Annotated in this window: 46 protein-coding genes and 2 tRNA genes (1 of these 48 running past the window's edge); 38 read left to right on the forward strand and 10 right to left on the reverse strand. The window is 58.8% G+C overall.

Features of this window, described 5'->3' with window-relative positions:
• The 14 genes from HMPREF2919_RS07740 to ilvA form a co-directional block, all read left to right on the forward strand.
• A protein-coding gene (locus HMPREF2919_RS07740) for an amidohydrolase (RefSeq protein ID WP_049346821.1) crosses the window boundary here: on the forward strand, window positions 1-203 show its 3' end. It extends 1048 nt beyond the left edge of the window; the window shows 203 of its 1251 coding nt (coding positions 1049-1251); its start codon lies beyond the left edge, outside the window; it ends in the stop codon at window positions 201-203.
• A gap of 248 nt (window positions 204-451) precedes the next feature.
• On the forward strand, window positions 452-4387 hold the full coding sequence (locus HMPREF2919_RS07745) for an ornithinee aminotransferase (RefSeq protein ID WP_070667088.1): 3936 nt from the start codon (window positions 452-454) through the stop codon (window positions 4385-4387).
• An 88-nt stretch (window positions 4388-4475) separates the two neighbouring features.
• Window positions 4476-5222, forward strand: coding sequence for a nucleoside triphosphate pyrophosphohydrolase (locus HMPREF2919_RS07750; RefSeq protein ID WP_005506837.1), 747 nt, complete (start codon window positions 4476-4478; stop codon window positions 5220-5222).
• 370 nt (window positions 5223-5592) lie between these two features.
• On the forward strand, window positions 5593-6873 hold the full coding sequence (gene eno, locus HMPREF2919_RS07755; protein ID WP_049341512.1) for a phosphopyruvate hydratase: 1281 nt from the start codon (window positions 5593-5595) through the stop codon (window positions 6871-6873).
• A gap of 223 nt (window positions 6874-7096) precedes the next feature.
• Window positions 7097-7741, forward strand: a complete 645-nt coding sequence (locus HMPREF2919_RS07760; RefSeq protein WP_070667090.1) for a septum formation initiator family protein — start codon at window positions 7097-7099, stop codon at window positions 7739-7741.
• 85 nt (window positions 7742-7826) lie between these two features.
• On the forward strand, window positions 7827-8426 hold the full coding sequence (locus HMPREF2919_RS07765) for a DUF501 domain-containing protein (RefSeq protein ID WP_049362335.1): 600 nt from the start codon (window positions 7827-7829) through the stop codon (window positions 8424-8426).
• A gap of 152 nt (window positions 8427-8578) precedes the next feature.
• Window positions 8579-9532 carry a Ppx/GppA phosphatase family protein gene (locus tag HMPREF2919_RS07770; protein WP_005508954.1) on the forward strand — a complete coding sequence of 318 codons (954 nt, stop codon included), beginning with the start codon at window positions 8579-8581 and terminating at the stop codon, window positions 9530-9532.
• A gap of 63 nt (window positions 9533-9595) precedes the next feature.
• Window positions 9596-11206, forward strand: coding sequence for a S8 family peptidase (locus tag HMPREF2919_RS07775; RefSeq protein WP_070667092.1), 1611 nt, complete (start codon window positions 9596-9598; stop codon window positions 11204-11206).
• 438 nt (window positions 11207-11644) lie between these two features.
• Window positions 11645-13030 (forward strand): NAD(P)/FAD-dependent oxidoreductase, encoded by a 1386-nt coding sequence (locus HMPREF2919_RS07780; RefSeq protein WP_070594006.1) that lies wholly within the window; start codon window positions 11645-11647, stop codon window positions 13028-13030.
• A 260-nt stretch (window positions 13031-13290) separates the two neighbouring features.
• Window positions 13291-13364, forward strand: a tRNA-Leu gene (locus HMPREF2919_RS07785).
• Between the two features lie 314 nt (window positions 13365-13678).
• Window positions 13679-14563: a Cof-type HAD-IIB family hydrolase gene (locus HMPREF2919_RS07790; protein WP_083301094.1), complete on the forward strand. Its 885-nt coding sequence runs from the start codon at window positions 13679-13681 to the stop codon at window positions 14561-14563.
• A 197-nt stretch (window positions 14564-14760) separates the two neighbouring features.
• Window positions 14761-15750, forward strand: coding sequence for a Bax inhibitor-1/YccA family protein (locus HMPREF2919_RS07795; protein WP_049346804.1), 990 nt, complete (start codon window positions 14761-14763; stop codon window positions 15748-15750).
• 172 nt (window positions 15751-15922) lie between these two features.
• Window positions 15923-17197 carry an AI-2E family transporter gene (locus tag HMPREF2919_RS07800; RefSeq protein ID WP_070594009.1) on the forward strand — a complete coding sequence of 425 codons (1275 nt, stop codon included), beginning with the start codon at window positions 15923-15925 and terminating at the stop codon, window positions 17195-17197.
• Between the two features lie 233 nt (window positions 17198-17430).
• Window positions 17431-18684: a threonine ammonia-lyase gene (gene ilvA, locus HMPREF2919_RS07805; RefSeq protein WP_070667094.1), complete on the forward strand. Its 1254-nt coding sequence runs from the start codon at window positions 17431-17433 to the stop codon at window positions 18682-18684.
• A gap of 171 nt (window positions 18685-18855) precedes the next feature.
• Here ilvA and greA read toward each other — a convergent pair whose 3' ends face one another.
• Entirely contained in the window at window positions 18856-19353 is a 498-nt protein-coding gene (gene greA / locus HMPREF2919_RS07810) for a transcription elongation factor GreA (protein WP_070507873.1), read from the reverse strand.
• Between the two features lie 419 nt (window positions 19354-19772).
• Here greA and mca point away from each other — a divergent pair, with 419 nt between their 5' ends.
• The 7 genes from mca (at window position 19773) to HMPREF2919_RS07845 (ending at window position 27134) form a co-directional block, all read left to right on the forward strand.
• Complete coding sequence (gene mca / locus HMPREF2919_RS07815; RefSeq protein ID WP_070667097.1) at window positions 19773-20744, forward strand: mycothiol conjugate amidase Mca; 972 nt, start codon at window positions 19773-19775, stop codon at window positions 20742-20744.
• 280 nt (window positions 20745-21024) lie between these two features.
• A complete protein-coding gene (uppS, locus tag HMPREF2919_RS07820; RefSeq protein WP_049354994.1) occupies window positions 21025-21834 on the forward strand; it encodes a polyprenyl diphosphate synthase in 810 nt (269 codons plus the stop codon).
• A 111-nt stretch (window positions 21835-21945) separates the two neighbouring features.
• Complete coding sequence (locus tag HMPREF2919_RS07825) at window positions 21946-22473, forward strand: prepilin peptidase (RefSeq protein WP_070667099.1); 528 nt, start codon at window positions 21946-21948, stop codon at window positions 22471-22473.
• Between the two features lie 127 nt (window positions 22474-22600).
• Window positions 22601-23107 carry an NUDIX hydrolase gene (locus HMPREF2919_RS07830; RefSeq protein WP_070667101.1) on the forward strand — a complete coding sequence of 169 codons (507 nt, stop codon included), beginning with the start codon at window positions 22601-22603 and terminating at the stop codon, window positions 23105-23107.
• Window positions 23108-23575: 468 nt separating this feature from the next.
• Window positions 23576-24793 (forward strand): MFS transporter, encoded by a 1218-nt coding sequence (locus tag HMPREF2919_RS07835; RefSeq protein WP_070667103.1) that lies wholly within the window; start codon window positions 23576-23578, stop codon window positions 24791-24793.
• A gap of 115 nt (window positions 24794-24908) precedes the next feature.
• The gene (locus HMPREF2919_RS07840; protein ID WP_246822917.1) at window positions 24909-25199 is read left to right on the forward strand and encodes an NUDIX hydrolase; all 291 of its coding nucleotides are present in this window, start codon (window positions 24909-24911) and stop codon (window positions 25197-25199) included.
• Window positions 25200-25382: 183 nt separating this feature from the next.
• On the forward strand, window positions 25383-27134 hold the full coding sequence (locus HMPREF2919_RS07845; RefSeq protein ID WP_049350049.1) for a pyruvate dehydrogenase: 1752 nt from the start codon (window positions 25383-25385) through the stop codon (window positions 27132-27134).
• 178 nt (window positions 27135-27312) lie between these two features.
• Here HMPREF2919_RS07845 and HMPREF2919_RS07850 read toward each other — a convergent pair whose 3' ends face one another.
• Together HMPREF2919_RS07850 and HMPREF2919_RS07855 are read right to left on the reverse strand one after the other, a co-directional pair.
• Window positions 27313-28719, reverse strand: coding sequence for a class II fumarate hydratase (locus HMPREF2919_RS07850; protein ID WP_049338717.1), 1407 nt, complete (start codon window positions 28717-28719; stop codon window positions 27313-27315).
• A 224-nt stretch (window positions 28720-28943) separates the two neighbouring features.
• Window positions 28944-29663 carry a carbonic anhydrase gene (locus HMPREF2919_RS07855; protein ID WP_005508935.1) on the reverse strand — a complete coding sequence of 240 codons (720 nt, stop codon included), beginning with the start codon at window positions 29661-29663 and terminating at the stop codon, window positions 28944-28946.
• A gap of 417 nt (window positions 29664-30080) precedes the next feature.
• Here HMPREF2919_RS07855 and glpX point away from each other — a divergent pair, with 417 nt between their 5' ends.
• Window positions 30081-31088, forward strand: a complete 1008-nt coding sequence (gene glpX, locus HMPREF2919_RS07860; protein ID WP_070667106.1) for a class II fructose-bisphosphatase — start codon at window positions 30081-30083, stop codon at window positions 31086-31088.
• A 164-nt stretch (window positions 31089-31252) separates the two neighbouring features.
• Here the strand turns inward: glpX and HMPREF2919_RS07865 are convergent, their stop codons facing one another.
• From HMPREF2919_RS07865 to HMPREF2919_RS07875, 3 genes are all read right to left on the reverse strand, one after another.
• Window positions 31253-32254, reverse strand: coding sequence for a lipid II:glycine glycyltransferase FemX (locus HMPREF2919_RS07865; protein ID WP_070667108.1), 1002 nt, complete (start codon window positions 32252-32254; stop codon window positions 31253-31255).
• Between the two features lie 19 nt (window positions 32255-32273).
• Window positions 32274-32912, reverse strand: a complete 639-nt coding sequence (purE, locus tag HMPREF2919_RS07870; RefSeq protein WP_005506874.1) for a 5-(carboxyamino)imidazole ribonucleotide mutase — start codon at window positions 32910-32912, stop codon at window positions 32274-32276.
• Between the two features lie 99 nt (window positions 32913-33011).
• Complete coding sequence (locus HMPREF2919_RS07875) at window positions 33012-34202, reverse strand: 5-(carboxyamino)imidazole ribonucleotide synthase (protein WP_070667110.1); 1191 nt, start codon at window positions 34200-34202, stop codon at window positions 33012-33014.
• A 363-nt stretch (window positions 34203-34565) separates the two neighbouring features.
• Between HMPREF2919_RS07875 and HMPREF2919_RS07880 the strand changes: the two genes are divergently transcribed.
• Complete coding sequence (locus tag HMPREF2919_RS07880) at window positions 34566-35183, forward strand: GtrA family protein (protein WP_049352094.1); 618 nt, start codon at window positions 34566-34568, stop codon at window positions 35181-35183.
• A gap of 178 nt (window positions 35184-35361) precedes the next feature.
• On the opposite strand, the gene HMPREF2919_RS07885 is transcribed toward HMPREF2919_RS07880, so the two are convergent.
• Window positions 35362-36162 (reverse strand): TIGR03089 family protein, encoded by an 801-nt coding sequence (locus HMPREF2919_RS07885; protein WP_070667112.1) that lies wholly within the window; start codon window positions 36160-36162, stop codon window positions 35362-35364.
• 694 nt (window positions 36163-36856) lie between these two features.
• Between HMPREF2919_RS07885 and HMPREF2919_RS07890 the strand changes: the two genes are divergently transcribed.
• From HMPREF2919_RS07890 to HMPREF2919_RS07900, 3 genes are all read left to right on the forward strand, one after another.
• A complete protein-coding gene (locus HMPREF2919_RS07890; protein ID WP_070594016.1) occupies window positions 36857-37273 on the forward strand; it encodes a WhiB family transcriptional regulator in 417 nt (138 codons plus the stop codon).
• 20 nt (window positions 37274-37293) lie between these two features.
• Window positions 37294-37515: a DUF3499 family protein gene (locus tag HMPREF2919_RS07895; protein WP_049346776.1), complete on the forward strand. Its 222-nt coding sequence runs from the start codon at window positions 37294-37296 to the stop codon at window positions 37513-37515.
• A 146-nt stretch (window positions 37516-37661) separates the two neighbouring features.
• A complete protein-coding gene (locus HMPREF2919_RS07900) occupies window positions 37662-38996 on the forward strand; it encodes a TIGR01906 family membrane protein (RefSeq protein WP_070594017.1) in 1335 nt (444 codons plus the stop codon).
• 168 nt (window positions 38997-39164) lie between these two features.
• Here the strand turns inward: HMPREF2919_RS07900 and HMPREF2919_RS07905 are convergent, their stop codons facing one another.
• Complete coding sequence (locus tag HMPREF2919_RS07905) at window positions 39165-40811, reverse strand: dolichyl-phosphate-mannose--protein mannosyltransferase (RefSeq protein ID WP_070594018.1); 1647 nt, start codon at window positions 40809-40811, stop codon at window positions 39165-39167.
• Window positions 40812-41008: 197 nt separating this feature from the next.
• Between HMPREF2919_RS07905 and rsmI the strand changes: the two genes are divergently transcribed.
• The 6 genes from rsmI (at window position 41009) to HMPREF2919_RS07935 (ending at window position 47370) form a co-directional block, all read left to right on the forward strand.
• On the forward strand, window positions 41009-41974 hold the full coding sequence (gene rsmI / locus HMPREF2919_RS07910; protein WP_049358446.1) for a 16S rRNA (cytidine(1402)-2'-O)-methyltransferase: 966 nt from the start codon (window positions 41009-41011) through the stop codon (window positions 41972-41974).
• A 66-nt stretch (window positions 41975-42040) separates the two neighbouring features.
• The gene (locus tag HMPREF2919_RS07915) at window positions 42041-43114 is read left to right on the forward strand and encodes a TatD family hydrolase (RefSeq protein WP_049346771.1); all 1074 of its coding nucleotides are present in this window, start codon (window positions 42041-42043) and stop codon (window positions 43112-43114) included.
• Window positions 43115-43344: 230 nt separating this feature from the next.
• Window positions 43345-44166: a glycosyltransferase family 25 protein gene (locus HMPREF2919_RS07920; RefSeq protein ID WP_070594019.1), complete on the forward strand. Its 822-nt coding sequence runs from the start codon at window positions 43345-43347 to the stop codon at window positions 44164-44166.
• A gap of 385 nt (window positions 44167-44551) precedes the next feature.
• The gene (locus HMPREF2919_RS07925) at window positions 44552-45373 is read left to right on the forward strand and encodes a glycosyltransferase family 25 protein (protein WP_049346770.1); all 822 of its coding nucleotides are present in this window, start codon (window positions 44552-44554) and stop codon (window positions 45371-45373) included.
• Window positions 45374-45418: 45 nt separating this feature from the next.
• Window positions 45419-46291, forward strand: a complete 873-nt coding sequence (gene rsmA / locus HMPREF2919_RS07930; protein WP_070667115.1) for a 16S rRNA (adenine(1518)-N(6)/adenine(1519)-N(6))-dimethyltransferase RsmA — start codon at window positions 45419-45421, stop codon at window positions 46289-46291.
• 68 nt (window positions 46292-46359) lie between these two features.
• Window positions 46360-47370 carry a 4-(cytidine 5'-diphospho)-2-C-methyl-D-erythritol kinase gene (locus HMPREF2919_RS07935; RefSeq protein ID WP_070667117.1) on the forward strand — a complete coding sequence of 337 codons (1011 nt, stop codon included), beginning with the start codon at window positions 46360-46362 and terminating at the stop codon, window positions 47368-47370.
• A gap of 86 nt (window positions 47371-47456) precedes the next feature.
• Here the strand turns inward: HMPREF2919_RS07935 and HMPREF2919_RS07940 are convergent, their stop codons facing one another.
• Window positions 47457-49286 (reverse strand): ABC-F family ATP-binding cassette domain-containing protein, encoded by a 1830-nt coding sequence (locus HMPREF2919_RS07940; RefSeq protein WP_070667119.1) that lies wholly within the window; start codon window positions 49284-49286, stop codon window positions 47457-47459.
• A 235-nt stretch (window positions 49287-49521) separates the two neighbouring features.
• Between HMPREF2919_RS07940 and HMPREF2919_RS07945 the strand changes: the two genes are divergently transcribed.
• From HMPREF2919_RS07945 to HMPREF2919_RS07955, 3 genes are all read left to right on the forward strand, one after another.
• A tRNA-Gln gene (locus HMPREF2919_RS07945) sits at window positions 49522-49592 on the forward strand.
• A gap of 87 nt (window positions 49593-49679) precedes the next feature.
• Window positions 49680-51134, forward strand: coding sequence for a bifunctional UDP-N-acetylglucosamine diphosphorylase/glucosamine-1-phosphate N-acetyltransferase GlmU (gene glmU / locus HMPREF2919_RS07950; RefSeq protein ID WP_070667122.1), 1455 nt, complete (start codon window positions 49680-49682; stop codon window positions 51132-51134).
• 20 nt (window positions 51135-51154) lie between these two features.
• Window positions 51155-52135: a ribose-phosphate diphosphokinase gene (locus HMPREF2919_RS07955; RefSeq protein WP_070667124.1), complete on the forward strand. Its 981-nt coding sequence runs from the start codon at window positions 51155-51157 to the stop codon at window positions 52133-52135.
• Window positions 52136-52283: 148 nt separating this feature from the next.
• On the opposite strand, the gene HMPREF2919_RS07960 is transcribed toward HMPREF2919_RS07955, so the two are convergent.
• The gene (locus tag HMPREF2919_RS07960) at window positions 52284-53405 is read right to left on the reverse strand and encodes an arsenate reductase/protein-tyrosine-phosphatase family protein (RefSeq protein WP_070667127.1); all 1122 of its coding nucleotides are present in this window, start codon (window positions 53403-53405) and stop codon (window positions 52284-52286) included.
• A gap of 318 nt (window positions 53406-53723) precedes the next feature.
• Here HMPREF2919_RS07960 and HMPREF2919_RS07965 point away from each other — a divergent pair, with 318 nt between their 5' ends.
• The 3 genes from HMPREF2919_RS07965 to HMPREF2919_RS07975 are packed head-to-tail and all read left to right on the forward strand — an operon-like array spanning window position 53724 to window position 57633.
• The gene (locus HMPREF2919_RS07965) at window positions 53724-54698 is read left to right on the forward strand and encodes a glycosyltransferase family 2 protein (RefSeq protein ID WP_005506913.1); all 975 of its coding nucleotides are present in this window, start codon (window positions 53724-53726) and stop codon (window positions 54696-54698) included.
• 32 nt (window positions 54699-54730) lie between these two features.
• The gene (locus HMPREF2919_RS07970) at window positions 54731-55807 is read left to right on the forward strand and encodes an acyltransferase family protein (RefSeq protein ID WP_070667129.1); all 1077 of its coding nucleotides are present in this window, start codon (window positions 54731-54733) and stop codon (window positions 55805-55807) included.
• Window positions 55808-55815: 8 nt separating this feature from the next.
• Window positions 55816-57633 carry an ABC transporter ATP-binding protein gene (locus HMPREF2919_RS07975; protein WP_049352061.1) on the forward strand — a complete coding sequence of 606 codons (1818 nt, stop codon included), beginning with the start codon at window positions 55816-55818 and terminating at the stop codon, window positions 57631-57633.
• Window positions 57634-57671 lie beyond the last annotated feature (38 nt).

Below are 57671 nucleotides of genomic sequence, written 5' to 3' on the forward strand. Positions count from 1 at the left end.
AAGTTCCCGGTTCCATGTTCCGCCTGGGTACCCGTGCCCCCGGCGACCCCACCTATGATCTGCATCAGGGCGATTACGCCCCGAGCGAGCAGGCAATCGGCATTGGTGTGCGCGTCATGGCGGCAACTGCCCTGCGCGCCGTCCGCTTTGAACTGGCGAAGGCTGCGAAGGCTGCGAACCCCATCCGCGATGAGGCGCGCTAAAGAGCCACTCGAAAGCTTATGAGTCAGGCGTAAAGACGCGACTATTTCGCCACATCAAGCCTTGAAAGCTGTACAAGTTTCACCCCGTCACCTCTCACCGAGTAGCGGGGTGAAACTCTATGCACACGATAGAATTAAAAGGATTATGAGGACATCTGCGTCATGTTCCCGACTCCGTGCCCACACACCTGCGGGGGTTGAAGGAGATGGCGCACCATCACACGGCGCACGCCGGAGGAGGACACCCAATGAGCTTCTTTGGAATCGGCAAGAAGAAGTTGGATGAACAGTCGCGCGAAGAACAGAGCGCCGAAACTGCCAAGGCTCAGAAAGAACAGGCAAGCGAAGACGCTCCCAAGAGCGCACGACTGAGCGAAAAGATTATGGAACAGCAGCAGTGGGAGGACTCCCTGCGCCGCTTCGTGAAGTCTGAAAGCGCACGCCACCAGAACCACGACGATGAGCAGAGTGAAGAGCACCGTGCTGTTGAGGATCTCAAGCGTGCCCTCCTGCACGGCGATGAGAAGGTTGAAGAATCTTCCGCTGCTGAGGAGCTGACCGAGGAACAGGCGGAGGAGCAGGAGCGTCGTAGCCTGCTGGCTGCGCTTGGTGCTTTCCCGCAGGAATCTGAGGAGCCTGTTGAGGTCGAGCAGAATACTGAGGACCAGGACGTTAAAGAAGAAGTCGCCCCGGTTGCTGAGGCTGCTCAGCCCGCTACCCCCGCGTTCCTGCGCGATGATGAAGAGTCCGAAGCTGAGGACGCATCTATCGAGGCGCAGGAGCCTAAGGACGTCGCAGCGGATGCACGTTCCCAGTTTGAAGAGCACCTACGTGCTCTGCGTGCCCAGAATGTCGAAGATACTGCCGCTGAGGTCGCTGAAGCGGCTGCAGACGAGGCAGAGGGTGGCGAAGAGCTTGAGGTTGCTGACGCTGTTGTAGAAGCTACTGAGAACAAGTCTGAGAACGCTCATTCTGCATCTGCAGCTGAGGACGTATCTGCAGGTGCTGAAGACTCCCTGACCGCAGAAGACCTGAAGACTGCCCGCACCCGCGCCGCTGTCACCGAGGCACAGAACGCCGGCCTGGACGACCTGGCGGCAGCCTACGCTGCTCGCCTGGGCATCACCCTCGATAGCGAAGAGGAGACTTTCGGCGAGGTCGCCTCCGATGAGGTAATCGCTGAAGAAGCTCCCGCTGATGAGGTAGTTGCTGAGGAAGCAGAGTCCGCTGAGGCACCCGAGTCCACTGAAGCTGCTGAATCTGTCGAAGACGCTGAGGCCTCTGAGGCACCCGCACCTGTTGCTGATGCTACTGAAGACTTCGAATCCGAGGAGACCATTGACCTTACCGCAGGCGTAGAAGAGGCTGCAGAGCCTGTTGCCGCTGGTGAGGAAGAGCCGATTGAGGCTGTCGTTGAGGCACCTGAACTGCTGGCATCTGAACTTACTGAGGAAGAAGACGCGGTCTCTGATGAGACCGAGTTGCTCTCCGCTGTATCCGTTGAGGAGAAGCACGAAGCGTCCGTCTCTGAATCGCTCGAGGCTGAGGACTTCGACGCTGAAGAAGAGAACACCGCAGAGCTGATCTTTGACACTTCCGCTGTTGAAGAAAGCGCTGTTGAGGACAGCACCGCGGAAGAAACCGCTACGGAAGAGCCTGCTACCAAGATTGAGGACTCCGCGGCTGAAGGCTCCGGTTCTGAGGACGACGAGCCCGTCGAGAGCTCCTCTGTAGCTCCTGCTCTTGCCGCTGTTGCTGCACCCGTGGCTGCTGCCGCTGCTGTTGCCTCCGCCGCAAAGGCTGATAAGGCTGAGGAGAAGACCGAAAAGGGTACCTCTCAGAGCGTCGCGCTGACCGCAGAGGGCATCGATAAGAAGGAAGCAGAGAAGCGCAAGTCTGCTGCTCGTGAAGAGTCCGCTGATGAGCCCGTTGATGAGCCCGTTGCTGAGCTGAAGGACACTGCGCAGAAGCTCAGCGAAGACGAAGCTGAACTGGTTGCCGAATCCATCATCCTGAGCGAGCCCGTTGAGGGTGCGGCAACCCTGCCCGCTCTCCCCGAGCAGCGCGCTCTCCACGGCCTTGCGGAGCTTATGCGCACCCGCGGTTCGGGCACCATGAGCCTGGAACTGCGCCAGGTTGATGAGGATATGCACTACCGTCTGCTGCACCGCGGCCGTGAGGTTGAAACCGGCATTGTCGTGCCCGGTGTTGACTGGTTTGCACCCGTTGCGGCACTGTACACCGAGGCTCAGCAGGTCGGCGCAACCTGGAACCGTGCGGCTGTCTCTTTGAAGCCGCGCCTGGGTGATGGCCTGGAGGTTCACGCATCGTACCTGGGTGCTGTGGATGGTCAGACTATTAGCGAGAGCTTCCTGCTGGAAGGTGCCGCTGTTGAGGCTAAGCCCGTTGCGACCGCTGAGGCCGCTGAGGCTACCTCGCAGGATGAGCCTCAGGAAGCTGCTGTTCAGAGTGTTGACCCGGTTGAGGCTGAACGTGAGGCTATCGAGCGTGAGCTGGAGGCTGAACTCGCTGAGAAGCAGGCTGCGAACGAGGCTGAGGCAGCTGCCGAAGCTGCTGAAGAGCCTGTAGTTGAGACTGCTGAAGAGGGTGCCTCCGCGGGTCTGCTGACTGCTGCAGGTCTTGCCGCTGCCGGTACTGCTGTGGCTGGTTCTGCCGCTTCTGCGCAGGAGAAGGAAGACGTAGAGGAGGCTGTTGAAGCTTCTGCCCAGCCTGCCGCCCAGCCTGCCCAGGCTGAGTTTGCGCCGGTTGAAGCTGAGTTCGAGCACGATTACGAGAACGACCCGGTCTTCGGTGCGGCTACCGTAGAGCCCGAAACCGAGCATGCCGAAGAATCTGCCGCTGAGGTAGTCGAGGCATCTGCCGAGGACTCTGTAGAGCCCGGCGAAGACATGGAAGCCGCCCTGGCCACCATTGTCGCCAACGCTCAGAAGAAGCTGGACGCTGAGGAAGCAACAGCCCCCGCAGTTGCTGAGGAAGCACCCGCTGAGGAAGTTTCGGCTGAGGAAGTTTTGGCTGCCGAGGAGCAGAAGGCTGCCGCTCCCGTGGTTGCTGAGTCCTTCACCCTGGACCGCACCCAGCCCGTTGAAGAAGCTGCAGATGAGCCGATCGCAGAGAGCTCCGAAGAGCCCGCCCTGCCCGCGTTCTTGGATGACTCTGAACTGCTGCCCGAGAAGGAAACCTCCGCTGCTTCCGCTGAAGCGCCCGCCGAGGAACCTGCCCTCGTAGACGTTGAGCCTGCCGCTGAGAGCGCGTCTGTGGCTCCCGGCCTGGCTGGTGCTCTTGCCGCAGCTGCCGCAGTGGGCACTGCCGGCGCCGCTACGAAGGCTACCGAGGCAAAGGCATCTGAGGCGAAGGCTACCGGCGCTCAGGAAGAGCCCGCTGAGAAGGCCGCTGAGCTCAAGACCGTTGAGGTGGCCCCCGCGGCTAAGATTGCTGAGGCTCCCGTAGCGGTTGCACCCGCCTCCGAGGCTACCGCTCAGACTGCCCCGGCAGCACCGGCAGCAGAGGTAGCAGAGGCGGCACCCGCCTCCGAGGCGACCACCCCGGTTGCCCTGCCGGAGAGCACCCCGGCAGGTATCTCCTCCAGCATCTCGGCATCCGCGCTGAGCGAGCTCAACCAGCTACCCACCATCGTGGCTGAGCCGGACACCCCCTCCGCCGCGGTGCAGAGCCCGCTGGTTCCCTCGGAGACTCAGCTGGCAGCCGGCAACCTGGTTCTGACCGAGGCTCAGGTCGCTCAGCGTCTGGCGCCGGTTGTCGAGCACCTCTTCGGCGAGAACGGCACCGCAAAGGATGCCACCACCGTGCTGATTCGTGTACGTGCCCTCGGCTCCTACTACGACGCCCTGACCCACGTGCGCCGCAACGGCTTCTGGGAGCAGGTCCGTACCTTCGAGCTGATTCCCGAAACCCTGCTGGACATTCCGGCGCTGAAGACCGACTCGTACAGCGAGGGTGAGGGCTCGCCGCTGGCTATGAGCCTGACCTTCACCCCGGGCGTGCCGGTTCAGGCGGCATTCGATTATGCGAATGAGCAGGCGTTTGTCACCTACCCGCGTCCGCTGGATGCTGAGCGTTATGTTGAGGAGCTGCGCATGTTCCCGCGTCTGGGTTCGAAGATCCCGGCTCATATGACGAGCGCGCTTTCGCACTGGAACCTCTAAAACCTTGTAAGGTGCGCCGCGCCGGCTCCCCGTGTGGGGGTCGGCGCGGCGCGCTATGTTTGTCATTTTTTCGATGAGGAAGATTGTTATGACTGATACCCCTAATACTCCTGAGGCTTCTGCGGCGCAGAACGTTCAGGACACCGCCGCCCGCGCGGCTGAAGCCTTCGGCACCCTGGTGGAAACCATGGCGCTGTTGCGCGCACCGGGCGGTTGCCCGTGGGATGCTGAGCAGACTCACGCCTCCCTAATCCGCTACCTGGTGGAGGAAGCCTACGAGGTTGTCGAGGCGGTAGAAACCGGCGGCGAGCCGAATATGCCGCTGCTGCGTGAGGAGCTGGGCGACGTGCTGCTACAGGTGGTGTTCCACTCTGATATTGCTGCGGCAAACCCGCAGGGCTTCGACATCGTGCAGGTGGTTGAGGGCCTTGTGCAGAAGCTTCGTTCGCGCCACCCCGATGTGTTTGCGGCTGAGTCTGAGGGCTCTTCGGAGGCGCCTCGCACCGCGGCTGAGCAGCAGGCGGCGTGGGATGCGTTGAAGAAGAAGGAGAAGAGCGACCGTGGCGCGCTGGATGGTATTCCACCGCATCTGCCGGCGCTCGCTATGGCTGAGAAGACTGCTGTGAAGGCACGTAAGGCGGGTATTATTCTGCCGCCGGAGCCCACGAGCATGGAGGACGACCTGCGCTATATGCACACTGAAGAGGAATTCGGCGAGCTGCTCTTTGCGTTGGTGAGCCGCGCACAGCGTAATGGTTTGGATCCGGAGCGTGCCCTGCGTTCGTACACTCGTCGCTATATTGCTCAGCATACGCATGATGAGCCGAGCTATTAGAAACGCTGGTTGAGTTCTTCTGTGAGACGCTTTGAAATCTGTTCTCTGAGGGAATGAAAGGTTTCAAAGCGCCTTCTGTTTGTTTGGGGTTGTGTTGGGCAACCGTGAGGATGCTCGTGGCACATGCCCGGCATTTGGGCTCATGTTGTGCTTTGGTCGAGTACCCACACCCTCACAATGTGGGGGAGTGTGGGTCTTGTTCCGCTTTGTAGCGCCTGACTAAGGGTTATCTAGACCTTCATTAAGGCAATAAAAAAGCGGTGGCAACTAGTGTGTTTGTGTGGGAGTTTTGCTAGAATTTAGGGGACGCGACTTGTCCACTACCGGGTGAGCCGTTCACATCCTTGACATCTCATAAGGAGAACAATTCATGGCTGTTATTACCGCAGTTCACGCACGCCAGATCCTGGATTCCCGTGGCAACCCGACCGTTGAGGTTGAGGTTCTGCTCGAAGACGGTGCTTTCGCACGCGCAGCTGTGCCCTCGGGCGCATCCACCGGTGAGTGGGAAGCTGTTGAGCGCCGCGATGGCGACAAGTCCGTATACCTGGGCAAGGGTGTTCTGGGCGCAGTGAAGTCTGTTATCGAAGAAATCGCTGAAGAGGTCATCGGCATTGAGGCTTCCGACCAGCGCGCTGTTGACGCAGCCATGATTGCTCTGGATGCAACCAACAACAAGGGCAAGCTGGGCGCAAACGCAATCCTGGGTGTCTCCCTGGCTGTTGCTAAGGCAGCTGCTGAGTCCGCTGACCTGCCCCTGTACAAGTACCTCGGCGGCCCGAACGCTCACGTTCTGCCCGTCCCCATGATGAACATCCTCAACGGTGGTTCTCACGCAGACTCCAACGTTGACATCCAGGAGTTCATGATTGCTCCCATCGGCTTCGACAACTACTCTGACGCTCTGCGCGCAGGTGTTGAGGTTTACCACTCCCTGAAGTCCGTGCTGCACGACCGCGGCCTGGCAACCGGCCTGGGCGACGAGGGTGGTTTCGCACCCAACCTGGAGTCCAACGCAGCTGCACTGGACCTGATCGTTGAGGCAATCGAGAAGGCTGGCTACAAGCCGGGCGAGCAGGTTGCACTGGCACTGGACGTTGCATCCTCCGAGTTCTACAACGACGGCGCATACGAGTTCGAGGGCCAGAAGAAGTCCGCAGCTGAGATGAGCGCATACTACGCTGACCTCGTTGCAAAGTACCCCCTGGTTTCCATTGAGGATCCCCTGGATGAGAACGACTGGGAGGGCTACAAGACCCTGACCGAGCAGATCGGTGACAAGGTCCAGATCGTCGGTGACGACCTGTTCGTGACCAACCCCGAGCGTCTGGCTCGCGGTATCGAAGAGGGCGCAGCTAACGCTCTGCTCGTGAAGGTGAACCAGATTGGTTCGCTGACCGAGACCCTGGATGCAATGGAGCTGGCACAGCGCCACGAGTACCGTTGCATGGTTTCTCACCGTTCCGGTGAGACCGAGGACGTCACCATCGCTGACCTGGCTGTTGCAACCAACGCTGGCCAGATCAAGACCGGTGCTCCCGCACGTTCCGAGCGCGTTGCTAAGTACAACCAGCTGCTGCGCATCGAGGAAGAGCTGGGCGACGCAGCTGTTTACGCTGGCAAGTCCGCATTCCCCCGTTTCAAGGCATAAGTTACTGAAGCATCCGACCGCGTGAGCGGTTAGACGTCAAGGAGGCGGTGCTACCCCGTAGGGGAGTGGCACCGCCTCCTTCTCTGTGCGCGATCTATCAGCTCAGGTATGCCGTGGCAGGGTAGAATGTATCGCTTGCAACATAGAGCTGGGGAAGCCCTCCGAACCCGGTAGAATATGAAGGAAGCGTTTAGCGGCACAGAACGGAACGAAGGATAGAGCAATGAGCCAGCGAGCAAACCAGCAGACCCGGTCGCACTCTACGAGTTCCACTACACCCGCTCAGGGCGCTACCTCCTCCGATGCGCCGCGTGGCGCCGCTAAGGAAGCCCGCACCTCCCTGATGAAAAAGGCTAGCGCCCTTTTCTTTGGCGTAGGCTTGAACCAGCGCCACCCCGAGCGTGAACGTCAGGCGCAGGCTCGCCGTGAGGAGCGTGCCCGCCGCCGCGCCGCAGCCCAGCAGGGCAGTGAAGAAGGCGGATACGACGCCCCCGTGGCGGCTCATATGTTCTCCGGTCGTAGCTTCCTGACCGCTGTTGTGGTGGGCGTGATTGCGCTCGGTACCGCATACCCGGTGGTCACCTACATTGACCAGGATCGGGAAATCAAGCAGATCAACGCGCACATTTCCCAGTTGCAACAGGAGAACGCCCAGCTGAAGGCGGAGCAGACCTGGTGGAACGACGACAACTACGTTCGTCAGCAGGCACGTAGCCGCCTCTACTATGTGAACCCCGGCGACACCCCCTACGTGGTCACCGGCATTACCGAGGACTCCACGAAGGCGGACGGTACTTCTGCGAACGCGAAGAACGCCCCCGAGGAAGCCTGGACCACGAAGGTTTGGAATTCTCTCGAGAAGAACTAGCCCCAGCCACCGGCAGGAACCCCCGCCCTGGCAAGCACCCGGCATAAGCGGACGAGGTGACCCCTCGTTCCAGAAACTTAGGATTATGAGCACCGAAAACACCATTGAAGAGCTGAAGGCACGCACCCCCGGCGGCTTCGGCGTAACTGTTGAAACCCTGACCCCCACCGAGCAGGACATCCGTGTTCTCTCCGCGCAGCTGGGCCGTAAGGTCCGCGACGTGATTGAGATTCCGGCACGCTGCGTGTGCGGTAACCCGCTCGTGGCTGCTACCGCGCCGCGCCTGAGCAACGGCACCCCCTTCCCGACCGTTTTCTACCTGGCGCATCCGGTGATTACCGCTGCGGCTTCCCGCCTGGAGGCGGGCGGCCTGATGTACGAGATGACCGACTCGCTGGCTGAGGACGCGGACCTGGCGGCACAGTACGCTGCCGCGCACGAGAACTACCTGGCTGAGCGTGAGCGCATCCGCCTAATCAGCGGCGCTGAAGAGGTCCCGGAGATTGACGGCATCTCTGCCGGCGGCATGCCGACCCGTGTGAAGTGCCTGCACGCCGTTATCGGCCACACCCTGTCGGTGGGTCGCGGCGTGAACCCGATGGGTGACCGCGGCCTGGACGCTATCGCCGAGTGGTGGACCCCCGAGGTCTGCTCCTGCGACCCCGCGTGGCGTGAAGAAGCCTAAATATTGATTCTGGTGCGCCCGCATCGTCTTGAAGGACGGTGCGGGCGCATAATAGATAGAAGAAAGAGCGCCGAAAAGCGAAAATTTTTCGCCTGCGGCGCTCGCGTTGCCTTTGGCACTGATTGGTATTGAAGACCTGAAAGGAACCCACCGTGCGCGTTGGTGCGATTGACTGCGGTACGAACTCTATTCGCCTGCTGATTGCTGATTCCACTACTGAGGTGGTGGACGGGGTCGAGAAGACTGTCCTGAAGGACGTTGTGCGTGAGATGCGCATTGTGCGTCTGGGCCAGGGCGTGGATGCGACCGGCTGGCTGGCGCAGGAGGCGCTGGACCGTACTTTCGCTGCGGCGCGTGAGTATGCGCAGCTGCTGAAGGAGCACGGCGCTGATTCGGTGCGTTTCGTGGCGACCAGTGCGACTCGCGATGCGGGTAACCGTCAGGTGTTTGTGGATGGTATCCGCGAGATTTTGGGTATTGAGCCCGAGGTGATCAGCGGTGATGAGGAAGCTGCTCTGTCCTTCGCTGGTGCGGTGCGCGCTGTCGGTTACGGCGACGGTGACACCCTGGTGTTTGACCTGGGCGGCGGTTCGACTGAGTTCGTGCTCGGCGACGAGTCGGGTGTGAAGGCTTCCCGCAGCGTCAATATTGGTTGTGTGCGCCTGACTGAGCGTCACATGATGAGCGCCCCGTCCACTGACTCGCAGATTGCCCGCGTTGAGGCTGATACTGACGAGGCTCTCGAGGTGGCACGTAAGACTGTGCCCCTGCAGGATGCGCGCCGCGTGGTGGCTGTGGCTGGTACCGCAACCACTGTGGCTGCTGCCGCGCTGGGTCTGGACCGCTACGATTCTGAGGCTATTAACGCTCAGAGCTTCTCCGTAGAGACCGTTCAGAAGACTGCCCGCTGGTTGGCTTCGCTGAGCCGTACTGAGCGTGAGGAGCTCGGCTACATGCACCCCGGTCGGGTGGATGTGATTGGTGCCGGCGCGACGATTTACGCCCGCATCCTGACCCGTCTGAATGAGATGACTGATGGTGCCGTGGATTCGGTGACCGTCAGCGAGCATGACATTCTGGACGGTATCGCTCTGTCCCAGCTGTAGGCTTGAGCGCTCGCGCCGTGAACCGATGGTGGTTCACGGCGCGGCTCAGCTTGAGGAGTTTTAATGGTTCGTTCTGAGCATCGGCGAGGTATGTCCCTGACCGGCTGGTCTTTTGCGTCGTCTTGCGCCTGTGCGTCTCGTGTATTTGGTGTGCGCGCCTCGGTTGGTTCTGGCCGAGGCGCTACTCGCCGCATCCGTAAGGTTGCAGCTTTGGGCGCCAGTGCCGCGTTGACTCTTCTGCCGTTGTGGACCCCGCTGACGCCTGCCGCCTGGGCGACGGACCCGACCCCTTCTGCTTCCCCGAGCCCGAAGAGGGAGGTGACGGCGACTCCTTCGCCGTCGGCTACTGCGGTGCCGAAGACTTCTGCGACTCCGAGTAAGGGCACGTCGACCACTAATGGTGATGATGTTCGTCAGCGCGAGTATTGGCTGAAGGAGTACGGTATTACGTCCTTGTGGTCGCAGGCTACGGGTAAGGGCGTGACGGTTGCTGTAATTGATACGGGCGTGGACGGTACTCACCCGGATCTTGAGGGTAATGTTCTGCGCGGTTATGACGCCTCGGGCGTGGGCAGTGAGGACGGCTGGAAGGGCCTGGGTGCTGAGCCGATGCACGGCACGGAGGTTGCTTCTCTGATTGCAGGTCACGGTCACGAGACGCAGGGCTATTCTGCGATTGCGGGTCAGCCGGGTAAGCCGACCGGCGTGATTGGTGTGGCTCCCGAGGTGAAGATTCTGCCGATTTCGCTGAATATGGGTACGACCGGCGGCAAGAGCATTGATGAGCAGATTCCTGCGGCGGTGCGCTACGCGGTCGACCACGGGGCTCAGATTATTAACATGTCGATTGGTTCGAATAAGACGAGCTGGCCGCAGAGCTGGGATGAGGCGTTTGCCTACGCTGAGCAGAAGGGCGTGCTGATTGTTGCGGCTGCGGGTAACCGTGGTAGCGGCTTGACTCAGGTTGGTGCTCCGGCGACGATTCCTGGCGTGTTGACGGTGGGTGGTATTGACCGGAATAAGCAGGTTTCTGAGGGCTCGTCGACTCAGGGCATTTCGATTGCTGTGGTTGCTCCGAGTACGGATATGATTGCGGCGGCTCCCGGTAATGGGTACATGCTGTGGTCGGGTTCTTCGGCGGCAGCCCCTCTGGTGACGGGCGTTGCGGCGTTGTTGAAGCAGAAGTATCCGCAGGAGTCGGCGGCTCAGCTGGCTCAGCGTTTGATTGCTTCGGCTGATGATGCTGGTGCGACGGGCCGTGACCCGTTGTACGGCTACGGTGTGTTTAACCCGCAGGATGCGATGGCTTTGCCTGCGCCTAAGGTGACGGCGAATCCGCTGGGTTCGATTTCTGAGTGGATTGCGGTGCATCGTAAGCAGCAGGTGAGTGAGCCGACTCCGAGTGATGCTGCTCCGGTGCATGAGGAGGGTGAGAGCATTGTGAAGGCGGCTGCGCCGGATGCGCGTCGCCCTCCGGAGGATCGTGGCTGGTTGCCGCCGGTGATTTTGGCGGCTTTGACGCTGTGGCTGACGATTATTACGGCTGGTTCGGTGCATCGTTTGCACAGGCTGCATGTAAGTGCGGGTGAGGCTGCGCGGATGGCTCGTGCGGCGGCGCATCATCCGGGTTCTCATCAGGGTTCACGTCGGGGCGCTCGCCGGACCTCTCGTTAGCATCGTTTGATTGCGTTTTTCTGTTCGCCCGGGGCTGACTTTTGAGTTAGTCCCGGGCTTTGTGATGCGGGGGCTGGCTTTCGACGGGGGAACACCCCAATAAACGAAAATATCGAACATACCGCGCAAAAAACGGAAAGAGTGATTTAGACCGTAATCCACATCACGAGATGAACCCTGTTCATATCTTCAAAACTTTTAACTTAGGGTCAGCTCAAAGGGGCCATAAGTGCGAAATCACCTAAACAAAGGCGTAAAATAAAAGACAACAGGTATGTGATAGACAGGCTCGTGCTGCTAGCCACTTCGCGTTGCGCAAGGACTTCCAGAGCGAGCCGCTTTGTTCGTCAGGGGAGCTTTCGGAACGAGCCGAAAGTTGCACATATCAACCTACCGGGGCTACCGAACCTCGGTACCTAAAGACTAGGAAGTAACAAAATGGCATTCACTAAGGTGGCACAGGACCGTCCTCGCGTCCTGATCGTCGGTGGCGGCTACGTCGGCTTCACCGTTGCTAAGAAGATTCAGAAGGCTATCAAGGAGACCGGTGGCGTCGTCACCATCGTTGAGCCGAACCCCTACATGACTTACCAGCCCTTCCTCCCCGAGGTTGCAGCAGGTTCCATGGAAGGCCGTAACGCAACTGTGCCGCTGCGCCAGCACCTGCGCGACACCGAGCTGATCCCCGGCCGCGTTGTCTCCATCGACCACGCAAACCGCACCGCTGTTGTTGAGCCCACCGACAACGGTGAGCCCTTCGAGCTGAAGTACGACGAGATTGTTCTCGGCGCAGGCGCTGTGACCCGCGCGTTCCCGATTCCGGGTCTGGCAGAGGTCGCTATCGGTCTGAAGACCATTGAAGAGGCAGTCTCCGTTCGTAACTGGGTTCTGGACCGCATCGAGGTTGCATCCATGCTGTCCGACGCTGAGGCACGCCGCCGCGCCCTGACCTTCGTTGTTGTTGGTGGTGGCTTCGCTGGTGTTGAGACCATCTCCGAGCTCGAAGACATGGCACGCGTTGCTGTTGAGCGCAACGAGCGTCTTTCCGTTTCTGACCTGCACTTCGTCATGATTGAGGCTGCACCGCGCATCATGCCCGAGGTTCCCGCAGACCGTGCAGAGAAGGTCGTTGCAGAGCTGCGTGCGCGCGGCATCGAAATCCTGCTGAACACCTCCCTCTCCGACGCAACCGACGGTAACCTGCAGCTGATTAACATGGCTGACAAGTCCCCCGCAGGCGAGATCAAGACCGACACCCTGATCTGGACCGCAGGCGTGGCAGCATCCCCGATGCTGAAGAACACCGACTTCCCGATTGACGAGCGTGGCCGCGTTCGCGTGAGCGCAGACCTGCGCGTCACCGGCGACGACGGCGTGGTTGAGGGTGCTTGGGCTGCAGGCGACAACGCAGCTGTTCCGGATCTCTCCGGTGGCGGCGTGGGCGGCTTCTGCGTTCCCAACGCTCAGCACGCTTCCCGCCAGGCTGTTGTTCTGGCTAAGAACCTGCTGGCTGCTCGCCGCGGCGAGCCCCTGACCGACTACTACCACGAGACCATTGGTGTTGTGGCAGGTCTGGGCCTGTGGAAGGGCGTTGCAAACTTCAAGGGCAAGACCATTGGCGGCCCGCTGGCATGGATCATGCACCGCGGCTACCACGGCTCTGCAATCCCCACCACCGAGCGTACCGTTCGCGTTATGACCACCTGGGCTCTGAACCAGATCTTCGGTCGCGACACCTCCTCGATTCGCCACCAGCGTTCCCCGCGCCTGGCATTCCAGGAAGCAACCGGTACTGCACCGGCACGCCAGAAGGCAAAGCTCTAAAATAGCCTGACTTAGGGGTACGCCCCTGGGATAGCGCATTTGAGATAAAAGCAATGGGCGGTGCGGAAGACTTTGGTCTTCCGCACCGCCTATTTTGCGCCTGGATGCTTGCGAGCTGTCTAGCTTAGCTCCCCACCAGCGCTTTTGCGTGATGCTTGCTGCGGTGGGGTGCGGGGAACTGTTTGAAATGTGTCTCTGCTTAGATTCGGGTGCGTTTTCGTGGAATAATAAATATTTGTGTCCCGGACTGTTCGGGATACGCCCTCATAGTCCAATTGGCAGAGACAGAGGACTTAAAATCCTTGTGTTCTGGGTTCGAGTCCCAGTGGGGGCACTGCATAGACACGCGTAGATGCGCGGTATAGATAGGCGGCGGCTCTTCCCGTAGGGGAGGAGTCGCCGCTCGCGTGTTTGAAGGTTTACATGTCTGGGTTTTTTTTGGGGGGGGGGTAAAAGACGATGCCCCCGACCAGTTCGGTTGCCATGGGGATGCCCACCTGCTCGAAGGAAGCGATGGTACCCGTGGGCTCCACTCTCAAAAACGCCCGCATACCGTCTTCCGGAGCTCAAAAACGTGAGACCCTAGAAGAGACGCAGCCACAGATGCACCCCAGCCTGAATGGGGCAGCAGAGTCAGAAAGGCACAGCATGCAGACTATACCCTCCATCATTGCTGTCGATATGGACGGCACCTTCCTCACCGACTCCAAAACTTTCGACACCGAACGTTTCTCGCGCATCCTATCCCGCCTGCAGGCGCAGGGAATTCACTTTGTTGTGGCGAGCGGAAACACCTACGCCAAGCTGCAGGACTATATGCGTGGCTTTGAAGGACGAGGTCTTATCTATATCGCTGAAAACGGTGCATACCTTGCTGATGAGAATGGCAAGCTTGCCGTGCATCCCTTTGAAGAAGAGGACGTGCCGCGCATTATTGAGGTAGTGCAGGGATTGGATCAGATCGGTCTGCTGGTTTGCACCACCGAAGGTATCTACCTGCCCAAGGACCGTTGCGACCAGATTGTGCACATGATTCGCGGCTATTTTGAAGACACCGGTCAGGAGCTTCCCGAAACCCTCACGTTGGAGGACTTTGCGGCGTTCTTCTTCCCCGGCTCGGTCATGGTTGACTCTATTGGGGATTTTGAGGGTGCACCCATTAAGTTCCCGCTGTTGACTCCGCCTAAGCAGACGCAGCAGTTGAGCGTTTACCTGCGTGAGGTTCTTCCGCAGACCGTCACTCCGATGGTTAGCGGCTTCGGTGCCATTGATCTGGTGCGTACCGGTGTCAATAAGGCGACCGGTCTGGAGGACCTGTGCGAGCGTCTGGATGCTGATCCGGCGGGCATTCTTGCCTTCGGTGACGGTGAGAACGACATGGAAATGCTCCGCTACGCGGGCTGGGGTGTTGCCATGTCTAATGCCCCGGAGGTTGTGCGAAATGCTGCTGATGAGGTGATTGGCTCGAACGAGGAACAGGCAGTTCTGGAGTATCTGGAACAGCTCCTGGACCGTTTGGAAGCTTCGCACTAGACGCTTCACAAAGAGACGCGCAGAAGCCTTTGCATGCGGGGCGGCGCGGGCCTGGGTGAACCTCAGGTAAACACCGCCCTGAAATATTCTGGCAAGGTCGCTAGAAGCCCATGCTGGTAACGAACAGCGCCCGTGAGCACAGAATCTATCCGATATAATTAACAGAATTAGTTTTGTACCCGTTTAAGGAGAGAAAGATGGCGGGAAACCCGCTTCTGAATTCAATGACGAAGAATGTCACTCAGGGTGACTCTCGTTTCGGTCGTTTTGGTGCGCAGCCGCAGCAGACCAGCCAGCAGGCGCAGTACGGTCAGCAGGCACAGTACGGTCAGCAGCAGACCTATGGCCAGTACGGTCAGCAGTATGATCAGCAGGGCTACGGCCAGAACACCTACGGCCAGCAGCCCTATGGCCAGCAGTATGGTCAGCCCCAGTACGGTCAGCAGGCACAGTACGGCCAGCCGTACGGTGAGGCTGACTACGGCGTAGCAGCCCCCACCTACTCGGAGCCCATCCCCGCCGGTGAGCGCCTGACCATGAACGATGTCTTGGTTAAGACCGGTATCAACCTGGGCCTGGTCGCTGTCGGTGCCGCTGTTGCATGGAATGCACCGGTGCTGCTGCTCCTGGGCATGGTTGGCGGTCTGGTCCTGGGTCTGGTGAACTCCTTCAAGAAGAAGGTTTCCCCGATTCTGGTCATGACCTACGCGCTCATGGAAGGTCTGCTACTCGGTGGTCTGTCCGCTGTTGTGGATATGCGCTACCCCGGCGTGGCAGTTCAGGCGGTTCTGGCAACCCTCGTGGTTGCGGGTGTGACCCTGGCTCTCTTCGCCAACGGCAAGATTCGCACCACCCCCAAGCTGAATAAGATTTTCATGATTGGTGCGCTCAGCTACCTGGGTTACGGCCTGGTGTCCATGCTGACCGCGGGTATCTTCGGTTCCTCGCTGAACAGCTTCTCTATTGGTGGTATTCCGCTGGGCCTGGTGGTTGGTCTGTTCGCTGTTGCGCTGGCAACCTACTCGCTGCTGCTGGACTTCACCACCACCTCCGAGGCTGTGGAGGCTGGCCTGCCCGAGCGTGAGTCTTGGCGCCTTGCTTTCGGCCTGACCGCTTCTCTGGTCTGGCTGTATGTTGAGATCCTGCGTGTTCTCATGTACCTGGCAAGCATCTTTAGAAACGACTAAAGCTCACTTTGAGGCGGCGGTACCGTGATGGTGCCGCCGCCTTTGCCGCTTTACTTCCCCGATGTATCGAGGCGCAGGGGAGGGGCGCAACAACATCACCACATACCGCCTCCGCTGGGGCAGCCGAAGCTGCCCCGCGCGGGCGCGACACCGATAACGATTTGGAGACACCGTGAAAATTACACCTGTTGCAGAAGAGCATGTAGCCGAGGAGGAGCGCGGCTACCGGGTGCCTTTTGCTATGGAAGTTGCTGGTGCTTGGGCGTGGCGCATCATTATGATTGCCGGTGCCGGTTGGATCCTTTGGAAGGGCCTGGGGCACGTCTCCCTGCTGGTTATTTCTCTTCTGGTGGCTCTGCTGCTGGCGGCTCTGCTGAGCCCCGCCGTGATGCTTCTGCGTAAGAAGGGCGTTCGTGCCGGTGGCGCGGCGGCTATTGCCGAAATCGGTATGATTCTGGTGCTCGCCGGTATTATTTCGCTGACCGGTCAGCAGATTCTGCGCGGTTTTGTGTCCATGGCGGATAAGGCGATGCAGGGCTACCAGCAGCTGATTGGTTGGCTGAAGAACCTCGGCTACGAGTTCGGTGCAGACCAGCTGAACCAGCTGCTGGAACAGATGGAGAGCGCTGTAACCAATAACCCCAGCTCCGTGCTGCACGGTGTGTCTCAGGTGGGTTCGACTGCGGCTGAGGTTGCAACCGGCACCCTGCTGACCCTGTTTACCCTGGTCTTCTTCCTGATGGAGGGTGAGCGTATCTGGCTGTTCGTCACTCGCCTCTTCCCGAAGGACGCGCGTGCCGCAGTCAACGGTGCGGGTCGCGCGGGTTGGAAGTCCCTGGGTGCGTACGTGCGCGTTCAGATTCTGGTGGCGGCTATTGACGCTATCGGCATCGGTATTGGTGCCGCAATTCTGGGTGTTCCGCTGGCTATCCCGCTGGGTGTGCTGGTCTTCCTCGGCTCCTTCGTTCCGGTGATTGGTGCCCTCATTTCCGGTGCTGTGGCTGTGCTGCTGGCGCTGGTTGCTCTGGGCCCGGTGCAGGCGCTGATTATGCTCGGTATTGTTCTGCTGGTTCAGCAGCTCGAATCCAACATTCTGCAGCCGCTCATTATGGGTAAGGCTGTCTCCCTGCACCCGCTGGCTGTTATTTTCTCGGTGGCTGGTGGCTCCATGATTTTTGGTGCGGTGGGTGCTCTGTTCGCCGTGCCGACTCTGGCTGTGGTCAACGCGGTGGTGCGTTACCTGGCGAATCGTGACTGGGAGAAGGAGGCGCCTCGTGAGGAGGAGTTCCTCTTCCCGCACGAGGTGGCTCGCCGCGAGCAGGCTGAGGAGAAGGCCCAGGAACGGCAGGAGAGCGTCAAGAATCTGGCCTCCCGGGTGCCGAGCCGTCAGAAGGCTGAGGAGCCTGAGAACCAGGCTTCCGAGGCTTCGGACTCCTCCGAAGACTAGGGGCCTGCATCGAGCGGGAGGTTTTGGCGTAGGGCACCCCGCCACCCTCGATAACGCACCGCTAACTCGTCCCGGCGATACCGCCGGCCGCGATGCCGTCTACGGCGGTGTCTCGCCAGGGGGCTACTTGCGACCGGGTAGCCCCCTTCGCTGTACCCATCCTCTAAAATGGGATGAGCAATACATCACCATCCCGCGCCCGCGGGACAACGCACCGTCAGAATGGAAAACCCGTGAGCGTAGATCTCGACTCCCTGCCCGTGACCATTACCGATATTGAACGTGCCGCAGAGCTGCTCGAAGGCGTTATTGAACGCACCCCGGTCGCCCATTCGCGTGCCCTGAGCCAGCGCCTGGGTTCCGAGGTGTTCTTCAAGTGTGAGAACCTGCAACGCGCCGGTTCGTTCAAGGTGCGCGGCGCGTATGTGCGCATGGCAAAGCTCTCCGAGGAGGAGAAGAAGCGCGGCGTCGTGGCGGCGAGTGCAGGTAACCACGCTCAGGGTGTGGCTCTGGCTGCTGACCGTCTGGGCATTAAGGCTCGCATTTACATGCCCCTGGGTGCGGCACTACCGAAGATTACTGCAACCCGTGATCACGGTGCTGAGGTTGAGTTGCACGGCGTGACCGTGGATGAGGCTCTGGCGGAGGCGAAGCGCTACGCCGAAGAGACCGGCGCGGTGTTTGTGCACCCCTTCGACAATGAAGACATTATTGCCGGTCAGGGCACTATCGGTCTGGAGATCCTGGAGCAGGTTCCGGACGTTGACACCGTGATTGTGGGTGTTGGCGGCGGCGGCCTGCTCGCTGGTCTGTCCGCTGCTATCCGCGCGAAGGAGCAGAAGCTCGGTAAGAAGATTAAGATTATTGGTGTTCAGGCAGAGCACGCGGCGGCGTACCCGCTGTCGCTGGCTGCGGATGCTCTGGTGCCGTTGAAGAAGGTTTCCACCATTGCTGACGGTATTGCGGTGGGCCGTCCCGGCCAGATGCCTTTCTCCATCATTAAGGAGCTGGTAGACGATGTGGCGACCGTGAGTGAAGACGATATCGCTCGCGCCCTGATCTTCCTGATGGAACGTAACAAGCTTGTGGTGGAGCCTGCCGGTTCGGTGCCCGTGGCTGCGCTGATGAACGGCAAGCTGAAGGAAGAGTACGGCGACCTGGGTACGGTCGTGTGCGTGCTCTCCGGCGGCAATATTGACCCGATGCTGATGCTGAAGGTGATTCAGCGCGGTCTGTCTGCGGCTGGCCGCTACATGACCGTGAAGATGATGCTGTCTGACCGTCCGGGTGAGCTGGCGACCATCTCCCGCATTATTTCCGAGAACGACGCGAACGTCACCGGTGTGGACCACACCCGCGTGGGTGGCTCGCTCTCCATGGGCGATGTGTCGATTACGATCGACATGGAAACCAAGGGTGTGGAGCATTGCCGCCAGGTGATTTCTGCCCTGGAGGATGCGGGTTTCAAGCCCATCATCGTCTACTAAGCCGATATATTTATTAGCCGACGAACTATAGTGTTGCCTCGAATCGGAAGGGTGGAGGCAACCAGATAGGCGCAAGCAGGCAGACAAAAAACAGTGCGGGGTGCTGACCGTTATAGTCAGCACCCCGCACTGTTTGTTTTAAATCTAGCGCTGTCTCTTAGCTCTAACTTCTTAGCCCAGGTAGGGGGTTGCGGAGATAATCTTGGCGCTCAGTTCCTTACCGTTCGGAGCGGTGTAGGTGACCTCGTCACCCTGCTTAGCGCCCATAATTGCGGCACCCAGGGGGGACTTCTCAGAGAAGACCTTCAGGTCGCTACCTGCAGGCAGAGTGTCCTCAATTTCGCGGGAGCCGAGCAGGAACTTCAGGGTGCGGCCAGCAACCTCAGCTTCGATAACCATGCCGTGTTCTACCACGCCGTCGTCAGCGGGAGTATCGCCGATGTGCGCGGTTTCGAGCAGGTGCTTGAGCTGCTTGATGCGCGCCTCGTTCTTAGCCTGCTCGTCGCGTGCCGCGTGGTAGCCGCCGTTCTCGCGGAGGTCGCCCTCATCGCGTGCCTGCGCGATGCGGTCAACGATTTCCTGGCGGTACGGGCCGGAGAGGTGCTCCAGCTCCTGAGTGAGGCGGTCGAAGGCGTCCTGAGTGAGCCATGCACCGGTGTTTTCAGCCATGCGTGTCCTTTGCTTATGCGCCGGCTCTGCCGGTGCGAAACGAATAAACCCGCTACCGCGTGCCGCGTTCAATACGCGGCGCTGCCGGTAACGGAATGAATCAACAGACCTATTCTAGAACACCGGAGGATTTTCGGCTGTTACGCCGGTCGTATCTTCCCCTCTGAGCGCATCTTCGTCGGTACGCACGCCGGTAGCTGAACACTCCGCCAGTATCAGACTGTTTCATGCCCGTGAATCTGCTGATATGACGGCATGTTTCACGATGTCACACGGCGTCATCTGCGCTAGTGTACCGGCGCTATCCTTGGGTATCATACGAGAAGCTACAACCGTAAAATTTCTGCCGTGTAGCGCTCGTATTCGCGAGTCACAGACACATCATCGACCCCCTGGCGCATCATCTAAAGGAGACCACCGTGAGCGAAGCCATTGAACAGCTGAAGGCAAACCTGCCGTCTCACCCTCCCGTGGACTCCCTCAAACCCCTGGAGGAGGACTACACCGGTCTGCGCATCCTCGCGGTGCACGCCCACCCGGACGACGAGTCTTCCAAGGGCGCCGGTACCGCCTCGGCGTATATTGCCCGTGGCGCCCGCTTCATGGTGGCGACGATGACCGGCGGCGAGCGCGGTGACATCCTGAACGAGGAGATCGATAAGAGCCCGCGTGCGCACCGCGACCTGCCGGGTCTGCGCCGTGCTGAGATGGCGGCTGCCCGCGAGATTATGGGTATTGAACACCGCTGGATTGGCTTCTTCGACTCTGGTCTGCCCGAAGGCGACCCCATGCCGCCGCTTCCCTTCGGTAGCTTTGGCACCATGCCCCTGGATCGTGCCGCCGCGCCGCTCGTGCGTCTGGTGCGTGAGTACCGCCCGCACATCATCATCACCTATGACGAGATTGGCGGCTACCCGCACCCCGACCACATCATGACCCACAAGGTTGCCGTGGAAGCATTCGAGAAGGCAGGCGACCCCGAGGCGTACGTGGGTGAGGGTGAGCCCTGGACCCCGCTGAAGCTCTACTACGACCGCGCGTTCAACCCCGAACGCACCCTCGCCCTGCACGAGCATCTGCTCGATACGCACGGTGAGAGCTTGCTGAGCGGCTGGATTGAGAACATCGCGCACCGCGCCTCCTCGGGGGAGGCACCTCGCCACGAGACTACGACCCGCATCCTGGTGACCGATCACTTTGAGCAGCGCGATCAGGCTCTGCTGGCGCACGCCTCGCAGGTGGACCCGAACGGCGTGTTCTTCGCCGTTCCCAGTGAGAAGCTGAAGGATATTTGGCCCTGGGAGGACTACACGCTGGCCGCCTCGCACGCTGAGGTTCAGCTGCCCGAATCTAGCCTGGACGAGGGCCTGAGCGACTACTACGTTATCTAGGCTGGGGTGCATCGCCCCGCGCGTTACAATGATGCCCTTCACCCACGATATGAGTCGTAGGTGAAGGGCATCATCCATTCTTAGGCGCGCGATGCGTGCAGCCCCTGTGCACAACCCCGAACGCCGCCACCAGATGCCACAAATTTTGAGCCGATTCTCAGCCCAACCGTGATGCCGATTGCCGCGAAGGTACGGCGCGGCGGCGTAGAATAAGAGCTTGGACTCTTTCGTTATGAGCCCGCTGAATTATCTGCCACGACAGCCGAATGAGGTATGAGCTATGAGCGCCAACGCCCTGCCCGTGATTACTGTGCACGGCCACGCCAGCAACCCCGGCACTGTCACTGAGCCTACCGTCTATGAGCAGGCTCTGGCGCGCTCGCTGAGCCCCGAATCCCTGCCGGCACATATTGGAGTGCTGGTGGACGGTAACCGCCGCTGGGCGGCTCAGCGCGGCTTGAGCACCCGTGAGGGCCACGCCGCCGGTGCGGAGCGAATTATTGATTTTCTGGCCTGGTGTACTGAGCTGTCGATTCCGCAGGTGAGCCTGTACATGCTCTCCACTGAGAACCTGAAGCGCCCCGAGAAGGAGCTGACCGGCCTGGTCGCTGTGATTGATGCGTTCTTGGTGCGTCTGGTGGAGTCCGCCTGCGGTCCGGTGCGCGCTATCGGCAATATTGACCTAATTCCTCCTCAGCTGCACGAGCGCCTGGATTGGGCGATTGAGCAGACTGCGCACCTGCCCGGTGTTCGCGTGAACATTGCGGTCGGCTACGGCGGCCGCCAGGAGATTGTGGACGCGGTCAGCTCGGTTCTGCGTGAGGCCGCCGCTGAGGGCGCATCCTTGGAATCGCTTGCCGAACAGCTGAGCGTGGAGGATATTTCTTCGCACCTGTACACCGCCGATATGCCCGACCCGGACCTGCTGATTCGCACTTCGGGCGAGCAGCGCCTGTCCGGTTTCATGACCTGGCAGAGTGCGTATTCTGAGTTTTACTTCTGCCGCGCCCTGTGGCCGGATTTCACACGCGTTGATTTTCTGCGTGCCCTGCGGGATTACGCGAACCGTTCCCGCCGCTTCGGTTCCTAGAACCTATGCGTTCTAGCGCCGCCGGCGCGTGTTTCTCGGCCGGCTGGCTGGCTGGTTCCTGGCTAGCAGCCTCCGGTAGTACAGCCTCCAGCAATACAGAATGGACGTTCTATGCTCGCTGAGCTTTCCCGCCTCTACAACGCTGGAGGCGCCTCCACAATTGCCGCTCTGGTGCTCGGCAGCTACCTGCTGTATTTTCTGTGGTGCGCCCTGCGGCTGTGGCGTATTGACGTGCGGGAGCACCGTCTGCCGCACCGCATCCTGATTCCTTTGGCTATTGCCACCTATACGGCGCTGCCGGTGTCTTTGCTTTTTGCCGGTCACCCCGCCGATATTTGGCGTGTGATTGGTGCCGGTCTGGTGCTGTGGTTCTGCTACCTGCTTCTACGTATCCTGTCTTTTGGCGCGCTGGGCCGCGGGGATGTGAAGCTTGCCGGCATTCTGGGCGGCGTGCTCGGGTACCTGTCCTGGGCGAATCTGGGCTGGGCGTCGCTGGTGACGTTCCTTGCCGGTGGCTTGGTGTCTTTGGCTCTGGTTCTGTTCACGAAGGCGCGCGGTAGCACCCGCATTGCCTTCGGTCCGTTTATGCTTCTGGGGGCGCTGGTGGCGTTGGCTGCTCCGGCGTATTCTCTGTGGTAGATTCCGAAGTAGGGTGACCGTCCGGCTAAATGGCGGGTTCGTTCTGTGTGCGGCCCGCGGCTGTTCGCTCTGCTCTCTAGCACCTATTTCTCGGCGGAACTGCCGGGGTTTTTGAAAGGTTGATGTTATGCCTACCCCTCCCTATATCCGTAAGCTGCGTGAGCGGATCGGTTCGGATTACCTGTGGCTGTCCGGTGCGACGGCTGTGGTGTACCGTGAGCAGGATTCTAAGGTGCTGCTGGTGCGCCGTAGCGATAACGGGGCGTGGACCCCGATTACGGGCATTGTGGACCCGGGGGAGAGCCCCGCGCTGACCTGCCTGCGTGAGGCGCAGGAGGAGGCGAACGTGCAGATTGAGGTGCTGGAGCTGGCGCAGGTGAAGGCTGACCCGCCGATGCAGTTCGGTAATGGTGACCGCTGCCAGTTCTTGGATCATACGTTCTTGTGCCGCTGGGTTTCTGGTGAGGCGAAGGTGAACGATGAGGAGTCTTCGCAGGTGCGTTGGGCGGATGTGTCTGACCCGGCGGAGCGTGCGTTGCTTTCGGAGCGGATGCTGGACCGTATTGATGCGGCGCTGAACTATGATGGCCACTGCCGTTTTGGTTTGGAGTCGGTGCCGCCGGAAGAACTCTAGACCGGCTACTGGGACTAAATAAAAGCCGCTGATTGAGGCGTGTATATGCAGGAGGGGCGACCCGCCGTCGTGGCGAGTCGCCCCTCCCAGTATTTTTATGACAGTTTGTTACATGTTATTGGGTGGTTCTTCCTGTTTTTCTGTGGGAGTGGGGGTCTGGAAGCCTAAATGTTGCCGTGGTTCTATTTTGTTTTTGTCTTTTTTACTTTAAGTTGTGCCTGTGCATCGAGTTATGAGTGGTGTACATGAGATGCTTTATATATGACGCGGGTTACATTGGGAGTGACGGCCCCGTATTAGTCAGTAACCCGAGAAAGATTCGTTCACGTGATGTTCTGGTGAGCGTAGTCGCTTTCCTTTTACCCTGCCTATAAATCTTTAAGGCATGCCATTTTTCTGTGAACTAGGCTCATTGTGTTCATCGCAATTCTTGGTCGCTATTTCGAAGCGTCCTGGAAGGAGCAAAGCATGACAACACACAAAATACCCTGGAGAATCTACATAGCCCTTATCGGCTCTCTGGTGGGTACAGGAATATATTCCTTCGCCCTACCCATTGCGATTCTCGCTAGTACAGGCGAAATTGGGCTGGCTGGCGTAATGGCGGTAGCCATGCAAATCCCCAATATCGCCTTGGCATATCCACTAGCAACCCTATCGGATAGTCTGCCTCGAAAACCTATGATTGTGATTGCCGGGGCAGTAAACATCCTCAGCATCCTTACCTTGGCGTTGATGATTGAGCAGCATATGCTGTCATGGTTCGCCATCGCCGCACTAGGATTTGTGAGTGGTGTCTTCTCTGAGCTGGCTGCTGCCTCAGAAGCAGGATATATTCCGCAGCTTCTCGGACGAGAAAACCTTCTTTCGTACAATGCACGTCGTGAAATTTGCGAGGGAATATCCGCAATCATTGCGCCCCCTACAGCAGGATTTATTGTTCTTGTCGCGGGTGCAACGGTCGGTCTTATCGTCCCGGTGCTCCTTTTCGGGGCGGCAACTATTTCATACGCAACGTTGCCATCCGTAGAGATGGAAACTAAAACTGAGCAACGCGAAACCGCGCAACATGGGTTTATTCACCGCATGTTTGACGGTATCCAATACATGTTCTCCGGCGCCCCACAGAGACTTATCCTTGTCTACACGTTCTTCTTGGCGGCAGCTACGGCATCGTATTCACTTATCATTATTTACCGCCTGTATGAGGAGCTCACTTTTGAAGCCTCAGTGGTAGGCATGATTATGGCCTGCAGCGGTATCGGTGGTATCGTCGCGGCGCTCATCATCGATCGTTTCCTCTCTTTCGAGAACACACGAGGAATGCTGCTGGTCGCCAATGTCGTATCCCTGCTCGGAATACCGCTCGTCACCATCAGCAATAACCCTGTAGTGCTCGGCGCCCTGCTCTTCATCCTGGACGTAGGATGGGCATCAGCTTTCATCTTCTCCAATAATCTGCGTGACTGCATTACACCGAATGAGCTACTGGGGCGTGCCAGCTCCCTTGACGGTGCCGTGTTTGGGCTAGGAACGCTGTACTCCATGGGCGCGGTAGCACTGATGCTTGACCATCTCGGCTCCTTCAACGCTGCGCTTGTCGTCAGTATCCCGGCTGTACTCTGCCTCATCTACACGCTGGTCCACTATAAACAGTTCAAAGTGTTCAATATTGTTGAACAATAGTGAGAACCCGCTACCAACTCAATGACGGAGCAGAGAACACATACAGAGGGAGGGGCGACCCGCCGTCATGGCGAGTCGCCCCTCCCTCTATGGTTAAGCCGCGAACCTCAGCGAGGTGCAGGCAATTGAGGTGCTGGAGCTGGCGCAGGTGAAGGCTGACCCGCCGATGCAGTTCGGTAATGGTGACCGCTGCCAGTTTTTGGATCATACGTTCTTGTGTCGCTGGGTTTCTGGTGAGGCGAAGGTGAACGACGAGGAGTCTTCGCAGGTGCGTTGGGTGGATGTGTCTGACCCGGCGGAGCGTGCGTTGCTTTCGGAGCGGATGCTGGACCGTATTGATGCGGCGCTGAACTATGACGGTCACTGCCGTTTTGGGTTGGAATCGGTGCCGCCGGAAGAGGACTAGCCAAGCGAGGGTTGCCCTCCGCCCTGCGCGAACGAGACCCGACTTTATGCCAAGTTGATACACCCTAAGTGTTATAAAAACAAGACCTTCTTTGACGAGGAAAGAGTGCTATTCTGAGGGGATACACAGCGTTCCCCCATCGGGCCGTTGCACCCCGTGGAACGCCAACGAAAGAGGGTAATTATGAACTTGGCAGAACAGATTGTCGCACAGCTCGTCGAGGCCGGTGTCACGCGTATCTACGGCGTGGTGGGCGACTCCCTGAACCCCATCGTGGACGCAGTGCGCGCCTCCGGCGGCTCGAAGAACGGCGGTATCGACTGGATTCACGTGCGCCACGAGGAAGCCGCGGCCTTTGCCGCAAGCGCCGAGGCCCAGGTGACCGGTAAGCTGGCCGTGTGCGCCGGCTCGTGCGGTCCGGGCAACACCCACCTCATCAACGGTCTCTACGATGCCAACCGCTCCCACGCTCCGGTGCTGGCGATTGCTTCCCACATCCCCTCCGGCCAGATTGGTAGCGGATACTTCCAGGAAACCCACCCCGAGCGCATCTTCGAGGATTGCTCGGTCTACAACGAGATGGCAGTCTCTGGCCACCAGACCCTGCGCATCATCAACTCCGGTATGCGTCACGCTATCGCCCGCCGCGGTGTGGCCGTCGTATCGATTCCCGGCGATATTGCCATCCAGGATGCCGTTGACCACGTGCCCGCATGGGGCGACTACCGCCCCGGCACCATCGTCCCCGATGAGACCACCGTGCGCGACCTGGCCGATCGCATCAACGCGGCCAAGAAGATTTCGATTTTCGCTGGTGCCGGTGTGGCCGGTGCACATGATGAAGTCGTTCAGCTGGCCGACCGTGTCGCGGCTCCCGTGGGCCACACGATGCGCGGTAAGGAGTACATCCAGTACGACAACCCCTTCGATGTGGGAATGACCGGTCTGTTGGGCTACGGTGAGGCCGCAGAGGGTATGAAGGACTCCGACCTGATGCTCCTGCTGGGTACCGACTTCCCCTACGACCAGTTCCTGCCCAACGTGCAGACCGTTCAGATTGACCGTGCCGGCGAGGTGTTGGGCCGCCGTACCAACGTCGACCTGCTGATTGAGGCTGACGTTGCCGCAACCCTGAAGGCCGTTCTGCCCCTCGTGCAGCGCAAGAGCGACCGCTCGTTCCTGGAGAAGCTCCTGAAGAAGAACGAGAAGATCATGACCAAGGTCGTCGGCGCCTACACCCACAACCCCACCAAGGGCAAGATTCACCCCGAGTACGCCGCATCCGTGCTGGATGAGCTGGCCTCCGATGACGCCATCTTCACCGCGGACACCGGCATGTGCAACGTGTGGACCGCCCGCTACATCACCCCCAACGGCAAGCGCCGTCTGCTGGGTTCCTTCCTCCACGGCTCCATGGCGAACGCCATGCCTATGGCCCTGGGCGCCCAGATTGCCGAGCCTAACCGCCAGGTCATCTCGGTCTCGGGTGACGGTGGCCTGTCCATGATGCTGGGTGATATTCTGACAGCGGTCATGTACGATCTGCCGCTGACCATCGTGGTGTTCAACAACTCCACCCTGGGCATGGTGAAGCTTGAGCAGCTGGTTCAGGGCTTCGAGGACTTCGGCGTGGATGTGCCGCTCGTCAACTACGCCGACATCGCAACCGCCGCTGGTTTCCAAGCTCAGCGTGTTGAGAAGGCTGAAGACCTGGAAGGTGCGCTGCGCAACGCCCTGGCTCACCGCGGCCCCTCCCTGGTCGAGATCATTACCGACCCCAACGCTCTGTCGATGCCGCCCGAGGTCGAGGCCAAGCAGATCGTTGGCTTCGCCACCTCGCTCTCCAAGATTGCGCTGAACCGCGGCGCAGCGGAGGCCGTGGCAATGGCTCGCTCGAACCTGCGTAACATGTCCGCGTGGAGGCAGTTCAGCTAGTCCGTAAGGGATGCTTAACGCTCCCGGAGGGGCCCGTCGAAAGGCGGGCCCCTCCGTCGTATCTACTACCTTTGCGCACGTGGGAGGCAAGACGAACATAAGAAATCGGGTGTGACGATACCGTAGGAACAGTAGCGCCACACCCGATTCTGTATGCGGTGTGATCAGACGATTTGGATTAGAAGTTGCCCAGCATCTTGGTGACGTCCAGAGCCGCATCCAGCTGCTCCTCAGTCACTTCGCCGCGCTCCACATAACCCAGAGCCACAACTGCCTCACGGACAGTCACCTTGTGAGCCACCGAGTACTTAGCGATCTTCGCAGCAGCCTCGTAACCAATCAGCTTGTTCAGCGGGGTCACGGTCGACGGCGAAGCCTCAGCCAGGAAGCGGCAACGGTCAACGTTAGCGGTCAGACCGTCAATCATCTTCTCAGCCGAAACGCGAGAAACATTAGCGAGCAGGCGGATCGACTGCAGCAGGTTAGCAGCCATCACCGGGATACCCACGTTCAGCTCAAACGCGCCGTTAGTGGAAGACAGAGCAATGGTTGCGTCGTTACCGATGACCTGAGCGGCAACCATGATGGTAGCCTCACAAATCACGGGGTTGACCTTACCGGGCATGATCGAGGAGCCGGGCTGCAGATCGGGGATGTGCAGCTCGCCCAGACCGGTGTTCGGGCCCGAACCCATCCAGCGGATGTCGTTGCTGATCTTCATCAGGCCGTACGCCAGGGTGCGCAGCTGACCGGAAACCTCAATCAGGCCGTCACGGTTAGCCTGAGCCTCGAAGTGGTTACGAGCCTCGGTCAGGGGCAGGCCGGTCTCCTCAGCGAGCAGCTCAATCACGCGAGCGGAGAAGCCGTCGGGGGTGTTGATGCCGGTACCCACAGCGGTACCGCCCAGGGGAACCTCAGCCACGCGAGGCAGGGAAGCGTTCACACGCTCAATACCGTAACGCACAGTTGCGGCGTAGCCGGAGAACTCCTGGCCCAGGGTGATGGGGGTTGCATCCATCAGGTGGGTACGACCGGACTTCACAACGTCCTTGAACTCAGCAGACTTGCGCTCCAGGGACTCAGCGAGCACCTCGAGAGCGGGAATCAGGTCCTTCACCAGAGCCTCGGTCACAGCAACGTGCACGGAGGTGGGGAAGACGTCGTTGGAGGACTGGGAAGCGTTCACGTGGTCATTGGGGTGAACCTCAATGCCCTTGGACTCCAGGGAACGGGTTGCCAGGGTTGCCAGAACCTCGTTCGCGTTCATGTTCGAGGAGGTACCGGAACCGGTCTGGAAGACGTCAATGGGGAAGTGGGCGTCGTACTTACCGGTTGCTACCAGATCCGCTGCATCGCGGATAGCCTGGGCGCGCTCAGCGTCGAGCACCTTGAGTTCCTCATTGGCGGTCGCGGCTGCCTTCTTCACGAGGGCAAGCGCACGAATATGGGCGGATTCGAGGGTCTGACCCGAAATCGGGAAGTTCTCGACTGCGCGCTGGGTCTGTGCACGGTAAAGTGCATCAGCCGGAACGCGAACTTCGCCCATGGTGTCATGTTCAATGCGGTATTCAATGTTTTCAGCCATACCTCTAGCATAGGCGTTCAAAGTGGCTTACGTCGCCTCGAAAAGGTGTCAAAAGAGGAAAAACGCTCATAAATTTTGAGGCGTGAGAAGGCACGTAAAAACCCCGCCCCGGTAGATGTGCGAACACGCTACCGTGGCGGGGGTATCCCATAGAAAAATCTGTTGTTAAGTGCGAGCATGTGGGTTCTCGCGCTAAGGCTCGTAATGAGCGGAGAAGAGGAAACCTAGTCCAGGTTCTCGGCAACCACAACGCGCGGGGGAGTCTTCACGACCACCGGAAGCGTCTGAGTCGGCGGGTTCTGCGCGTCGTTCTTCTCCTCCGGCAGGGTCAGATCCTGCGAACTGAACACCAGCTCCGCCTTACCCTCCTTCAGATGGTAGAAGACACCAATCACGGCGACCTTACCCTCAACCACCGCATCCGAAATGATGTGGGACTGCTCAATAATGCGGATGGCGGTCTGGCGGGTGTGCTCACGCACCATGTCGTTAACGACCGGGTTCTCCGGCAGCTTCGGGGACATCACCGAAGGCAGGATGTGCTGCACCAGGTTACGGATGAAGCCGTGCGGCATCTCACCGGACTCCAAGGACTTGCTGGCCGCAGTCACAGCACCGCAGGAGTCGTGACCGAGAACCATCACAATGGGGGTCTCAAACTCATCAACCGCGTACTCCAACGAACCGAGCGCGGCATTCTCCAGGACGTGGCCGGCGGTACGCACCACGAACGCGTCGCCCAGGCCCAGATCAAAAATAATCTCTGCCGCGAGGCGAGAGTCACCGCAACCGAAAATCGAGGCGAACGGGAACTGACCCGATGCCAGGTCGGTACGGCGAATCGTGTCCTGGTTGGGATGCTCGTTGCTGCCCTCAACAAAACGGCGGTTACCGTCCTTCAGACGCTTCCATGCTTCTGCGGGAGTCGGTTGGATGCCAGCCATGTGATGCTCCTTAGCGGACAAGTACAGATAACGCATGCCGTCGGAGGCAGCGAATCTGCGAACGGGTATGTGGGGCTTCAGGCGCTCGCGCTGAAGCTGAGTTTCTCGCCGGGAGCCTCCCGGAGAAAGAACCTACCTCAAATATGCCTTAAATATGCGAAAAATAGCTAGTTTGGCGCGCCTTCACAACACCCAAAATCAGTGCCTCAGAGCGTATGAAGCGCCGAAGAGAGACGCAGCCCTCACAGATTTGCCGCATCTGCTCACCTTAAAGTCAACACGCACGCAAACTCGTTCAGAACAAGAAAAACGAAGCGCCCGCGCGCTATCCTGAAAGGAGCACTACTGCGTCGGCGACTTCGTGCTGGAAAGAACCAGCCAGCCGACGGTGTATTCAGAAATCTCGAAGGTGAGTCTATGACTACGAACAACAACCACGGCGATCGCAACCTCGCAATGGAACTGGTCCGCGCGACTGAAGCAGCAGCAATTGCTGCAGGCCCCTGGGTCGGCGCAGGCGAAAAGAACCTCGCAGATGGTGCAGCCGTAGACGCAATGCGTTACCGCCTCTCCACCGTCAGCTTCAACGGCACCGTCGTCATCGGTGAAGGCGAGAAGGACAAGGCTCCCATGCTGTACAACGGCGAAAACGTCGGCGACGGCTCCGGTCCCTCCCTCGACGTGGCGGTTGACCCCATCGACGGTACCCGCCTGACCGCACTCGGCATGGACAACGCCCTCTCCGTGATTGCTGTGGCAGACGGTGGCACCATGTTCGACCCCTCCGCAGTGTTCTACATGGAGAAGCTGGTCACCGGCCCCGAAGCTGCAGAATTCGTCGACCTGCGCCTGCCCGTCAAGCAGAACCTGCACCTGGTTGCTAAGGCAAAGGGCAAGAAAGTCAGCGAGCTAACCGTTTGCGTGCTGGACCGCCCCCGCCACGCCAAGCTGATTCAGGAAATCCGCGAGGCAGGTGCTCGTACCCGCATCATCCTCGACGGTGACGTTGCAGGTGCTATCGCAGCCTGCCGTGAGAACACTGGTGTGGACCTGATGCTCGGCACCGGCGGCACTCCCGAAGGCGTTGTCGCAGCCTGCGCTATCAAGGCAACCGGTGGCGTCATCCAGGGCCGCCTGGCACCGACCGATGACGCAGAGCGCGAAAAGGCACTGGAAGCCGGCCACGATTTGGACCGTGTGCTGACCACCAACGACCTGGTCACCAGCGATAACTGCTTCTTCGCCGCAACCGGTATCACCGACGGCAAGTTGCTGCGCGGCGTTCGCTACGGCAAGAACACCGTGACCACCCAGTCGCTGGTCATGCGTTCCTCCTCCGGTACCGTCCGTACCGTCGAGGCTGAGCACCGCCTCTCCCGCCTGCGCGAAATCCTCGCACAGACCAACAGCCCCGAAGATCAGTAATCTTCGCCCCCGCAAGGGCTGAGGAGCCGCGCTAAGACTCCTCGAACATTGCACATACATACGCGCAGGAGCCGCCCCCACCGAAGAACTCGGTGGGGGCGGCTCCCTCATGTATTTAGCTTTTAGTTCTCAGAGTGCTCCCGGTAAGGGCGCGTCTGAACCCGTTAGCGAGAGCGGAAAGACTGAACCTTCGCCTTCGCCTTCGCCACAGCATCACGAACAGCCGGACGAGCCTTGTACGCCAGCGTGTAGGCGCGGTAGCCCAGCGAGGTTACCGGAACATCCCAGGTGCCCGGGTACTCCACCGACTCGCCGCCGAAGGACTTCTTGAACTTGGTGAAACCAGCCCACTCGTGGTCCGGCTGATCCTCCGGCGCAATACCGAAGAGGTCAACGTACTTCAGACCCTTACGCTTAGCGTCCAGGATAAAGTTCGTCACCACCACAACACCTGCACTAAGGTTGCGGTGCTCGAAGGAAGCCGCAGCGTGCGCGTAGGTGCGGGTGTCATCCGAATCGTACACAAACGCCGCCGCAATCGGGGTGCTCTTACCGTTCTCATCGGTCAGCTTCGCAATGTACAGGGACGCCGCACCGGCGGGCATCAGCACGCGAGCAACCTGCATCAGGTACTCATCCTGCTGACGGTTAAAACCGTTACGGTCCGCGGTTTCCTCGAGGAAGCCGAAGAGAATCGTCATATCCGAGGGATTGGTCGAAACCTCAACGGTCACGCCCTTTTTGTGGAGATTACGATGACGATTACGGTAACTGGGGATCATTCCCTTGAGGATTTCGTCCTCAGAGCCCGAAAGATCAATAATCTGAGTGTGCGAAGGCTGCACCTGGCGAGGAGCCAGAACCGCGCCGCGACGAGCCAAGAAAGCAGCCGCATCCTGATCGCCCCAAATAGCGGATTCAGTGGGTTCAATGCGCACAAACAGGCAACGAAGCTTCGCAGCCTCTTCCTTCAATGACGCGAGAGCCTCATCAAAAGCCACAGCGCTGGAGGCGACCGGTCCGTACGGGCTGTACAGGTAGCGGCCGGTAGCGCCGCCCTCAACGGTTGCAAGGTACGACCAGCCGTTACCGCTCTTACGGATTACGGTGTGACCATTAGATTCCTGAAAACGTGCCCAAATATCGGACTGAAGAATATTGCTCATACTTCTAGTGTATCCGAGCTTAGGGAACGTAAGCCTGGGGCTCCGACGACGCTTCGGGAGCAGAAGCGGGGCGGGGGGCGGAGGAGCTCTCCTCCGCCTCGCGCTCGGCCGCTGCCTTAGCCTTCGCCTCGGCAACTCGGGTGCGCAGAGCGGCTCCCTTGTCCATCGCGGTCTGGCGCAGATCCTGAGAGAACTGACGCAAATCAGCGTGAACCTGCTGAGCAAACGCATCGGTACCCGAACCCAGAATACGCAGAGCCAGCAGACCCGCATTGCGAGCACCGTTAATGGAGACGGTAGCTACCGGAACACCGGCGGGCATCTGAACAATCGACAGCAGCGAGTCCATGCCCTCGAGGTTCTTCAGACGCACCGGAACACCAATCACAGGCAGAGCGGTGACGGAAGCGAGCATACCGGGCAGGTGAGCGGCGCCGCCGGCGCCAGCAATAATCACGCGAATACCGCGGCTGTGAGCCTTCTTGCCGTACTCAATCATGTCCTCGGGCATGCGGTGTGCAGAAACAACATCAGCCTCGTAAGGGATGCCGAACTCGTCCAGAACCTCGGCTGCGGCCTCCATGACCGACCAGTCCGAATCCGAACCCATCACAATGCCAACAATGGGCTGGGAAGAATTATAGGGAGACTGAGACATAATCCTCATATCCTTTCAGGATGCGGTGGCGAACCACCATCAATAGGGTGCGTCGGATACGCAGGATACTCTCACCCCACGCACCGGCTAAAAATAGGGCTACAGGGGGCGGCCGTCACGCAAAATGGAGGCGGCATTCGCGGCGCTATGGCGCAACGCCTCAAGCTCAGCCACCGTGCCAGAAATATTCACGTGACCAATCTTGCGGCCCGGACGAGTCTCCTTGCCGTAGAAGTGAATCTTTGCGCGCGGTTCAGCCGAAAGCGCCAGCGGATAGACGCCAAAGATATCTTCGTTCTCACCGCCCAGGTAGTTCTTCATCACGGCAACACCATCCAACACGGAGGTATCACCCAGCGGAAGGTCAAGTACCGCACGCAGGTGCTGCTCGAACTGGCTGGTCACCGAGCCGTCCTGAGTCCAGTGGCCAGTATTGTGCGGGCGCATCGCCAGCTCGTTGATGTAGAAGCCGGCGGGGGAGCCGGGAACCTCGAAAAGCTCAGCCGCCATTACACCGGTCACGCCCAGCTCGGAGGCAATGGTCACAGCAGCGGCTGCGGCAGCCTCAGCGATCTCGGGGTCCAGGTTCTGCGCGGGGGCAATAACCTCGTCGCAGATAGAGTTCACCTGGATGGTCTCAACGACCGGCCAGGGGCGCACCTCGCCGCTCTCACGGCGAGCCACTAGAGCGGAGAGCTCACGGGTGAAGGGCACTTTCTCCTCGGCAAGCAGGGCGGAGAAATCAGCGCGGGAAGGCAACTGCTCGAACCACGCAGTACTGCGCTCGCGAGCCTCCTCGGGGGAATCCAGAACGAGTACGCCCTTGCCGTCGTAGCCGCCGCGCGGGGTCTTCAACACCACGGGCCAGCCAATCTCATCACCAAAGGCGAGCAGCTCGTCCAGGGTAGAAACCTGAGCCCAACGCGGGTTCGGCAGACCCAGGCGCTCAACGGCCTGGCGCATCAGGAGCTTGTCCTGGGCGTACTGGAGAGCTTCGGGACGGGGCTGAACATTCACTCCCTCCGCCATGAGGGTGCGCAGAAATTCAGTGGGCACGTGCTCATGATCGAAAGTGATGACATCCTTGCCGCGAGCAAATTCGCGGAGGGTGTCCAGATCTTTGTAGTCCCCGACGGGAGCGGTACGTACCGCTGCCACGGCGCCAACGGTGGGCGCCTCCGCGAGAATCTGCAGGTTCAGGCCAAGGTTAGTTGCTGCGGGAGCCATCATGCGGGCCAGCTGGCCGCCGCCGATGACACCAATTACGGGTCCAGTCACAGGGTAAGTCACATCACCTAAGTGTACCGGGTTCGGAGTGCTTATGGGAGCAAGACCACATGAAGGTCGCAGAATGGGTTCAACTGGGCTTCAGAGCCCAATATTTGGGCGTGAATACCGGAAGAAATCGTAAAAACCTGCCTTCTGCGCGGTCAGGCAGAGACGAAACTATCAGCGCATGATGAAAAGAGTCACCCGGTAGCTGAGAGGTCTATGGAAAAACTCCCAAAGGGACAAACAACGTACCGGGACTGTACTAACATATAAGAGCTTGTAAAAGAGACCGAAGCGCCACGCAGTGACAACGTAACCAACGCTCACCGTCGCAGCATCGGCACCTTTTTCTCCGATAAAACCCCGCTAGATAGGCCCCGCATGAGCGCACAGACGAAACCGACCATTACCGAACGCCTGAAATCCCTCTGGGACAGCTACGGTATTGAGGTTCTCAAATTCGGTACCGTGGGCGGCGCCGCCTTCATCGTCAACTCTGTGACGGTGTGGGTGCTGATGATGACCATCATGTCGGAGTCCCACACCAAGGCGAAGGTTGTAGCGAGTGTTGTCGCAACCATCTTCTCTTGGCTCATGAACCGCCTGTGGACCTTCCGCGACTCCCGCTCCGAAAACTGGAAGCGTGAAGCGGTCGAATTCGGACTGGTCAACCTGCTCGGTATTCTCGTCGAAGCAGGCTGTGTGGCATTCAGTACCTACGTGCTGAACCTGCGCACCCCCGAGGCATCCTTCATCTCCGGTACGATTATCGGTACCATTCTGGGCACCATTCTTCGCTACTTCCTCTACCGCTTCTGGGTGTACGGTTCGCACCGCCAGAAGGTTGAAGAGGGCGAAGGCACCGACCACGAGGAGCTCGGCCGCATGTTTGATGAAGCCGCCGCCATTCTTGATGGCGAAGAACCTGCAGCACGTAAGGCAACCTCTGAAGCAACTGCACCTGAGGCACAGTCGAAGCCGGGCTCGCAGAACTCCTAAGCTCCTCGGGTTGAGCTCCTCTGACCGTAGAAGCAGCTTAGTTAGAACGTGGTATAACGATTCATCCCCCGACACGAACGGTGTCGGGGGATGAATCGTTTAAAGACCTATATGTTTGTTCGCGCTCCGTGTGATTGGTAGCCTTCCACGCGATTTTTCAGGCAACAGGAGAGGGGCGCTATGCGCGGGAAATCTCCACCGCACGCTCGGCAACCATCAAAGACGCCAGCTGCCCATTCTGCCAGTTGACGCTCGGGTCAGCCACAAACACCGCATGCCCCGAAGCCAAAATAGCTAGCACCTCCAGCAGAGCGCTCAGGGTCGCCTCCGAAGCATCAAAACCGTAGTCGGGGCTCAACTCCAGTGCGAGCGCCCGCTGCCCCGAAGGTAGCGTGTACCCCGCCGTGCGATAGGTCTGTGCCTGCGCAAGAACCTGCTCGTAGGCTTCCGCATAGCTGAAACCCTCAATAATTTCTGCCGAATCATCGGGAAGTAGACCCGAGTACTGGTCGCCAAAGCTGCGCACCAGAGCGCAGTAATCGAGTACCTCCTCGGTGTGCGGAGCCAGTGCCTGCAGATCGCCGGTGTAGGAAAGAGCCAGCGGCGCACGGTCAACCGCCAGAAGGTACGCGGGGTCATTCGTGTAGCCCGCCTCCTGCTCGGTGCAGACCACGGCAACCAGCGGCTCGTCCTGATCGAGGATCGCGCCCACGCGCAGAGCCGCCAGACCCAGAACAATAGTGCGCCAGTGCAGGGGAGCCTGCAGATCAAAACCTTCATCGGGCGCCAGTTCGCATTCTTCAACCAACAGGTTTGCGCTCTTGTCTACCCAGTTCATGAGGACCCTGCCGGAGAGCTCAATACGCTCGCCTGCCGCCGAATACCAGATGAGGGCGGGAGTTTGTTGAGTGCTGAGTTTCTCGAAGAAACGGTTCAGAGTCGTGGGCGCGGACGCGCCGGTGGGGGAGAGAGTAACCATGGGTTTCACTCTACCTCACGGTTCAGAAGGAGCGGAGGCGCAGGGACAATTCCGGGAGCGGAGAGGAGGGGAGGGCCGATTGCCGGGCTAGAAAAGTACAGAAGTAAAGTAAAAACTTCTGATGGTGCTTGAAAAAACCTAATGATGAAAAACCTTTGCACTAACTAAGGTCCTATTTTGAAATAGGGCATGCAGATAAATTGGGAATATAAATGTTTCGCAATAAGCCTGGAAAAATATGCAGAACATGGATGTCAAAAAGATAAACTTTTCTTTTCGAATTTCCTGAAAATTTCTGGGAGTGGGGTTTGGGAGATTCCTGCAGGGGGTTGCACCGCCGACTTCCCTTATATTTGCGGTCAAGATGCGGAATTTGCATTCGGCGGCAAGTGGTCCTGAAAGGGGAAATTTGAGGCTGGCTCAAGATGTGACCAGGGGCAAGTGAAGGGGTGAAAAATATATAAAGGTCAAATTCACATTAAATATGACGCCTGTAACACATACATCTAAACATTGATTAAGTCTAGTTTGACGAAACGGCGTGTCGCACGTCTAATAGATATATAAGCGTGTTTGCTCTGGAAGGGACCGTAGAGGCCACAGCAAACCATGCCACACCATACACACGAAGATTCCGTCCACGACGGATCCGCAGACTCATTAAGCTCACAATGAGAACACGGAAGGAAAACCCATGGGCTCCTACATTGCATCCGACCGCTCTGTCGCGGCCGCGCGCGCATCAGGCGCTCAGCACCGTAGCATGAATCCCACTCAATCTCTCGAAAAAGCCACCGACGCCTTTCCCGCAGACGCAGAACGAAACATGCCTGCCTGCACCGACGTATGGACCGCAGCGGCAGGACTCTACGGAACCGAAGGCGAAGACGGAGAACTCGCCTGGCAAGCTGAAGCACTCTGCGCCCAGACCGACCCTGAAGCCTTCTTCCCCGAGAAGGGCGGCTCCACCCGAGACGCCAAAAGGGTATGCGGTGTATGCCCCGTGCGCGAAGAATGTCTACAATATGCAATGGACAATGACGAGCGCTTCGGAATCTGGGGCGGGCTGTCAGAACGTGAACGCCGCCGACTGCGCAAGCAGGCGAGCTAAGCCAGGAAGGTACCATCTACATGCAGACCGCACGACTGTGCTCCCGCCAAACCTGCCAGCGAGAGGCGACTGTTACTCTCCACTACTCCTACGCAGATTCCACGGCACTCATTGACGCGCTCTCTGAATTTCGCGAACCCCACGCCTATGACCTCTGCGACGACCACGCCGCACGACTGACGGCACCTCAGGGTTGGCGAGTGGTCTACAAGGTACCCGTTCAGGACACCACCGAATCCTAGAATTCAAAACTAAGAATTAAACACCCGAATGCAAAGAACCTTCCGCGAATTCATGCGGAAGGTTCTTTGCGTATGAGAAACTGGCAGATAGTACAGACACCCGCAACTCACTCAAACACCGATCACTCGAAAAGAACGCGAGATCAATGAGCAAAGAAACACACCGAGGAATGTGGGGCGCACTGCGCCCGGCCATCCGCCGAAATAGCGCCGAAGAACTCCTCAAAGCTCGTCGAGCAGAGACCGTGACCAGCGAACCGGCACCGCACACCGGCGCATTTGGCCGCATCGCAGCAGACGTACCCACCGTCGCCGAAGAACCCGACCTGCCTACCGGCTCTGTACCCGTCGTCCCCGCACGCAGCAAACTCCGTGAACAGGGCGTCGGTACCCGTGTGCGCACCCGCACCAACGTCTCCACCGGCTTCGTGCCCCTCGTGCGCGACTCGCAGAGCACCCCCAAAAACCCGACGCTCAGCGACCTCAACCGCGAAACCATGCAGAGGGCCGCCGAAGCAGAAGCCGCTGCAGTCGCAGAAGCCGAAAATGCGGCCGAAGCGGAAACCGTCGCTACCGCGGAGGCGGCAAGCGCCTCCACCGCCGGACGCAAGTACCGCACCGAAACCACCCGCACCGGTCACACCCACGCGGTCGCAGACCCCAACGCGCCGCTGTCCTCCCTGGCGGCCTCGCCCGAAGCCGCAGAACGCGCCGCGGCACGCGAAGACGCTGTGGAAGACACCCCGCGTTTCCTCAAGCTCCGTGCAACCCTCATCGCGCTCACCGTACCGCTGACCGTACTCATGATCGCGATTCGCGCTGTAGCTTCCGCGCCCTTCCTCTGGCTCGAATATCACCGCCCCGGATTCCCCGAAGACAGCTACGGCTACTACCTCGTCGAGAGGATGCGCCTGGGCTCCTACGGCGTGGACTACATCAACAACTTCGCGCCGCGAGAATACCTCGCCCGCGTTACCACCGGTGCCGATAATACCCTCGCCTTCACCGAAGCAGAAGTGAACCACATGCACGACGTGAAGTGGGTACTGCTCATCGCCACTGTAGCCGTTGCCGCGCTCTTCTTGGTGACCCTCTTTAGCAGCATTTCCCTGCGTGAGCGCGCCCCCGGAACCATCCGCCGCAGCCTCTTCACCGGCGCGTGGATTACCCTGGGACTCATCGCGGTGCTCGGCGTTGTGGGCTTCTTCGGCTGGGAATGGCTGTTCACCACCTTCCACCAGGTGTTCTTCCCGCAGGGCAACTGGGAGTTCTCCGTACGAAGCTCCCTCATCCGCCTTTACCCGCCGCAATTCTGGATCGATGCAGCAATCGCCGTAGCGGTCCTCGTGGCAGTGCAGATTACCCTCCTGCTCGTGACCACCTGGCCCACCAAATACCGCAAGCTCAAGGCAGAACGCCGCCGCCAGGAACGCCAGGACCTGCGCGTCAAGCTCGCCTCCGCACGCGTCAGCGACAACTAACACACGCGTCGGCGACAACTAAAAATCATCAGCCACTTCACCGCGCAAGCCAGCGCGGAAAGGGCACAACAAAGGGGGCTGGGCTCTACCACACGGTAGAACCCAGCCCCCTTTGCTATACCTAAGCTCGCATCGCTCGAACCTAAAAACCGAGCCTAAAACTCAAGCCTAAATCCAGGACTTAAACCACATATGCGAATACCACTGCTCATACGGAATCACCTGAGCAGTCCACAGCGGCATAAAGTACGCGCTCAACACCAGCACACCCACCAGGTAAATCGCCACCAGCGTCACGCCCAAACGAGCACGCAACACCGAACCACGAGCACCCGACAGCGCCAGACCCAAAACACCCGCCAACAGCAGGATCAGGAACGGCTCAAAGGACAGGGCGTAGAAGTAGAACATCGTGCGAGTCGGGTACATAAACCACGGGAAATAGCCCGCACCGAACACAACCAGCAGCGCGCCAAAACGCCAATCCCGCTTCAGCAGCAGAACCAGAAGCGCCACAATAATCGCCGGAATAAAAGCCCACCAAATCGCCGGGTTACCGATATTCAAAATAGCCTCGGAACAGGACTTCACGGTACAACCCGAAGAACCCAGCTTCGGCGACTCATAGTAGTACGAGGTCGGGCGACCCAAAACCAGCCACTGCCACGCCTGCGAAGAATACGTATGCGGGCTGCTCAAACCAGAATGGAACTTAAACGCCGAGACATGGTACTCCCACAGGGAACGCAAATCCTCAGGAAGCCACATGACACCCTTGCCCGGGTTCTCAACCGCCCAGCGGCGGAAATACGCATTCGACGACTGGAACCAGCCCGCCCAGGTGCTCAGATATACCAGCAGACCCACACCAATCATCTGGAAGAACGCGGGGATGCCGTCACGCACCAGCGCCGTCAAACCCCACTTGTTCAGACCCACAATACGGCGAGCATTAATATCCCAGAACACCGTCAGCAGACCCATAGCCGCAATGAAGAACAACGAATTCCACTTCACGCCCACCGCGGCACCGGCACACACACCGGCCGCGAAACGCCACAGGCGCAGACCCATGCTTGGGCCCCACGGCATCGGCGGAAGCACACCGCTATTCTGGCGTGCCGCCTCCGCAATATTGCGCGCCAACACGCGCCGCGCCTGAATACGGTCAAGCACCAGACACACAAAAGTCGCCAAAATCCAGAACATCTGGAAAATATCCAGCAGAGCCAGGCGAGACTCCACCAGCATCAGGCCATCCACCGCAGCCAGCAGAGCCGCAATAGTCGCCACCGTCATCGAACGGAACAGCAGCCAGCCAGCATAGGCAATCAACGCCACCGACAGGGTGCCAATCACCGCAGCAGAAACACGCCAACCAAAGGGATTATTATCACCAAAAATTGCCATGCCCGCGGCAATCATCCACTTACCCAACGGCGGATGCACCACATACTCCGGCGAATCCGTCAACAGACCCGACGGGTGACCCGCCGCAAAGGAAGCATTAGCGTCCTTCGACCAGCTCAACTCATAGCCATAATGCACATACGAGTAGGCGTCCTTGGCGTAGTACGTCTCATCAAAAACAATGGCATTCGGATGCGCCAAATTATAAAAACGCAGAATGCCGGCAACCAGCACAATCAATGCGGGCGCCAACCAACCCCAACGCGGGGCACGAATATAGGCAACAGCGAGCGCATCCAGCAGAGAATCGAGGCCGTAACGACCGCGTTCAGACGAAGAACGGGCCGAATCAGCCTGACCAGCTGGAGCGGCAGATGCGGGAGAAAGTAGCTTAGGTATCTTCACCCCATCAATCCTAAAGGGTCAGAACGCACGATGCACCATTTCAGCCCGTGAACAGCATATATGACGCGCTCGGAGCCCCACCCGCACTAGCTACTTCTATCGGCGGGCTCACCCGGTAAGCCCACCCGGCACCGGATTGAGCGCGGGCGTTACACTTAGTGGGTACACGAAGACCAGACACAGACATGAGGCCTGCCATGACCGCACCCGCAGAATACACCGAAGAAACCGCCGCCCCCTCAGAAACCACAGCCCCCTCAGAAACGGTCAAGGCACTCGAGATTGACACCGCTGATACCGCTGACACCGCCGTCACCTCCGAAGAAGGCGGCGTGCTCATCCTCGGCGGCACCCCCATCGGCAACCTTGCCGATGCCTCCGACCGACTGCGCTCAGCCCTCGCCACCGCAGACCTCATCGCCGTCGAAGACACCCGCAAACTACGAACCCTCGCCTCCGGGCTTGGTGTGCGCACCCGCGGCCGCATTATCGTCAACCACGACCACAATGAAGCCGAACGCAGCGAAACCATCGTGCAAGCGGTACAGGACGGTCAGCGCGTGCTACTGCTCTCGGATGCGGGCATGCCCACCATCTCCGACCCCGGCTACGTTGCCGCCGCAGCCGTTGCGGAAGCCGACCTGCCCGTCACGGTGGTGCCCGGCCCCTCCGCTGCGTTGACCGCGCTCGCGCTCTCAGGTCTGCCCACCGGACGATTCACTTTCGAAGGCTTCCTCGCCCGCAAGGGCTCCGAGCGCACCCGCCGTCTTGCATCGTTGGCGGGGGAGGAGCGCACCATGATTTTCTACGAATCCCCGCACCGCACTGCCGCAACCCTGGCGGACTTTGTGCAAACCTTCGGCGCCGACCGCCGTGGAACTGTCAGCCGTGAGCTAACCAAGCTCCACGAAGAGGTTCGACGCGGTACCCTGGCAGAGCTTGCCGAATGGGCTGAGTCTGAGCGCGTCCGCGGCGAAATCGTCATTATTGTCGAGGGTGCACAAGCCCCCGAAACCCCCGAAGCACAGGACGTAGTGCAACTGGTCCTCGACCGTGTAGCGGGCGGCGAGCGCCTCAAGAGCGCCTGCGCCGCGGTTGCCGCTGAGACCGGCACCTCCAAGCGCGACCTGTATGAGGCGGCACTGGCTGCCCGCTCCGAATAGCCCAGAATCACCGCGCAATTTTACCCCCTAAGTTTTACCCCGCTGTTTTATCCCGAGGATTTATCAATGTGTCAGAGCTATCCCGGTCCTGAAATCACCCAGGAGTACCTGAACTCCCTCGCCGCCCTGGCGAACTACACCCTGCCCACCCCCGCGGCACTCCAGGCAACCGCCCTGCCTAACGGCTGGACGCCTGTCCCCGGTGAAGTCCCCGCACCCTATAAGGCGGAACTCTACACCGGCATCAGCGACGCCGAAGGGGGAGAAGGCACCCGCCGTCGCTCCACCACCGGCGAGAACGGCCGCAGCCGCAATCTGGTCTTCCCGCCCGCCCCCGAACCGCTGCCGTACCCCATCGTGGATAACCACACCCACATGGACCTGCTCGACGGCGAAGTAGAAATCAGCGCCCGCGATGCACTCGACGCCGGCGAAAAGCTCGGCATCGCCGCCATTGTGCAGGTCGGATATGATATCCCCTCCTCCCTGTACGCGGTCGCCGCCGCGCAGGCTGATGAGCGTGTCCTCGCCGCCATTGCGATTCACCCCAATACCGCCCCCGAGCTGGCTACAGCCGGTCAGCTGGAGGCGGCGCTAGCCACCCTCGACGAGCTCGCCACCGCCGACCGTGTACGCGCTATTGGTGAGACCGGCCTGGACTATTTCCGCACCGGCGAGGAGGGTAAGGAAGCACAGCACTACAGCTTCCGCGAGCATATTCGCATTGCGAAGAAGCACAACCTGGCGTTGCAGATTCATGACCGTGACGCGCACGAGGATGTTGTGCGCATCCTGGATGAAGAGGGCGCACCGGAACGTACCGTGTTCCACTGCTACTCGGGCGGCCCGGAGCTTGCCGAAATCTGCAATGAGCGCGGCTGGTACATGAGCTTTGCCGGCACGGTGACTTTCAAGAACTCGAAGGGTATTCAGGAGTCGTTGGAGATGGCTCGTCCGGAGCTGATTCTGGCTGAGACCGATGCGCCGTTCTTGACTCCGCATCCGTTCCGCGGCCGCCCGAATGCGTCCTACATGACGAACTACACGGTGCGGTTCATGGCGGCTCACCGCGGCGAGGAGCTGGAGGCGCTCTGCCGCCGTATTCGTGAGAATTCGGAGCGCGTTTACGGTCAGTGGTAGGCACGTACAGCCTGTAGCGGATAGCTACTTGGAGTCGCCTCGCGGTGCGTGTCTGCGTGCTAGACTGTAGCGACTACAAATAACTCACTCAAACAGCTATGCCATGATCTGGCGCGTAGTACTTTAGGCATGTTTTGCGTCTAAAAGAATGCGCTTAAAAATTAGGGGTGCAAGAACTCTCACTCGGTTTTGTGCCTTGCTCCCGGTGATTGGTGCTTTAGGAGGACACTATGGCAAAAATTCTGAAATACGTTCTGGGACTGGACGGCGCTAACCGGTTTGATTCTTTCTTCTCGGTGGGGGCACCCGCTCAAGGTTTTCAGCGTTATTCTGCGGTGGATAACCGTGATAATCACGTCACTGATGCACAATTCGATAGCAAACTGTTCCTGGCTCGTTACGGTAAAGAGCCGAGGCCTGCTGAAAAGGGTTGCGCTTTGAGCCACTACCACATGTGGAAGGACTTCCTCGCTTCAGATGCCGACTGGGCTTTGCTGGCAGAAGACGATGTCCTCATTTCCCCTGACCTGCAGCCTGTAGTGGAGAGGATTATTGAAAAGTATCCTCACGTGCAGATGGTTAACCTGGGCGATATCTACGCTTCTGAAGCTGGCAAGCTCAACCCGCAGGTTGATTATCCCCGTCTTTCGTTGCTTTCTCCTTTTGTGTACGGCAAGTACCGTATGGGTAATGCCTATGGTTCAAAGCCTCTGTATGGTGCTGCCCTGTATCTTCTTTCGCGTTCTGGGGCTGAACGACTCGTGGAATGTTATGGAGAGACGGTTCCTGGCGTTGTTGCCGATGATTATTCCCTCTATCGAGAATGGGGGGTAGACGTATATTTGGTGCAACCCGGTCTATGCGGTTGGGAAGGTACTAGCCTCATTCAAACTTCTGGCGTTCGTCATTTGGAAAGCCTCAAGAGCACGCAGCATGGCACTGGTTTTCTCGATCGGTTGCGCATCGCCCTGGCGCCGAAGAAGCGTATTGCGAACGCGAAGAATATTCTGGAAGCCACCATTGATGATGTGAAGCAGCGCCTGGGACGATAACCCAGAGACGGATTGGGCTACTGTCATCACATAAAAATCTAAATATGTGGGTCTTCTGCCTGTCCAGTATCCCCTCCCTATTGTGTATATCCGGTAGGGAGGGGATTTTTGCTGTGCACCAGTACGACGCGTGCCACATCGCGTTTTAACCTGAGGAGACCTGAGATTGGCGCATGGTGAATGATAGAATTCTTTTTACGTTGCACTGCGGTGTGCGTATTTATCACACGCTCAATATTTCAGACTCCCTGCCGTTTACGCACTGATTTTTAAGATTGATGAACCCCTCTGTTGTGCAGGTGGTCTGAAGTTCTGAAAGCTCATCATTAGCCGACGCGATCTTCTACTGCTTAGGTCTTCTGGATGAGCTATTGAAGGGAAAAACATGGCAAAGATTCTGAAGTATGTTCTGGGCCTGGATGGCGCGAACCGTTTTGACTCGTTCTATTCGGTGGGCGCACCCGCGCAGGATTTTGTCCGTTATTCTGCGGTGGATAACCGCGATAATCACGTCACTGATGAAGAATTTGACGTTGAGTTTTTCCGTAGCCGCTGGCATCGCGACCCGAGCCCCGCGGAGAAGGGTTGCATGCTTAGCCACGTGAAGATGTGGCGTGACTTTGTTGCGAGCGACGCCGACTGGGCACTGATTGCTGAAGACGACATTCTTCTTTCTCCGGATGCTGAGGCGGTGGTGAACGCAATCATCACGAAGTACCCGCAGGTGCAGCTGGTGAACCTCAGCGATTCTTTTGCGAATGATGCCGGCAAGCTGAACCCGCAGGTGGAATACATCCGCCTGTCTCTGCTGTCTCCTTTTGTACACGGTAAGTACCGTATGGGTAAGCCGTACGGTACGTGGCCCCTGATTTGCACCGGTCTGTACCTGATTTCCCGTTCGGGTGCTGAGCTGTTGCTCAAGCAATTTGAGGATAAGGTACCGGGCACCGTAGCTGATGATTACAAGCTGTACCAGCAGTGGGGTGTGGATGTGCGTTTTGTGCAGCCTGGCCTGTGCGGCTGGGAAGGCAGCAGCGTCATTTTGGAATCCGGTAAGCGTCATCTGGATAAGGTGAATAGTCTCCAGCACGGTACTGGTCCGCTGGATCGAGTGCGTATCGCTTTGGCACCGAAGAAGCGTATTACAAATGCTAAGAACGCTCTGGAAGCCACTGTTGATGAGGTAAAGCAGCGTTTCTCGCGGTAACCTAAACTGTAACCTCCCCACCATCCACCTATGTGAAGGAACGCTGTGAACGATCTGCCCCTGCTCGGCCCTGCTGAGATTCGTGAGCTTGCCGAGATGCTCGGTATTCGTCCTACGAAGACTCTTGGGCAGAACTTTGTGATTGACCCTAATACGATTCGTCGTATTGTCAACGCGGCAGAGATTTCACCGGAGGAGACGGTGCTGGAGGTCGGCCCGGGCCTGGGTTCGTTGACCCTCGGCATCCTGGACGCTGCGAAGGATATGGTGGCGGTGGAGATTGACCCGCCCCTGGCTCAGCAGCTTCCGCACACGATTGAGAAGTTCCGCCCTGAGAAGGCGGGCGATATTGACGTGGTGCTCATGGACGCCCTGAAGGTCACCGAGCTGCCTCGCACTCCGGATGCTCTGGTGGCGAACCTGCCCTATAACGTGGCGGTTCCGGTGCTTCTGCACCTGTTTGCGCAGTTCCCGAGCATTCGTCACGCCCTGGTGATGGTTCAGGACGAGGTCGCCGACCGTCTTTCGGCGACCCCGGGTTCAAAGATTTACGGTGTGCCCTCGGTGAAGGCTAATTGGTATGCCGAGGTGTATAAGGCGGGCGTGATTGGCAAGAACGTGTTCTGGCCTGCGCCGAAGATTAACTCTGGCCTGGTCGGCTTCCGCATGCGCGAAGAGCCGCTCTCTACCGTTGACCGCGACCTGGTGTTCACGATCGTGGACGCGGCCTTCGCTCAGCGCCGTAAGACCCTGCGTGCCGCGTTGAGCTCCTGGGCGGGCTCCGGAGCGCGCGCGGAGCAGATTTTGGTGGCTGCCGGTATCGCTCCGACGGAGCGCGGCGAGAAGCTGGATATTCACGGTTTTATCCGCATTGCGGAGGCTTCGCTGACTGTCCCGGCTGAGCCTGTAGTGGAATAGCTTCTTCCCGCTCTAAATTTTTCACTGACGTTCTCACGCGAGTTCCCTCGCGAAAGGTGTATGCGCTGATGAGTACCGCCTCCCAGACCGCTATTTCGGTTGATGCTCCCGGCAAGGTCAATCTGTACCTTGCCGTGGGGGATGTTCGTCCGGACGGCTACCACCCGTTGACTACGCTTTTTGCGGCGGTCTCTTTGACGGAGACCATCACGGTCTCTGAGGGGCAGGCACCGGGGCTGAGCTTGAGCATGGATATTGTGCCCGGCTCCCTGGTGGATCAGCAGATGCAGGCGGGGCAGTTCGACCCTGCCGCTGTGCCAATGGATGAGCGGAATCTTGTGTACCGTGCCGCTGCGCTGATTCTTGCGGAGCACGGCATCGAATCTGTCCCGGCGCTACACCTGCATATTGCGAAGGCTGTGCCCGTGGCTGGCGGTATGGCGGGCGGCTCAGCGGACGCGGCTGCCGCCCTCATTGCTACGGACCGCTACCTGCACGCAACCGGCCGCACCGGTGCGCTCCTGACCCAGACGGATTATGAACGTCTTGCCGCGCAACTGGGTGCCGATATTCCCTTTAGCGTGCGTGCCGCGCTCGGGCAGACCCTCGCACTGGGGCAGGGGACCGGTACCGAGCTGCAGAATATTGCGGCGCCTCGGGAACCTCTGCACCTGGTGATTGTTGCCGCGCAGTTTGGCCTCTCCACCCCCAGCGTATTCAAGCAGCTGGACGCGGGCCGCGCCTCGGGGCTGTACCCTGCCTCAGGCAAGCTGGTGGAACCCGTAGAGCTTCTGAGCACCCTGAATTCTTATGATGGTTCGGAGGCGGCGCTCGCCTCCTTGGCACCGCTGCTACGTAACGACCTGCAGGCTCCCGCGCTTTCGTGCGCCCCGCAGCTGGAACAGACCCTGAACCTGCGCGAGAGTGAGGGCGTGTACGCCTCCCTGGTGTCCGGTTCCGGTCCGACGGTGCTTCTGCTGGTTTCTTCGCAGGCTCGGGCGGAGGCTCTTGCCTCCACTCTTCGCGCTGCGGGCAACCACGCTGTGAGCGCGGTTAGTGCGATTCTGAATCACCCTTAGTTGCCGCTGTAGCTGAGCGCTGAATATATGAAGAATGCCGGTTCTAGATTGAATCTAGAACCGGCATTCTTCTATGTCTATAGACCTTAGCCCAGCAGCTCGGAGAGCTCGAGCCAGCGCATTTCTAGCTCGTCAATCTCATCCTGAAGTGTCTGCTGCTGCTCGCCGAGTGCCGCTAAACCGGCGTAGTCGGAGGCGTCGTGCGCGCTCATCTGCTCGGAGAGCTTCTCCTGTTCTGCAGCGAGCTTGGCGAGGCGGCGTTCAATCGCACCGGATTCCTTCTGCGCCGCACGCAGCTCGGCACCGGAGACCTTCGGGGTATCCGGCTCAGCAGAAGCCTGCGCCGAGGAGGCGGCACGCGCCTGCACGCTACCGGCGGCAGAACCGCCAGCACCAGCTGCTGAGAGCGCCAAATACTCGTCCACGCCGCCGGGCAAGTGACGGAACGAACCGTCAATCACGGCGTACTGCTGATCGGTGACACGCTCCATGAGGTAACGGTCGTGGCTGACCACCAGCAGGGTGCCCGGCCAAGTGTCCAGCAGGTCCTCCATCGCGGCGAGCATATCGGTGTCCAGGTCGTTGGACGGCTCGTCGAGAATCAGCACGTTCGGTTCATCCAGCAGAATCAGCATGAGCTGCAGGCGACGCTTCTGACCACCCGAAAGGTCCTTGACCGGGGTAGACAGCTGCGCGCTCGTAAAGCCCAGACGCTCCAGCATCTGCGAAGGGGACAGCTCCTTGCCATCGGCAATGTAGCTGCGCTTCTTTCGGCCAATCACATCCGAGACGCGGTCGTTAGCGACCTCGTTGAGCTCATCGAGCTGCTGAGTCAGGGTCGCAACCTTCACGGTCTTACCGTGCTTGACGCGGCCCTCGGTCGGCTTCAGATCACCGGTCACCAGAGAAAGCAGAGTGGACTTACCCGCACCGTTCACGCCCAGGATGCCGGTGCGCTCGCCGGGGGCAATACGCCAGGTGACCTTCTTCAGCACGGGACGCTTGCCGCCGGGCATCGAGGGGTCGTCGTAGACGACGGAAACATTTTCGAGGTCGACCACGTCCTTGCCGAGGCGGGAGACTGCCATCTTCTTCAGCTCCACGGTGTCACGCACCGGCGGGACGTCCGCAATGAGGGCGTTGGCGGCATCAATGCGGAACTTCGGCTTGGAGGTACGCGCGGGCGCACCGCGGCGCAACCAGGCGAGCTCCTTGCGCATCAGGTTCTGACGCTTCGCCTCCGCTGCGGCTGCCTGACGGTCACGCTCCACACGCTGCAGGATGTACGCCGCGTAGCCGCCCTCGAAGGGCTCGACGATGCGGTCGTGCACTTCCCAAGTGTCGGTACAGATTTCGTCGAGGAACCAGCGGTCGTGGGTGACGACCATGAGGCCGCCGGCGTTCTTCGACCAGCGGGACTTCAGATGGTTGGCGAGCCAGGTGATGGCCTCGACGTCCAGGTGGTTGGTGGGCTCGTCGAGCATCAGCACGTCCCACTCCTGCGCGAGCAGGGAGGCGAGCGCTACGCGTCGACGCTGACCACCAGAGAGCGAAGAGACAGGTGCATCCCAGGGCAGATCGGAAACCAAGCCCGAGATGACATCGCGGATACGGGACTGCGAGGCCCACTCGTATTCGGGGGTGTCGCCCACAATCGCGTAGCCGACGGTGTGGTCGTCGTCGAGGACGTCTGACTGGTCAAGGTAGCCGATGCGGGTGCCGCCGCGCACGGTAACGCGGCCGGAGTCCGGTTCGAGCCGGCCGGCAAGGATCTTCATGAGGGTGGACTTGCCGTCGCCGTTGCGACCGACAATGCCTATGCGGTCGCCTTCGTTCAGGCCGACCGTGATGCCTTCAAAGATGGTTCGGGTAGGGAATTCGAGGTGCAGCGATTCGCCGCCAAGTAGATGTGCCACGCCTTCTAGGGTACAGGGTGAGTGTTCAGTTCAAGTAGCGCTCCAAGCTTTGATGAGGGGCTACTTGGCGGTGCTGAGAAAAGCTGTGGGGATTGCGGGGCGCGCGGCTAAGTTGAGCACAGATATTTGATAAACTGAGGAAAGCATTTCCTGCATTGCGCTGTTCTGTGCCCAAAATGGCGGTCAATGACGATGAGGACCCGCTAGCGGGGGCTTGTCGTGAATGTAAGGATAATCCGCCATGGTGTAATGGCAGCACAGCGGCCTTTGGAGCCGTTTGTCTAGGTTCGAGTCCTAGTGGCGGAGCGTAAGCACTCAACGGCACCGTTGATAGAGAGTTGGCGGTCCGCGCTCACTCCTCACTCTTACAACCTCGTCTAAGGAGTCTTCCCAGTGAACACTGAACTGGCACCCTCTGCAGTGATCGTTCTCGCTGCAGGCGCTGGTACGCGCATGAAGTCCGCTACCCCCAAGGTCATGCACGGCATTGGTGGTCGATCCATGGTTGAGCATGCTGTCGCTGCTGCACGCGATCTGAACCCCGAGCGCCTCGCTGTTGTGGTACGTCACCAGCGCGATAAGGTTGCTGAGCATGTGCTTGCGTTTGACCCTGAGGTAACCATCGTTGATCAGGATGAGATTCCGGGTACTGGTCGTGCGGTTGAGGTCGGTCTGAATGCCTTGGATGCGCAGGCAACCGTCTCCGGCACCGTTCTGGTGACCTACGGCGATGTTCCTCTGCTGCGCCCCGAGACTCTGCGCGAACTGATTGCCTTCCACGAGGAAGACAAGAACTCCGTAACTGTCCTGACCACCCACATTGATGAGCCCGGCTCCTACGGCCGTATCGTGCGTAACCAGGCTGGCGAGGTGACCGCCATTGTTGAGGCGAAGGACGCTTCCCCCGAAGAACTCGAAATCACCGAGATCAACTCCGGTATTTACGCTTTTGATGCTGCAGTCCTGCGTGAGGCGCTGCTCGAGGTGACCACCAACAACGCTCAGGGCGAGAAGTACATTACCGACGTTCTGTCCATCGCTCGTTCGAAGGGCCACCGCACCTCCGCTCTGGCTATTGAGGACCGTTGGGAAGTTGAGGGCGCTAACGATCGCGTGCAGCTGGCTCAGCTGGGTCGTATGCTCAACAACCGCATCCTTGAGGCGCACATGCGTAACGGCGTGACTATTGTTGATCCGCAGAACACCTGGATTGACGTTACCGTCACCATTGAAAACGACGTAACCTTGCTGCCGGGCACTCAGCTGCACGGTTCCACCACCGTCGCTACCGGTGCCACCATTGGCCCGGACACCACCCTGACTGACATGACCGTTGAGGCTGACGCTACCATCATCCGCGCGCACGGTTACGGCGCTGTCATTGGTGAGGGCGCAACTGTTGGTCCCTTCGCATACCTGCGCCCCGGTACCACCCTGGGCAAGGACGCTAAGCTTGGCACCTTCTGCGAGGCTAAGAACTCGCAGATTGGCGATGGCGCAAAGATCCCGCACCTGTCCTATGTTGGTGACGCCACCATCGGTGAGGGCGCAAACATTGGTGCAGGCTCTATTTTCGCGAACTATAACGGTCTGGTGAAGAACCGCTCCGTTATTGGCGCGCACGCCCGTATGGGCTCCGCAGGCATTTATGTTGCACCTGTTACCGTCGGTGACGGTGCCTACTCCGGCGCGGGCGCGCTGATCCGTAAGGATGTTCCTGCGGGCGCCCTCGCCTACTCTGAGACTTCCCAGCGCACCATCGAGGGCTGGGTCCTGAAGAACCGTGCTGGTACCGAACCCGCCGAAGCCGCCAAGGCTGCTGGCGCTCAGGAACCGGCAGAATCCTAATTCGAGGAAAGAACAACACCATGAGTAGCGAGATTACCAACCCCGGTGAGCGCAAGCTTGTAGTGGTCTCCGGTCGAGCACACCCCAAGCTTGCCGAGGAGATCGCACAGGCTCTTGACCACGACCTGCTGCCCACCTCCGCATACACCTTCGCCAATGGCGAGACCTACGTCCGTTTTGAGGAGTCGGTGCGCGGTGCGGACGCTTTCGTGATTCAGTCGCACCCGGCACCCATCAACGAATGGCTCATGGAGCAGCTCATTATGATTGATGCACTCAAGCGCGCCTCCGCTCGCTCCATTACCGTGGTGTCTCCTTTCTACCCCTATGCTCGTCAGGACAAGAAGCACAAGGGCCGTGAGCCTATCTCGGCACGTCTGATCTCGGACCTGTACAAGACTGTTGGTGCTGACCGCCTGATGTGCGTGGACCTGCACACTTCGCAGATTCAGGGTTTCTTCGACGGTCCGCTGGATCACCTGTTCGCAATTCCGGTGCTGGCTAAGCACATCCGTGAGCGCGTTGAGGATCTGTCGAACGTGACCGTGGTTTCTCCGGATACCGGTCGTGTGCGTGTGGCTGAGCACTGGGCTGATTTGCTGGACGGCGCACCCCTGGCGTTCGTGCACAAGACCCGCGACATCAACGTCCCCAACCAGGCTGTTTCTAAGACTGTCGTGGGTGACATCGAGGGCCGTACCTGCGTGCTGATTGACGACATGATTGACACCGGCGGCACCATTGCTGGCGCTGTGAAGGTTCTCATGGACAAGGGTGCGAAGGAAGTTATCATCGCGGCAACCCACCCGGTTCTGTCCGATCCGGCTGCTGAGCGTCTGTCTCAGTGCGGTGCTGTGGAGGTCATCGTGACTAACACCCTGCCCGTGCCGGAAGAGAAGCAGTTCGATAACCTGACTATTCTCTCCATTGCTCCGTTGATTGCTCGCGCTATCCGTGAGGTCTTCGACGAGGGTTCTGTGACCGAGATTTTCGATCACTAGGCTTCTAAAGCCTAACGAAAATCCCCCGCTGACTGTTGGTCGGTGGGGGACTTTCTGCTATTGAGGCTAAGTTGTAGAGGCTAAAGCTAACCCGGTTGGAACAGATATCTGTCCCAACCGGGTTAGCGCTGTATTTAGCCTCGTATGTTTAGCGGTGTGCCTGTGCGAGCCAGGGCAGAATGATGCGCAGGGACTGCTCCACCTCGTCCACTGCAACCTTCGCTGCTGCGGGGCCGCGGCGGTAGGGGTCTTCCAGCCTATCGGTATCAAGCGGGCGGGCACCGTAGGAGTAGAGATAAGACAGCGGTTCGGCGCGGCGTGCATCCTCGCGGATACGTGCAACCTGCTTGAGGAGCTTAATCTTGGCGTGGTGCTGGGGCCACTCGCGCACAATCCAGTCGGCGTGCACCTTCTCGGCTACCAGGATGATGGTGGCGTTCTCAATAATCTGTTCGTTGAGCTGGCGGGATGCGAAGCCCTCCGGGTTGTAGCCTCGCTTGATGAGTTCGTTGGCTACGTGTTCGTAGACGCCGTGGCCGACGAGGGCGCCGGTGCCTGCGCTGGAGAAGATCCACTTGTCTTCCAGACCGTACTCGGCGGCAAGGTGCTTGGAGATGACCTCGCCGGATGCGCTACGGGCAATGTTACCGGTGCAGACGAAGACGGCTTCGAAGGGGCCGTCCTTGCGGGCGCTGTCGGTACGGTTGAGAGTCTTGGGGGAGAACTTAAAGAGGGAGGGGCGTTCGCCGCGGGGCGTAGTAGCCGGGCGGGAAGCCTGTGCGTTCTGGCTGTTGGCTTCTTCGGGGTTGGCGAGCTCTTCGGCATCAACGGTGGGCGCGTTGTGCTGGCCCACGCGGATAATGCTGGGGCCGGTGGGCTTACCGTCTACATCGAGGATGTCACCGGGGGCTGCCTCGATATCGGTATGGGTGAGAGGCTGCGAGACGGTTGCGGTGCCGTCGGCGCTCAGTTCTTCTTCCGGGGTGACTTCCTGCTGAGGGGTCTGCGTAGCGGTGTATGCCTCGTAGTCGTCTACTGCTTCGAGGAGGGAACCGTCAGGGGAGATGGTGCGACCGGCTACCCCGTGGCGGTTCTTACCTGCCAGATCGGGGTTGCTCTTAATAAGGGAGCGGACTCCATCAGCAATATTTGCGGAGGAAGAAGCAATGGTCGCAGGATGTTCCTCGGTGGTTTCTGCGGAGTTAGTTTTGTCCTCGGAGGAGCCCCAAGCGTACTTGTCCTTGAGGGACTTAATGTTGAAGATGCCCATCAAAAAGCCTTTTCTAATTGACGTACCCAACAGTGAACAGGGAAGCCGGAAGTGTCGGGTTGGTTGAATGAATAGTATCTATCATACCGAGTTACTTGCACCTTCAACGGTTCCTTTTCCTGTGTGTGGCGAATAACCCTACAAGTCAGTGGAAGAGCCGCAGCGTTCGTAGAAACTTCTGTTTAAAAATGACCTAAAGTACAGAAAACTCTCCAAAGCTAAAGAAAGCTTGCATGCTAGAATTATGCCTAGACTCTACTCATCACTCCTCAATTACATGGGCCCGTCTGCAATTTGTGACGGGTCGAGAAAGGCATCATGAACCTTCTCTCAAAAATCCGCTCAGAATTGGGTCAGCTTAGTTATTCCTTTAAACGGCGAAACACCCCTAAACTCTGGCGAGATCAGGTTGAAGCCATTCGTTTTCTCAAAGTCCATAACCTTCCTGCACCGCATCTTAAAGGTCCTCGTCAGGAAGTGTGGGCTGTTTCTGTCGTTAAGAACGAGCTAGATATTTTGCCCTCTGTGCTCGACCATTTTTTTGCTCAGGGAATTGATCGGATTATTGTTGCCGACAACCTCTCGACTGATGGTACTCGTGAGTACTTGCGTCAGCGAGCAAACGAGGATTCGCGACTTATCTTTGCTGAAGATAACTGCGACCGACATATTCAGTCTGAGAAGATAACCTATCTTTCGCACTTGGCTTGGCGTAGTGGTGCTCGCTGGATTATTCCTTTTGACGGTGACGAATTCTGGTACGCGGAGGATGAGAAGCTTGGTGATTTCCTACGTAATGCACCCGATAACATGGGCATCTACTATGCCGGATTCCACCACACTGTGCCTACCGTTGATTCGCCAGAGAACATCGTCGACACCGAATTGGTGATGGACGCTTCCTATCCCTTCCCGGGTAAGTGCGCTTTCCGTTCCCACCCCTTTGCCGTGGTAATCCCCGGCAACCATGATGTGTGCCGCCTCGGTGATATTGAGCAGCGACTTGAGATTGTTCACCTGCAGTACCGAGGTATTGCTCAGATTGCGCGTAAGGTACGTGTGGGAACCGAGACCTCCCGTCGTACTGGTGAGGACCTGAGCTACTTTGCACCTCACTGGGAGGCGGGTAGCAAGCTCAGCGATGCTGAAATTGCTGAGGTATGGGAGAACATTTCGCATGGCCGCCCCGATGAGCGAATCAAGTTCGTAGCGGAAGGCCCGATTGTTCATGGTAAGTTCCTGAAATGGAACTACTGGAATGAAGACGGGTCAATCCCCAAGGGAGACGCCTAATGGCGGCGCCCGCACGACCCTCCTCCAGGATTATGCTAGATTCGCTGACCGCGGTGCGCGGTCCCGCAGCACTTCTCGTGTTCGGTTACCACGTTATCCACGGTACGCAGTGGGCTAACTGGATTCCGGGCGCGCGTCTCGGTTACGTGGGCGTTTCGCTCTTCTTTATTCTTTCTGGATTCGTGCTGGCATGGTCGTACAACAAGAATGCCGGTGCAAAGAGTTTCTACCTTCGTCGCTTTGCGAGGGTATACCCCCTGCACTTCTTCTTCTACTGCGTGGCGTTGATGGGTCTTCTGCTGTTTGGGGTGTCTAACTCTGCTGGAAACCTCAACCCGCTAAGCGCTTTGCTGAACCTAGTTCTGCTGCAAGCGTGGGTGCCCTCTTGGGAGGTTATCTTCTCGAATAACGCGGTGAGCTGGTCTCTCTCCTGCGAGGCGTTCTTCTACCTCATGACCCCGTTCGTGTTGAACCGTTTGGATGGTATGCGCTACCGTGTGAAAGCTGCTCTACTGGGTGGTTGGTTCCTGCTGATGGCAACGGTCTCCTACATTCTGGCCGCCCAGTCGAACTTCATGGACGTGGTGGTGTATGCCAACCCGCTTCTGCGTTCAGGCGAGTTCGCACTCGGCCTGGCTCTGGGCCTCTTTGCTCTCATGGTGCGTGATGGTTACCGCGTTCCTGTGATTCGTGGCTACCACTGTTTGGCGATGATTACTCTGGCTCTTGGGGCCATGTATGTCAGCTCAAAGTTCTACTTGCTTCAGACGGCTCATGGCCTGTTGCTGGCACCGGTTTGGGCGGTATTGATTCTTGTACTGGCTCTCTGGGATATTCGGCGTTCTACCATGCCTCGTGAAAAGAACCTGTTCTGGAAGGCTGCCGTTATTGCCGGTGAGGCGAGCTTCGCTTTTTACCTGGTGCATGAGCTGGTGCTGGCATACGTGCGATCGGCACCTTTGGCTGCCTCCGCTCACGGCGGTATAACGGGTCTGCTGTATGTCGTAATTTCTCTTATCATCGCGAGCATTCTCGCGCTTCTGGCTCATTATTTTATTGAGCGTCCGGCTCATCGATTTATTGTGAAAAAATATTCACAGAAGGTATAGGTCTTATTGTGAAGAGTGTTTACTCTAAAATTCGGGTTTTTTTCCCGGGCAAAAAGTTTAGGCTCCTGGTACTAAACGTTTTGGGTCTCTTTGCGGTATCGCTTTTTGAGATGCTTGGTGTGGCTCTCGTACTTCCTCTGGTGAACCTCGCCATGGGAACCCCACGTGAAGGCTTCATCCTGAAAGTTTCTAACTTCTTCGGCGATCCGGATACCCCCACCCTAATCGTTATCTTCGGCGTGGCTCTCGTCGCAGCGTTTGTTTTCAAGGGTGTCTTCTCCCTAATTATTCGTCGCTGGAGCCTCGGCTTTATCGCCACCCAGCAGAGCGCCGTTTCAGTGACTCTGCTAAACCGCTACATGCGTGAGCCCTACCTGGACCACCGTAAGCGCGGTACCGCCCCGGTGCTGAACTCCGTAAATGATGTGGTGGGCCAGGCCTACGGCACCTTCGTCAACGGTGTGCTTGGCTTTATCGGTGACCTACTGTCAATTATTGTGTTGATGGTAATGCTACTAGTCATTATGCCGGTGCCCGCTCTTCTCGCCTTTATCTACTTCGGCCTGGCTTCGTTCGTGCTACAGGCTCTGCTCAAGCGCAAGAATCGCGAACAGGGCGTCATCGTACTGAACGCGACTAAGGGTGCGCTGGACGCAGCTATCGAAGCTGTAGTGGGCTTCCGTGAAATCCGCATGTACGGTGTGACTGAACGCTACACCTACCGCTACCAGGAAAAGCGAATTGACTCTGTGAATGCGTCGATGCGTAGTGCTTTCCTCTCCGATTTCCCGAAGTACACCTTGGAAATCATCTTCATTGTTGGTATTGCTGCTCTCTTGGCCTTTATGAGCGCTACGCAAGGTGCTGATAGCACTGGCTACTTGCTTCTCTTTGCTGGTGCCTGCATTCGTATTTTGCCTAACTACACCCGTATGGTTGCCTCTCTTGGTAGCATCCGCGCAGGTGAACATGCCAGCGAGAAACTGTTGGAAGAGCTTGAACACCTTACTCCTGAAGAGCGTATGTTCAAGATGCCCTCTGCACCGGTCGTCCCGAAGAACCTCGACTACATCAATAAGAGCATTGAGCCGGTTAATATCCAGATTGATAATCTGACCTTCCAGTACCCTGACGGTGATAAGCCTGTGCTGAAGGACATCACCCTTGACATCCCGATGGGTTCCTCAATTGCTTTTGTGGGTGGTTCTGGCTCGGGTAAGACTACGTTGATTGATCTGATTCTTGGTCTCTTCGCGCCGACTCAGGGACAGGTTTTGCAGAACGGCAAGTCGATTCTGCAGGATTTGCCGGGCTGGCATCAGCGTATCGGCTATGTGCCGCAGGATGTTTTCATCGCTGACTCAACTGTTCTGGAAGCGGTTGCTTTTGGCCTCTTGCCCGAAGAAATTGACGTGGAACGCGTCAAGTACTGCCTCGAGGTGGCTGCTCTGACTGAGGTCATCGATTCCCTGGAGAATGGCCTGGAAACTAAGATTGGCTACAACGCTACCCGTTTGTCGGGTGGCCAGAAGCAGCGTCTGGGTATCGCCCGTGCTCTGTATCGTAACCCGAGCGTGCTCATCCTTGATGAGGCTACCAGCGCGCTGGATAACGAGACCGAGCACAAGATTACGAAGACCATCGAACGTATTTCTAAGGATATTACGGTCATTATCGTGGCTCACCGTCTGTCGACGGTTCGCAATGTTGACCAGCTGGTCTATCTCTCTAAGGGACGAATTGCTAATCAAGGCACCTTCGCTGAGGTGCAGCGATCAAACGCAGAGTTCGCTAACCTGGTGAAGCTGGGGCAGTTGCCGGATTAGTCTCATAGACTGCATATCTAAAGTAGAAGGGGCTCTCG

The sequence above is a fragment of the Rothia sp. HMSC068E02 genome, assembly GCF_001813565.1.
Taxonomy (GTDB): domain Bacteria; phylum Actinomycetota; class Actinomycetes; order Actinomycetales; family Micrococcaceae; genus Rothia.

Coding starts and splice junctions, on each gene's coding strand:
- HMPREF2919_RS07750 (WP_005506837.1), top strand. CDS start 4,476: ATGACTGATACCCCTAATACTCCTGAGGCTTCTGCGGCGCAGAACGTT.
- HMPREF2919_RS07900 (WP_070594017.1), top strand. CDS start 37,662: ATGAGCAAAGAAACACACCGAGGAATGTGGGGCGCACTGCGCCCGGCC.
- HMPREF2919_RS07765 (WP_049362335.1), top strand. CDS start 7,827: ATGAGCACCGAAAACACCATTGAAGAGCTGAAGGCACGCACCCCCGGC.
- HMPREF2919_RS07845 (WP_049350049.1), top strand. CDS start 25,383: ATGAACTTGGCAGAACAGATTGTCGCACAGCTCGTCGAGGCCGGTGTC.
- greA (WP_070507873.1), bottom strand. CDS start 19,353: ATGGCTGAAAACACCGGTGCATGGCTCACTCAGGACGCCTTCGACCGC.
- HMPREF2919_RS07780 (WP_070594006.1), top strand. CDS start 11,645: ATGGCATTCACTAAGGTGGCACAGGACCGTCCTCGCGTCCTGATCGTC.
- HMPREF2919_RS07790 (WP_083301094.1), top strand. CDS start 13,679: ATGCAGACTATACCCTCCATCATTGCTGTCGATATGGACGGCACCTTC.
- HMPREF2919_RS07920 (WP_070594019.1), top strand. CDS start 43,345: ATGGCAAAAATTCTGAAATACGTTCTGGGACTGGACGGCGCTAACCGG.
- HMPREF2919_RS07970 (WP_070667129.1), top strand. CDS start 54,731: ATGCTAGATTCGCTGACCGCGGTGCGCGGTCCCGCAGCACTTCTCGTG.
- HMPREF2919_RS07925 (WP_049346770.1), top strand. CDS start 44,552: ATGGCAAAGATTCTGAAGTATGTTCTGGGCCTGGATGGCGCGAACCGT.
- rsmI (WP_049358446.1), top strand. CDS start 41,009: ATGACCGCACCCGCAGAATACACCGAAGAAACCGCCGCCCCCTCAGAA.
- HMPREF2919_RS07795 (WP_049346804.1), top strand. CDS start 14,761: ATGGCGGGAAACCCGCTTCTGAATTCAATGACGAAGAATGTCACTCAG.
- uppS (WP_049354994.1), top strand. CDS start 21,025: ATGAGCGCCAACGCCCTGCCCGTGATTACTGTGCACGGCCACGCCAGC.
- HMPREF2919_RS07825 (WP_070667099.1), top strand. CDS start 21,946: ATGCTCGCTGAGCTTTCCCGCCTCTACAACGCTGGAGGCGCCTCCACA.
- HMPREF2919_RS07850 (WP_049338717.1), bottom strand. CDS start 28,719: ATGGCTGAAAACATTGAATACCGCATTGAACATGACACCATGGGCGAA.
- HMPREF2919_RS07895 (WP_049346776.1), top strand. CDS start 37,294: ATGCAGACCGCACGACTGTGCTCCCGCCAAACCTGCCAGCGAGAGGCG.
- HMPREF2919_RS07915 (WP_049346771.1), top strand. CDS start 42,041: ATGTGTCAGAGCTATCCCGGTCCTGAAATCACCCAGGAGTACCTGAAC.
- HMPREF2919_RS07775 (WP_070667092.1), top strand. CDS start 9,596: ATGGTTCGTTCTGAGCATCGGCGAGGTATGTCCCTGACCGGCTGGTCT.
- HMPREF2919_RS07865 (WP_070667108.1), bottom strand. CDS start 32,254: ATGAGCAATATTCTTCAGTCCGATATTTGGGCACGTTTTCAGGAATCT.
- purE (WP_005506874.1), bottom strand. CDS start 32,912: ATGTCTCAGTCTCCCTATAATTCTTCCCAGCCCATTGTTGGCATTGTG.
- HMPREF2919_RS07955 (WP_070667124.1), top strand. CDS start 51,155: ATGAGTAGCGAGATTACCAACCCCGGTGAGCGCAAGCTTGTAGTGGTC.
- HMPREF2919_RS07880 (WP_049352094.1), top strand. CDS start 34,566: ATGAGCGCACAGACGAAACCGACCATTACCGAACGCCTGAAATCCCTC.
- HMPREF2919_RS07835 (WP_070667103.1), top strand. CDS start 23,576: ATGACAACACACAAAATACCCTGGAGAATCTACATAGCCCTTATCGGC.
- glpX (WP_070667106.1), top strand. CDS start 30,081: ATGACTACGAACAACAACCACGGCGATCGCAACCTCGCAATGGAACTG.
- HMPREF2919_RS07855 (WP_005508935.1), bottom strand. CDS start 29,663: ATGGCTGGCATCCAACCGACTCCCGCAGAAGCATGGAAGCGTCTGAAG.
- HMPREF2919_RS07760 (WP_070667090.1), top strand. CDS start 7,097: ATGAGCCAGCGAGCAAACCAGCAGACCCGGTCGCACTCTACGAGTTCC.
- HMPREF2919_RS07935 (WP_070667117.1), top strand. CDS start 46,360: ATGAGTACCGCCTCCCAGACCGCTATTTCGGTTGATGCTCCCGGCAAG.
- HMPREF2919_RS07960 (WP_070667127.1), bottom strand. CDS start 53,405: ATGGGCATCTTCAACATTAAGTCCCTCAAGGACAAGTACGCTTGGGGC.
- HMPREF2919_RS07745 (WP_070667088.1), top strand. CDS start 452: ATGAGCTTCTTTGGAATCGGCAAGAAGAAGTTGGATGAACAGTCGCGC.
- HMPREF2919_RS07890 (WP_070594016.1), top strand. CDS start 36,857: ATGGGCTCCTACATTGCATCCGACCGCTCTGTCGCGGCCGCGCGCGCA.
- HMPREF2919_RS07885 (WP_070667112.1), bottom strand. CDS start 36,162: ATGGTTACTCTCTCCCCCACCGGCGCGTCCGCGCCCACGACTCTGAAC.
- eno (WP_049341512.1), top strand. CDS start 5,593: ATGGCTGTTATTACCGCAGTTCACGCACGCCAGATCCTGGATTCCCGT.
- HMPREF2919_RS07965 (WP_005506913.1), top strand. CDS start 53,724: ATGAACCTTCTCTCAAAAATCCGCTCAGAATTGGGTCAGCTTAGTTAT.
- HMPREF2919_RS07830 (WP_070667101.1), top strand. CDS start 22,601: ATGCCTACCCCTCCCTATATCCGTAAGCTGCGTGAGCGGATCGGTTCG.